This window comes from Enterobacter cloacae complex sp. 677-3DZ2D5B (assembly GCF_004136695.1).
GTDB classification, from domain to species: Bacteria; Pseudomonadota; Gammaproteobacteria; order Enterobacterales; family Enterobacteriaceae; genus Enterobacter; species Enterobacter hormaechei_C.
Window position 1 is genome coordinate 113,717 of record NZ_QFLS01000008.1, and the last position, 54,080, is coordinate 167,796.

Annotated in this window: 52 protein-coding genes, 4 tRNA genes and 1 rRNA gene (1 of these 57 cut by a window edge); 24 read left to right on the forward strand and 33 right to left on the reverse strand. The window is 55.7% G+C overall.

Annotated elements, in window-relative coordinates; genetic code table 11:
- Window positions 1-748, reverse strand: partial view of an isovaleryl-CoA dehydrogenase gene (locus DD597_RS13120; protein ID WP_023324044.1) — the 5' portion only. Its footprint begins 875 nt before the window's first position; the window shows 748 of its 1,623 coding nt (coding positions 1-748); it begins with the start codon at window positions 746-748; the stop codon falls past the left edge of the window.
- A 195-nt stretch (window positions 749-943) separates the two neighbouring features.
- Here DD597_RS13120 and DD597_RS13125 point away from each other — a divergent pair, with 195 nt between their 5' ends.
- Window positions 944-2,218 (forward strand): MFS transporter, encoded by a 1,275-nt coding sequence (locus DD597_RS13125; RefSeq protein ID WP_023315262.1) that lies wholly within the window; start codon window positions 944-946, stop codon window positions 2,216-2,218.
- A gap of 91 nt (window positions 2,219-2,309) precedes the next feature.
- On the opposite strand, the gene rlmB is transcribed toward DD597_RS13125, so the two are convergent.
- The 14 genes from rlmB to nnr all read right to left on the reverse strand — a co-directional run bounded on the left by rlmB (window position 2,310) and on the right by nnr (window position 18,084).
- Window positions 2,310-3,041 carry a 23S rRNA (guanosine(2251)-2'-O)-methyltransferase RlmB gene (gene rlmB, locus DD597_RS13130; protein ID WP_003856001.1) on the reverse strand — a complete coding sequence of 244 codons (732 nt, stop codon included), beginning with the start codon at window positions 3,039-3,041 and terminating at the stop codon, window positions 2,310-2,312.
- Window positions 3,042-3,104: 63 nt separating this feature from the next.
- Window positions 3,105-5,546, reverse strand: a complete 2,442-nt coding sequence (rnr, locus tag DD597_RS13135; protein ID WP_023315260.1) for a ribonuclease R — start codon at window positions 5,544-5,546, stop codon at window positions 3,105-3,107.
- Window positions 5,547-5,584: 38 nt separating this feature from the next.
- A complete protein-coding gene (gene nsrR / locus DD597_RS13140; protein WP_003855998.1) occupies window positions 5,585-6,010 on the reverse strand; it encodes a nitric oxide-sensing transcriptional repressor NsrR in 426 nt (141 codons plus the stop codon).
- A gap of 192 nt (window positions 6,011-6,202) precedes the next feature.
- Window positions 6,203-7,501 (reverse strand): adenylosuccinate synthase, encoded by a 1,299-nt coding sequence (locus DD597_RS13145; RefSeq protein ID WP_032628076.1) that lies wholly within the window; start codon window positions 7,499-7,501, stop codon window positions 6,203-6,205.
- A gap of 104 nt (window positions 7,502-7,605) precedes the next feature.
- Entirely contained in the window at window positions 7,606-7,803 is a 198-nt protein-coding gene (locus DD597_RS13150) for a DUF2065 domain-containing protein (RefSeq protein ID WP_045408129.1), read from the reverse strand.
- Window positions 7,804-7,874: 71 nt separating this feature from the next.
- Entirely contained in the window at window positions 7,875-8,879 is a 1,005-nt protein-coding gene (hflC, locus tag DD597_RS13155; protein ID WP_003855994.1) for a protease modulator HflC, read from the reverse strand.
- Between the two features lie 2 nt (window positions 8,880-8,881).
- Window positions 8,882-10,141 (reverse strand): FtsH protease activity modulator HflK, encoded by a 1,260-nt coding sequence (gene hflK, locus DD597_RS13160; protein WP_003855992.1) that lies wholly within the window; start codon window positions 10,139-10,141, stop codon window positions 8,882-8,884.
- A 56-nt stretch (window positions 10,142-10,197) separates the two neighbouring features.
- Window positions 10,198-11,478 (reverse strand): ribosome rescue GTPase HflX, encoded by a 1,281-nt coding sequence (gene hflX, locus DD597_RS13165; protein ID WP_003855991.1) that lies wholly within the window; start codon window positions 11,476-11,478, stop codon window positions 10,198-10,200.
- Between the two features lie 74 nt (window positions 11,479-11,552).
- Window positions 11,553-11,864, reverse strand: coding sequence for an RNA chaperone Hfq (gene hfq, locus DD597_RS13170; RefSeq protein ID WP_003855990.1), 312 nt, complete (start codon window positions 11,862-11,864; stop codon window positions 11,553-11,555).
- A gap of 85 nt (window positions 11,865-11,949) precedes the next feature.
- Window positions 11,950-12,900 (reverse strand): tRNA (adenosine(37)-N6)-dimethylallyltransferase MiaA, encoded by a 951-nt coding sequence (gene miaA, locus DD597_RS13175; RefSeq protein ID WP_003855989.1) that lies wholly within the window; start codon window positions 12,898-12,900, stop codon window positions 11,950-11,952.
- Window positions 12,893-14,737, reverse strand: a complete 1,845-nt coding sequence (mutL, locus tag DD597_RS13180; RefSeq protein ID WP_048209722.1) for a DNA mismatch repair endonuclease MutL — start codon at window positions 14,735-14,737, stop codon at window positions 12,893-12,895. Before mutL ends, miaA begins: the two co-directional genes overlap by 8 nt.
- 9 nt (window positions 14,738-14,746) lie before the next feature.
- Entirely contained in the window at window positions 14,747-16,090 is a 1,344-nt protein-coding gene (amiB, locus tag DD597_RS13185) for an N-acetylmuramoyl-L-alanine amidase AmiB (protein WP_023315257.1), read from the reverse strand.
- A gap of 16 nt (window positions 16,091-16,106) precedes the next feature.
- The gene (gene tsaE / locus DD597_RS13190) at window positions 16,107-16,568 is read right to left on the reverse strand and encodes a tRNA (adenosine(37)-N6)-threonylcarbamoyltransferase complex ATPase subunit type 1 TsaE (RefSeq protein WP_129256273.1); all 462 of its coding nucleotides are present in this window, start codon (window positions 16,566-16,568) and stop codon (window positions 16,107-16,109) included.
- Entirely contained in the window at window positions 16,561-18,084 is a 1,524-nt protein-coding gene (nnr, locus tag DD597_RS13195) for a bifunctional ADP-dependent NAD(P)H-hydrate dehydratase/NAD(P)H-hydrate epimerase (RefSeq protein WP_032634386.1), read from the reverse strand. Before nnr ends, tsaE begins: the two co-directional genes overlap by 8 nt.
- Between nnr and queG the strand changes: the two genes are divergently transcribed.
- Window positions 18,083-19,222, forward strand: a complete 1,140-nt coding sequence (gene queG, locus DD597_RS13200) for a tRNA epoxyqueuosine(34) reductase QueG (protein ID WP_003855966.1) — start codon at window positions 18,083-18,085, stop codon at window positions 19,220-19,222. The two genes, nnr and queG, sit on opposite strands and share 2 nt — an antisense overlap.
- 270 nt (window positions 19,223-19,492) lie before the next feature.
- On the opposite strand, the gene DD597_RS13205 is transcribed toward queG, so the two are convergent.
- The 4 genes from DD597_RS13205 to orn form a co-directional block, all read right to left on the reverse strand.
- Window positions 19,493-19,568 (reverse strand) — tRNA-Gly (locus DD597_RS13205).
- Window positions 19,569-19,613: 45 nt separating this feature from the next.
- A tRNA-Gly gene (locus DD597_RS13210) sits at window positions 19,614-19,689 on the reverse strand.
- A 45-nt stretch (window positions 19,690-19,734) separates the two neighbouring features.
- Window positions 19,735-19,810, reverse strand: a tRNA-Gly gene (locus tag DD597_RS13215).
- Window positions 19,811-20,006: 196 nt separating this feature from the next.
- The gene (orn, locus tag DD597_RS13220) at window positions 20,007-20,552 is read right to left on the reverse strand and encodes an oligoribonuclease (protein ID WP_129256274.1); all 546 of its coding nucleotides are present in this window, start codon (window positions 20,550-20,552) and stop codon (window positions 20,007-20,009) included.
- A 107-nt stretch (window positions 20,553-20,659) separates the two neighbouring features.
- Here orn and rsgA point away from each other — a divergent pair, with 107 nt between their 5' ends.
- The 3 genes from rsgA (at window position 20,660) to mscM (ending at window position 26,122) form a co-directional block, all read left to right on the forward strand.
- Complete coding sequence (rsgA, locus tag DD597_RS13225) at window positions 20,660-21,712, forward strand: small ribosomal subunit biogenesis GTPase RsgA (protein ID WP_063855851.1); 1,053 nt, start codon at window positions 20,660-20,662, stop codon at window positions 21,710-21,712.
- 98 nt (window positions 21,713-21,810) lie between these two features.
- Window positions 21,811-22,779, forward strand: coding sequence for an archaetidylserine decarboxylase (gene asd, locus DD597_RS13230; RefSeq protein WP_003855963.1), 969 nt, complete (start codon window positions 21,811-21,813; stop codon window positions 22,777-22,779).
- Window positions 22,780-22,798: 19 nt separating this feature from the next.
- Window positions 22,799-26,122, forward strand: a complete 3,324-nt coding sequence (gene mscM, locus DD597_RS13235) for a miniconductance mechanosensitive channel MscM (protein ID WP_003855962.1) — start codon at window positions 22,799-22,801, stop codon at window positions 26,120-26,122.
- Between the two features lie 36 nt (window positions 26,123-26,158).
- On the opposite strand, the gene yjeM is transcribed toward mscM, so the two are convergent.
- Both yjeM and epmA read right to left on the reverse strand, forming a co-directional pair.
- Entirely contained in the window at window positions 26,159-27,658 is a 1,500-nt protein-coding gene (yjeM, locus tag DD597_RS13240; protein ID WP_059294609.1) for a glutamate/gamma-aminobutyrate family transporter YjeM, read from the reverse strand.
- Window positions 27,659-27,836: 178 nt separating this feature from the next.
- A complete protein-coding gene (epmA, locus tag DD597_RS13245; protein ID WP_003855960.1) occupies window positions 27,837-28,814 on the reverse strand; it encodes an elongation factor P--(R)-beta-lysine ligase in 978 nt (325 codons plus the stop codon).
- A 310-nt stretch (window positions 28,815-29,124) separates the two neighbouring features.
- Here epmA and frdA point away from each other — a divergent pair, with 310 nt between their 5' ends.
- Genes frdA through frdD form a run of 4 tightly spaced genes read left to right on the forward strand, consistent with a single transcriptional unit; the run spans window position 29,125 to window position 32,418 of the window.
- Window positions 29,125-30,915, forward strand: coding sequence for a fumarate reductase (quinol) flavoprotein subunit (gene frdA / locus DD597_RS13250; RefSeq protein ID WP_023324036.1), 1,791 nt, complete (start codon window positions 29,125-29,127; stop codon window positions 30,913-30,915).
- Complete coding sequence (locus tag DD597_RS13255; RefSeq protein ID WP_003855955.1) at window positions 30,908-31,642, forward strand: succinate dehydrogenase/fumarate reductase iron-sulfur subunit; 735 nt, start codon at window positions 30,908-30,910, stop codon at window positions 31,640-31,642. The genes frdA and DD597_RS13255 overlap by 8 nt, the downstream gene beginning before the upstream one ends.
- Window positions 31,643-31,652: 10 nt before the next feature.
- Window positions 31,653-32,048: a fumarate reductase subunit FrdC gene (frdC, locus tag DD597_RS13260; protein ID WP_023324035.1), complete on the forward strand. Its 396-nt coding sequence runs from the start codon at window positions 31,653-31,655 to the stop codon at window positions 32,046-32,048.
- A 10-nt stretch (window positions 32,049-32,058) separates the two neighbouring features.
- Entirely contained in the window at window positions 32,059-32,418 is a 360-nt protein-coding gene (frdD, locus tag DD597_RS13265; RefSeq protein ID WP_000609653.1) for a fumarate reductase subunit FrdD, read from the forward strand.
- Between the two features lie 29 nt (window positions 32,419-32,447).
- On the opposite strand, the gene ampR is transcribed toward frdD, so the two are convergent.
- Window positions 32,448-33,323 (reverse strand): LysR family transcriptional regulator AmpR, encoded by an 876-nt coding sequence (gene ampR / locus DD597_RS13270; protein ID WP_045618004.1) that lies wholly within the window; start codon window positions 33,321-33,323, stop codon window positions 32,448-32,450.
- Between the two features lie 132 nt (window positions 33,324-33,455).
- Here ampR and DD597_RS13275 point away from each other — a divergent pair, with 132 nt between their 5' ends.
- Window positions 33,456-34,601 carry a cephalosporin-hydrolyzing class C beta-lactamase ACT-106 gene (locus DD597_RS13275; RefSeq protein WP_129256276.1) on the forward strand — a complete coding sequence of 382 codons (1,146 nt, stop codon included), beginning with the start codon at window positions 33,456-33,458 and terminating at the stop codon, window positions 34,599-34,601.
- Window positions 34,602-34,708: 107 nt separating this feature from the next.
- Window positions 34,709-35,239 (forward strand): lipocalin family protein, encoded by a 531-nt coding sequence (locus DD597_RS13280; RefSeq protein WP_129256277.1) that lies wholly within the window; start codon window positions 34,709-34,711, stop codon window positions 35,237-35,239.
- On the opposite strand, the gene sugE is transcribed toward DD597_RS13280, so the two are convergent.
- Window positions 35,236-35,553, reverse strand: a complete 318-nt coding sequence (sugE, locus tag DD597_RS13285; RefSeq protein ID WP_015572453.1) for a quaternary ammonium compound efflux SMR transporter SugE — start codon at window positions 35,551-35,553, stop codon at window positions 35,236-35,238. The two genes, DD597_RS13280 and sugE, sit on opposite strands and share 4 nt — an antisense overlap.
- A gap of 262 nt (window positions 35,554-35,815) precedes the next feature.
- On the opposite strand from sugE, the gene DD597_RS13290 reads away from it, so the two are divergent.
- The gene (locus DD597_RS13290) at window positions 35,816-36,415 is read left to right on the forward strand and encodes a LuxR C-terminal-related transcriptional regulator (protein ID WP_022650247.1); all 600 of its coding nucleotides are present in this window, start codon (window positions 35,816-35,818) and stop codon (window positions 36,413-36,415) included.
- Window positions 36,416-36,452: 37 nt separating this feature from the next.
- Here DD597_RS13290 and ecnB read toward each other — a convergent pair whose 3' ends face one another.
- The 3 genes from ecnB to efp all read right to left on the reverse strand — a co-directional run bounded on the left by ecnB (window position 36,453) and on the right by efp (window position 37,463).
- Window positions 36,453-36,599, reverse strand: coding sequence for a lipoprotein toxin entericidin B (gene ecnB, locus DD597_RS13295; RefSeq protein ID WP_003855942.1), 147 nt, complete (start codon window positions 36,597-36,599; stop codon window positions 36,453-36,455).
- Window positions 36,600-36,707: 108 nt separating this feature from the next.
- Window positions 36,708-36,839, reverse strand: a complete 132-nt coding sequence (locus tag DD597_RS13300; protein ID WP_003855941.1) for an entericidin A/B family lipoprotein — start codon at window positions 36,837-36,839, stop codon at window positions 36,708-36,710.
- A gap of 57 nt (window positions 36,840-36,896) precedes the next feature.
- Window positions 36,897-37,463 (reverse strand): elongation factor P, encoded by a 567-nt coding sequence (gene efp, locus DD597_RS13305; RefSeq protein WP_003855940.1) that lies wholly within the window; start codon window positions 37,461-37,463, stop codon window positions 36,897-36,899.
- Window positions 37,464-37,503: 40 nt separating this feature from the next.
- Here efp and epmB point away from each other — a divergent pair, with 40 nt between their 5' ends.
- Window positions 37,504-38,532, forward strand: a complete 1,029-nt coding sequence (epmB, locus tag DD597_RS13310) for an EF-P beta-lysylation protein EpmB (protein ID WP_003855939.1) — start codon at window positions 37,504-37,506, stop codon at window positions 38,530-38,532.
- A gap of 65 nt (window positions 38,533-38,597) precedes the next feature.
- Here epmB and DD597_RS13315 read toward each other — a convergent pair whose 3' ends face one another.
- Window positions 38,598-38,951 carry a DUF4156 domain-containing protein gene (locus tag DD597_RS13315; protein ID WP_003855938.1) on the reverse strand — a complete coding sequence of 118 codons (354 nt, stop codon included), beginning with the start codon at window positions 38,949-38,951 and terminating at the stop codon, window positions 38,598-38,600.
- Window positions 38,952-39,184: 233 nt separating this feature from the next.
- Here DD597_RS13315 and DD597_RS13320 point away from each other — a divergent pair, with 233 nt between their 5' ends.
- The 3 genes from DD597_RS13320 to iadA are packed head-to-tail and all read left to right on the forward strand — an operon-like array spanning window position 39,185 to window position 41,464.
- Complete coding sequence (locus tag DD597_RS13320) at window positions 39,185-39,832, forward strand: nucleoside recognition domain-containing protein (protein WP_129256278.1); 648 nt, start codon at window positions 39,185-39,187, stop codon at window positions 39,830-39,832.
- Window positions 39,829-40,290: a YjiG family protein gene (locus tag DD597_RS13325; RefSeq protein WP_003855935.1), complete on the forward strand. Its 462-nt coding sequence runs from the start codon at window positions 39,829-39,831 to the stop codon at window positions 40,288-40,290. The genes DD597_RS13320 and DD597_RS13325 overlap by 4 nt, the downstream gene beginning before the upstream one ends.
- A 10-nt stretch (window positions 40,291-40,300) precedes the next feature.
- Window positions 40,301-41,464 (forward strand): beta-aspartyl-peptidase, encoded by a 1,164-nt coding sequence (gene iadA, locus DD597_RS13330; RefSeq protein ID WP_045331816.1) that lies wholly within the window; start codon window positions 40,301-40,303, stop codon window positions 41,462-41,464.
- Window positions 41,465-41,529: 65 nt separating this feature from the next.
- Here iadA and groL read toward each other — a convergent pair whose 3' ends face one another.
- Window positions 41,530-43,176 carry a chaperonin GroEL gene (gene groL, locus DD597_RS13335; protein WP_003855930.1) on the reverse strand — a complete coding sequence of 549 codons (1,647 nt, stop codon included), beginning with the start codon at window positions 43,174-43,176 and terminating at the stop codon, window positions 41,530-41,532.
- Between the two features lie 40 nt (window positions 43,177-43,216).
- Window positions 43,217-43,510, reverse strand: coding sequence for a co-chaperone GroES (locus DD597_RS13340; protein ID WP_003855929.1), 294 nt, complete (start codon window positions 43,508-43,510; stop codon window positions 43,217-43,219).
- A gap of 178 nt (window positions 43,511-43,688) precedes the next feature.
- Here DD597_RS13340 and yjeH point away from each other — a divergent pair, with 178 nt between their 5' ends.
- A complete protein-coding gene (yjeH, locus tag DD597_RS13345) occupies window positions 43,689-44,936 on the forward strand; it encodes an L-methionine/branched-chain amino acid transporter (protein WP_023315246.1) in 1,248 nt (415 codons plus the stop codon).
- A 23-nt stretch (window positions 44,937-44,959) separates the two neighbouring features.
- On the opposite strand, the gene DD597_RS13350 is transcribed toward yjeH, so the two are convergent.
- Window positions 44,960-45,424 (reverse strand): FxsA family protein, encoded by a 465-nt coding sequence (locus tag DD597_RS13350; protein WP_003855925.1) that lies wholly within the window; start codon window positions 45,422-45,424, stop codon window positions 44,960-44,962.
- Between the two features lie 334 nt (window positions 45,425-45,758).
- Between DD597_RS13350 and aspA the strand changes: the two genes are divergently transcribed.
- The 5 genes from aspA (at window position 45,759) to DD597_RS13375 (ending at window position 51,360) form a co-directional block, all read left to right on the forward strand.
- Window positions 45,759-47,195, forward strand: a complete 1,437-nt coding sequence (gene aspA, locus DD597_RS13355; protein ID WP_003855923.1) for an aspartate ammonia-lyase — start codon at window positions 45,759-45,761, stop codon at window positions 47,193-47,195.
- Between the two features lie 116 nt (window positions 47,196-47,311).
- Window positions 47,312-48,613, forward strand: coding sequence for an anaerobic C4-dicarboxylate transporter (locus tag DD597_RS13360; RefSeq protein ID WP_003855921.1), 1,302 nt, complete (start codon window positions 47,312-47,314; stop codon window positions 48,611-48,613).
- A 113-nt stretch (window positions 48,614-48,726) separates the two neighbouring features.
- The gene (gene cutA / locus DD597_RS13365) at window positions 48,727-49,050 is read left to right on the forward strand and encodes a divalent cation tolerance protein CutA (protein ID WP_003855908.1); all 324 of its coding nucleotides are present in this window, start codon (window positions 48,727-48,729) and stop codon (window positions 49,048-49,050) included.
- Entirely contained in the window at window positions 49,026-50,735 is a 1,710-nt protein-coding gene (locus DD597_RS13370; protein ID WP_129256279.1) for a protein-disulfide reductase DsbD, read from the forward strand. Before cutA ends, DD597_RS13370 begins: the two co-directional genes overlap by 25 nt.
- Window positions 50,736-50,784: 49 nt before the next feature.
- Window positions 50,785-51,360, forward strand: coding sequence for a transcriptional regulator (locus DD597_RS13375; protein ID WP_017383972.1), 576 nt, complete (start codon window positions 50,785-50,787; stop codon window positions 51,358-51,360).
- On the opposite strand, the gene DD597_RS13380 is transcribed toward DD597_RS13375, so the two are convergent.
- Window positions 51,357-51,947, reverse strand: a complete 591-nt coding sequence (locus DD597_RS13380; protein WP_003855903.1) for a LysE family translocator — start codon at window positions 51,945-51,947, stop codon at window positions 51,357-51,359. The two genes, DD597_RS13375 and DD597_RS13380, sit on opposite strands and share 4 nt — an antisense overlap.
- A 37-nt stretch (window positions 51,948-51,984) precedes the next feature.
- A complete protein-coding gene (locus DD597_RS13385) occupies window positions 51,985-52,830 on the reverse strand; it encodes an AraC family transcriptional regulator (protein WP_129256280.1) in 846 nt (281 codons plus the stop codon).
- 169 nt (window positions 52,831-52,999) lie between these two features.
- Here DD597_RS13385 and DD597_RS13390 point away from each other — a divergent pair.
- Window positions 53,000-53,075 (forward strand) — tRNA-Phe (locus DD597_RS13390).
- A gap of 113 nt (window positions 53,076-53,188) precedes the next feature.
- Entirely contained in the window at window positions 53,189-53,809 is a 621-nt protein-coding gene (locus tag DD597_RS13395; protein ID WP_032608268.1) for a DUF2238 domain-containing protein, read from the forward strand.
- 95 nt (window positions 53,810-53,904) lie between these two features.
- On the opposite strand, the gene rrf is transcribed toward DD597_RS13395, so the two are convergent.
- Window positions 53,905-54,020: ribosomal RNA gene (gene rrf, locus DD597_RS13400) — 5S ribosomal RNA — on the reverse strand.
- Window positions 54,021-54,080: the final 60 nt, after the last annotated feature.

The window sequence follows — 54,080 nt, forward strand, 5'->3', positions numbered from 1 at the left end:
TGCGTTGCCCGTCGGGTAAGAAACGCGGGACAAAAAAGCAGGACAACCCGCCCTTCGCCTGCGCGAGCACCAGATGCGCATCGCTCTGCGGCACGGAGAAAAACCATTTGTGCCCCACCAGCCGGTAACTGCCATCACTGCATTTCTCTGCTTTGGTGGTATTACTGAGTACGTCCGAACCGCCCTGCTTTTCCGTCATCCCCATGCCGATCAGCAGGCCGCGCTTTTGCGCCCCCGGTGCGAGATGGGGATCGTAGCGATCGCTCATCAGCGGCGTTAACCAGTCGTGAAACGGTTTGGGCAGCGACTGTAGCAACAGCGGCGTGGCCGCAAAGGTCATGGTCACCGGGCATAGCGTTCCCGCCTCCACCTGAGCATGCAGCACAAAACGCGCGGCCCGGGCGACGAACGATCCTTTCCGCGCCTCCTCCTCCCACGCCAGGTTGTGCACCCGGTTGGCGCAAAGCCCCTGCATCAGAAGATGCCATGCTGGATGAAAGCGGACGTCGTCCAGCCGCTCTCCCGTGGCGTCATAACGCAGCAGCTCCGGCGGATTAACGTTCGCCAGCCTGCCCAGCTCCAGCGACTCCGCCGTACCCAACTGCTGTCCGATGCTGGCAAGAAGATCCACATCCCACTCAGCCCCTTCGCGCGCTACCGCATCGCGCAGGGCGCAATCAGAGAGAAAAAGGTTGCTGTTCGATAGCGGTGCAGGTTGATTAAAAACGGTATGTGTCTGCCAGTGCATGCTGTCTCCCTCCTTTCATTGGCAATAAAGGTAAGTATGGACAGAGGGCATGCACGCTGCATGGGAGGGGGGTCACACGATGACGATCGTGTTGATATCATTCGTGAAATAGCTCACAGAACATAAGAATAAACTATTTCATTACTTCACTAATGCTGAATAATTTATTCTTACCCCGTTTTTGTGAGGATCGTTATGCAACAGGATGCGCACAAGCGTGCATTAATTGCAGGCTCCATCGGTAATTTCATCGAGTGGTATGAATTTGCGGTCTACGGTTTTCTGGCAACGGTGATTGCCAGAAACTTCTTCCAGCTTGAGGGGGAAGCGGAGCTCACCAGCCTGATCCTTACCTGGGCCTCGTTCGCCATCGCTTTCTTCTTCCGTCCGCTGGGTGCGGTGGTCTTTGGCCGCATTGGCGACAGGATTGGCCGCAAACCGACGCTGATTATCGTGCTGGTATTGATGACGCTCGCCACCGCTGCCATCGGTATTGTGCCGGTCTACGCCAGTATCGGGATTGCCGCGCCGCTGATCGTTACACTCCTGCGTATTCTGCAAGGACTGTTCGCGGGCGGTGAGTATGGCGGTGCGGTCTCATTGATGACGGAGTTCGCCCCGCGCGGCAAGCGCGGTCTTTACGGGGCATGGCAGTCCTTCACCGTGGCGCTCGGGCTGTTAGCGGGCGCAGGCATTGTCGCGTTGCTCTCTGCCCTGCTCTCCCCTGAAGCCTTGCACGACTGGGGCTGGCGCATTCCGTTCTTCCTGGCGTTGCCGATGGGTGCGGTCGCGCTATGGCTGCGGGTGAGCATGGAAGAGACGCCGAGCTTTGTGCAGCAACGGGAAAAACCGGTTGTTACTCAGGCCACCACCGCCGCCACGTTCAAAACCATCCTGATGGGCATTGGCCGCGTGATGGTCTGGTCTGCGGCGGGATATACCTATCTGGTGATTATGCCGACCTATCTGCAATCTGCGCTGCACACCGGTTTTAACCAGGCGCTGCTGATTGCGGTGATTTCTAACATTGGGTTTGCGCTCACGATCATTCCGTCGGGCATGCTGAGCGACAGAATCGGGCGGCGGACGGTGATGATTATCTCCACCGTGCTCCTGCTGATCCTCGCCCTGCCGCTGCTGAAAATTTTGCAGGCGGAAACCAGTACGCTGGCGGTCAAAGCGATTGTGGTGCTGATTGCGGGAGGTCTGGTTGGGATGCTGGCAGGGCCGGGGCCGGCAATGCTGTCTGAGATGTTCCCGACGCGCGTGCGTTATACCGGGCTGGGGCTGGCCTATTCTCTGTCGAATGCGATCTTCTCGGGCTGCGCGGGGCTGATCATTACCGGGCTGATTAAAGAGACGGGCAATCTGGATATTCCGGCGTACTACGTGATGGCAACGGCGGTGGTGAGTATTTTCGCGCTGATGACGCTGAGGAAGGATGACCATTTACGGTCGTTAGAGGAGTAAGATTGTTGCCCGGTGGCGCTGCGCTTAGCGGGCCTACGTTACCATGCTTTTGTAGGCCGGGTGAGGCGAAGCCGCCACCCGGCACAACAGGCTACCCGCGCTGACGCACCGCTTCGAACAGGCAGATACCCGTCGCAACAGAAACGTTCAGGGACGACACGCTGCCTGCCATCGGGATGCTGATCAGCTCGTCGCAGTGCTCGCGCGTCAGACGACGCATGCCTTCACCTTCTGCCCCCATCACCAGCGCCATGCGGCCGGTCATTTTGCTCTGATACAGGGTGTGATCCGCTTCACCGGCTGTGCCGACGATCCAGATATTCTCTTCCTGCAACAGACGCATGGTGCGCGCCAGGTTAGTCACGCGGATCAGCGGAACGTTTTCCGCCGCGCCGCAGGCAACTTTTTTAGCGGTAGCGTTAAGCTGCGCGGAACGATCTCTTGGCACAATCACCGCATGCACGCCTGCTGCATCGGCGCTACGCAGGCACGCGCCCAGGTTATGCGGGTCGGTTACGCCATCAAGGATCAGGAAGAACGGGTTATCCAGCTCAGCGATCAGATCCGGCAGATCGTTCTCCTGATACTGACGGCCTGGCTTCACGCGCGCGATAATGCCCTGGTGTACAGCTCCTTCGCTTTTCTCATCCAGATACTGGCGGTTCGCCAGTTGGATCACTACGCCCTGCGCTTCCAGCGCGTGGATCAGCGGCATCAGACGTTTATCTTCTCGCCCTTTCAGAATAAAAACTTCCTGAAAACGCTCCGGCGCGCGCTCCAGCAGGGCCTGCACCGCGTGGATGCCGTAAATCATTTCACTCATTGATGGTTCTCGTAATAAATATTTTCCCTCTCCCGTTGGGGAGAGGGTCAGGGTGAGGGGAAATTACTCCGCCTGCTGTTTCTTCGCCGCGCGCTTCGCTTTGGTCGCGGCCGCTATTTTTTGGGTCTTGGTCGACGGTTTTTTCGCTTTACGAGCGTCTTTTTTTGCCGCCTTGGGCTTCTGTTTCTTCTCGCCACGGAAAGCGCTGTCTGGCTCAAAGTTTACTCTTTTACCTGCCTGACGTCGCTTGCCGCCCGCTTTACCGTTGCCACCTTTTTTCGCTTTCTCACGCTCGGTTTTCCCGACGTTACGCGGAGCACGCTCGCTGGAGATGAGGCTGAAGTCGATTTTACGGTCGTCCATATTCACGGCTTCAACCTTCACTTCCACCCGATCTCCCAGACGGTAGGTCTGGCCGCCGGATTCGCCGATCAGACGTTGTCCGACCTGGTCGAAGCGGTAGTAATCGTTATCGAGGCTGGAAACGTGCACCAGACCGTCGATAAACAGCTCATCCAGACGCACGAAGAAGCCAAAGCCGGTGACGCTGGCAATCACGCCTTTAAAGATATTACCCACCTGATCCAGCATAAAGTCACACTTCAGCCAGTCCGCCACGTCGCGCGTTGCTTCATCCGCACGACGCTCGGTCATGGAACAGTGCTGGCCCAGTTGCAGCATCTCTTCCATGGAGTAGTGATACCCTCCGGTTTCGGTCGTATTGCCTTTATGACCCTGCTCGTGCGCCAGCAGATACTTGATCGCACGGTGCAGGGACAGATCCGGATAACGGCGGATCGGCGAGGTAAAGTGCGCGTACGACTGTAAGGCCAGACCAAAGTGGCCCCGGTTTTCCGGATCGTAAATCGCCTGCTTCATGGAGCGCAGCAGCATGGTTTGCAGCATTTCCGCGTCAGGACGATCGCTGATGGATTCCAGCAGCTCGGCGTAATCGCGTGGCTCAGGCTTATTACCGCCAGGCAGCTCCAGGCCGAGTTCAGCCAGCACGGAGCGGAACGAGGTTACGGCTTCCGTGGTTGGCTTGTCATGAATACGGAACAGCGCAGGCTCTTTGGCTTTCTCAACGAAACGTGCCGCCGAGATGTTTGCCAGGATCATACACTCTTCAATCAGCTTGTGCGCATCGTTACGCTGGGTCTGTTCGATACGCTCAATGCGGCGCTCGGCGTTGAAGATAAACTTCGCTTCTTCGCTCTCAAAGGAGATCCCGCCGCGCTCTTCGCGCGCCTGATCCAGCGTTTTGTAGAGGTTGTGCAGCTCTTCGATGTGTTTGACCAGCGGCGCGTACTGTTCGCGCAGATCCTGATCGCCCTGCAACATATGCCAGACCTTGGTATAGGTCAGGCGCGCATGGGAACTCATCACTGCTTCGTAGAACTTATAGCCCGTCAGACGTCCCTTGCTGGAGATGGTCATTTCGCAGACCATACACAGGCGGTCCACCTGCGGGTTGAGGGAACACAGACCGTTGGAGAGCACTTCTGGCAGCATCGGTACAACCTGAGACGGGAAGTAGACCGACGTACCGCGGCTGCGCGCTTCGTTATCCAGCGGCGTGTGTGGACGCACGTAGTAGCTCACATCCGCGATAGCCACCCACAGACGCCAGCCGCCACCACGTTTTTTCTCACAATATACGGCATCATCGAAGTCACGGGCGTCTTCACCATCAATGGTGACCAGCGGCAGATCGCGCAGATCCACGCGGCCTGCTTTGGACTCTTCCGGCACTTCTTCACGCAGATTTTCGATCTGGTCTTCAACCGCTTTCGGCCAGACGTACGGAATTTCATGGGTGCGCAGCGCCATATCGACGGCCATGCCGGTGCCCATGTTATCGCCCAGCACTTCAACGATTTTACCCACCGCTTTGGTACGGCGGGTCGGGCGCTGGGTGAGTTCAACCACCACCACAAAGCCCATGCGTGCGCCCATCACCTCTTCAGGCGGGATGAGAATGTCGAAGCTCAGACGGCTGTCGTCCGGCACCACAAAACCTACGCCCGCATCGGTAAAGTAACGGCCAACGATCTGGCTGGTTTTCGGCACCAGCACGCGGACCACGCGCGCTTCGCGGCGGCCTTTACGGTCTGCACCCAGCGGCTGCGCCAGGATCTGGTCGCCGTGAATACACATCTTCATCTGTTCGGATGAGAGGTACAGATCGTCTTTACGGCCTTCCACGCGCAGGAAGCCGAAGCCATCGCGGTGACCAATAACGGTGCCTTTCAGCAGGTCGAGGCGTTCTGGCAGCGCGTAGCACTGGCGACGAGTAAAGACCAGCTGCCCGTCACGCTCCATGGCGCGCAGGCGGCGGCGAAGGGCTTCAATTTGCTCTTCACCTTCAATGTTTAATTCAACGGCAAGTTCTTCACGATTGGCGGGTTTTTCGCGTTTTGTTAAGTGTTCAATGATGAACTCGCGGCTGGGGATAGGATTCGCGTATTTTTCGGCTTCGCGTTCCTGGAAAGGATCTTGTGACATGTCGGTTCCTCCGTTGTCAGCTCCGGTGGAAATTTTCTTCATTCCACCAGCAATAATTTATAAAGCGGTTGATTCTCTTCAACCAAATCGGCCAGCGTGTAGTTATCCAGTTCCTTGAGAAAACTTTGCACGGCCTTTGAAAGCGCCTGTTTCAGGCGGCAAGCGGGCGTAATGTGGCAGAACGCGCTGCTACAGTTCACCAGAGAGAGCGGCTCCAGTTCACGTACCACATCGCCAATACGGATACTCTGTGCCGGTTTACCGAGACGGATCCCTCCATTCTTCCCGCGGACGGCAGCAACGTATCCGGCACGACTAAGTTGATTGATTATTTTGACCATATGATTACGGGACACACCGTACACCTCTGTGACTTCAGAGATGCTGGTCATCTTCCCATCGGGTAACGACGCCATGTAAATCAGCGCGCGTAAGCCGTAATCGGTGAAACTTGTTAACTGCACATCAACCTCAGGAAAAAGGGAAAACGCGGTTAAACCGCAGAGATATTCATTAATGATGATAAACCAGCCAGATAGTTAGCGGCTAATTTATTTGACAGACGGGGCGAAAAAGCGGAGATCCAGGAGCGGTCGCCGGATGGCGCTGCGCTTATCCGGCCTACGGGTTTCCCCGCAGGCCAGCAGTCACGAAGATTATGCGTCGAACGGGTCGCGCAGGATCATCGTTTCAGTACGATCCGGGCCGGTAGAAATAATATCGATCGGCACTTCGGTCAGTTCTTCAATGCGCTTGATGTAGTCCAGCGCGGCTTTTGGCAGGCCACTACGCTCTTTCACACCGAAGGTGGTCTCAGACCAGCCCGGCATGGTTTCGTAGATTGGCTCAATGCCTTCCCAGTCGTCAGCAGCCAGCGGAGTGGTGGTCACTTCGCGGCCATCTGGCATGCGGTAGCCAACGCAGATTTTCACTTCTTTCAGGCCGTCCAGTACGTCCAGCTTGGTCAGGCAGAAGCCAGACAGGGAGTTGATCTGCACTGCGCGACGTACGGCAACGGCGTCCAGCCAGCCGGTACGACGACGACGACCGGTGGTCGCGCCAAACTCGTTACCCTGCTTGCAGAGGAACTCGCCGGTTTCATCAAACAGTTCGGTCGGGAATGGACCCGCACCCACGCGTGTGGAGTACGCTTTGATGATGCCCAGAACGTAATCCACATAACGTGGACCCAGACCAGAGCCGGTCGCCACGCCACCCGCGGTGGTGTTAGAGGACGTAACGTACGGATAGGTACCGTGGTCGATGTCCAGCAGGGTACCCTGCGCACCTTCGAACATGACGAAATCGCCACGCTTGCGCGCCTGGTCCAGCAGATCGGACACATCAACAACCATACCGGTCAGAATGTCTGCAATCGCCATGACGTCATCCAGCACTTTCTGGTAGTCAACAGCGTCAGCTTTGTAGAAGTTCACCAGCTGGAAGTTGTGATATTCCATCACTTCTTTCAGTTTTTCAGCGAAGGTCGCTTTGTCGAAGAGGTCACCGACGCGCAGACCGCGACGAGCCACTTTATCTTCGTATGCCGGGCCGATGCCACGACCGGTAGTGCCGATCGCTTTCGCGCCACGCGCTTTTTCACGCGCCACGTCCAGCGCCACGTGATAGTCCAGGATCAGTGGGCAGGCTTCGGAGAGCAGCAGACGCTCACGAACAGGGATACCACGGTCTTCCAGACCTTTCATCTCTTTCATCAGCGCAGCAGGAGACAGCACAACGCCGTTACCGATGATGCTGGTGACGTTTTCGCGAAGAATGCCTGATGGAATAAGATGGAGGACGGTTTTTTCACCGTTGATTACGAGAGTATGGCCTGCGTTGTGACCGCCCTGGTAGCGTACAACATATTTAGCCCGTTCAGTCAGAAGATCAACAATCTTCCCTTTACCTTCGTCACCCCATTGGGTGCCCAGTACGACGACGTTGTTACCCATTTTTTTCAAAATCACCGTTTGCTTAAAAATGGATTCTACCATCGCTTTTTCAGATATACAGCACTTTTTGACCCTAAAATATGCCAATTGCGGTTAGTTTTTGATCAGCCAATCGTTTTCCTCAACATGTAGTAGATAACGATACCAGCAACCACAAGACCACCGCCAAAACGACGCAAAATATTATCCGGCAGTTGGCTCATGGTGACGATCATCCGGCGCCATGCGCGCGGATAAAGCATCGGGCCGAGGCCTTCCAGCACCAAAACCAGGGCCAGCGCGAGCCAGATCGTTGAATTCATTTTTGTTCCTTATAAAAGAAAACCACCGCTCCGTGAAGAGCGGTGGTTTGAATACTCAAACGAGCCTGAGTTTATCGCGTTGCGTTGGTCGGCGTCTTCATATAACGGAAGAAATCGCTGTCCGGGCTGAGCACCATCACATCCTGGTTGCTCTTGAAGCTATTCTCGTAAGCGCGCAGGCTACGAATGAAGGCATAGAAGTCCGGATCCTGGCTGAATGCATCAGCAAACAGTTTCGCGGCTTCGGCATCACCTTCACCGCGCAGGATACGACCCTGGCGCTCAGATTCCGCCAGCGTCTTGGTGACTTCATAGTCCGCTGCCGCGCGCAGTTTTTCCGCTTCTTCCTGACCCTGTGAACGGTGACGACGGGCTACCGCTTCACGCTCGGCGCGCATACGGTTGTAGATCGCCTCGGACACTTCCGCTGGCAGGTTGATCTGCTTGATGCGCACATCAACCACTTCGATGCCCAGCGCCGCCATACTGTTCGGGTTGATCACCGGCACTTTACCGTTGGTTTCAGCCTGAACACGTTCAGCCGCTTTGGCAATCGCATCGTCTGCCGCCGGGGTTTCAACTTCATCCTCGGTGCCCGCAGAGCCGGAGTTCAGCGCATCACGCACTTCCAGCGTCAGACGACCACGGGAGTCGGTCACAATGTCTTTCACATCCAGACGACCAATTTCAGAACGCAGACGGTCAGAGAACTTACGTTTCAGCAGCACTTCTGCCTGAGAAACGTCGCCACCCCCGGTTGCCAGGAAGTAGCGGCTGAAATCGCTGATGCGCCATTTGATATAGGAATCAACGATCAGGTCTTTCTTCTCTTTGGTCACGAAACGATCGGCCTGGTTATCCATGGTCTGGATACGCGCATCGAGCGTTTTCACTGACTGAATGAACGGGATCTTAAAGTGCAGACCCGGCTCATAAATCACCGGACGCTTGTCGCCGTCACGCACGACGCTGCTGAACTGGAACTTGATCCCACGCTCGCCCTCTTTCACCACAAAGATGGAGGTGTAGAGCACGACCAGTACAATGATGATGATCGCAATAACTGACTTACGCATCCTTATTCCCCCTGACGCTGGTAGTCGTTACGCTGCGCGTTGGCACGGCGTTGGTCCATAATGTCACCATCGTTCGAAGAAGGCGTTGTGTTCGCACTGGCGCTGCCAGACGAGGCCGGTGGCAGACGCAGCAGGTTGTTCGCACCGCTGTTGTCTTTTGCTGCCGGTGCAGAACCGCCTTTCAGCATCTGATCCAGCGGCAGGACCATCAGGTTTCCGCCTTTGTTGTCGTTAACCAGCACTTTACGCGTATGGCTCAGCACTTTTTCCATGGTCTCGATATAGAGACGCTCACGGGTAATTTCCGGCGCGGCTTTATATTCCGGCAGGATCTTCGCGAAGCGAGCCACTTCACCCTGTGCTTCCAGGATGGTCTGGGTCTTATACGCACGCGCTTCTTCCAGAATACGCTGTGCCTGACCGTTTGCACGCGGCTGAACTTCGTTGGTGTACGCTTCCGCTTCACGGATGTACTGCTGTTCGTTTTCACGCGCGGCAATCGCATCGTCAAAGGCGGCTTTCACCTCTTCCGGCGGACGTGCAGCCTGGAAGTTGACGTCCAGCAGGGTGATACCCATGTTGTACGGACGGATGGTCTCTTCCAGCTCACGCTGGGTATCGCTACGAATAACGGTACGACCTTCGGTCAGGATACGGTCCATGGTGTATTTACCGATCACGCCACGCAGGGCGCTGTCGGTCGCCTGACGCAGGCTGTCATCGGCGCTGGTCACGCTAAACAGATAACGTTCCGGATCGGTCACGCGGTACTGTACGTTCATCTCAACGCGCACCACGTTCTCGTCAGAGGTCAACATCACGCCAGAGGCGGCCAGTTCACGGACGGACTCCACGTTAACCGCGGTCACGTCATCAATGAAGGTCGGCTTCCAGTTCAGGCCCGGTTCAACCAGATGGCTGAACTTACCGAAACGGGTGACCACGCCGCGTTCTGCTTCTTTAATGGTGTAGAACCCGCTGGCTGCCCAGATGATTACTACCGCAGCGGCGACAATGCCCACCACGCGGCCACCCATTGGCGGGCGCGGACTCTGAGTGGAATTGCCACCCGAGCCAGAACCTTTTCCTCCGCCAAGGCCACCAAGCTTTTTGCTCAGTTTGCGGAAGATATCATCCAGATCCGGCGGCCCCTGCTCGCGACCACCTTTGTTGCCATTTCCCCCAGAGTTGCCGCCTTGATTATTGCTGCTTCCCCACGGGTCGCGGTCTTGTCCGTTATTACCGGGCTGATTCCACGCCATGTATATGCTCCATATTTGTTATGCAAGGGCGAATTTTTCAGGCTTCCCCTTTCTGATCAGACGATATAGTCCGCCAGCGCAGGTTCTTGTTTACAGAGGCGACGCCAGTCAACGATCGGCATACGCACCTGCATCCCCACGCTGCCGTCATCCTCCATCCACTCTTTTTCTATCGCCTGAAGCTGATAAAACCGGCTGCGCAGCCTGCCTTCCTGTGGCGGCAGTCGCAGCGTGTGCTGAGCTACCTCACCGGAAAGACGTTCTGTCAAAGCCTGGAAAAGCAGTGGCACACCAATCCCGGCCTGAGCAGACAGCCAGACCCGAATCGGTTTGTTCTCTTCGTCTCGGTCAATACGCGGTTCAAAATCGTCCAGCATATCGATCTTGTTCATCACCAACAGGGTGGGAATTTCGTGGGCGTCGATCTCTTCGAGCACCACGTTCACCGCGTCGATGTTCTCCTGCACGCGTACGTCAGCCGCATCAATCACATGCAGTAGCAGGGTCGCCTGACGCGTCTCCTGCAAGGTCGCTTTAAACGCCGCGACCAGATCGTGCGGCAGATGGCGAATAAACCCTACGGTATCCGCCAGCACAGTTTCACCCACGTCTGCGACGTCAATACGGCGCAGGGTTGGGTCCAGGGTCGCAAATAGCTGGTCTGCGGCATATACCTGGGCCTCGGTTATCTGGTTAAACAGGGTGGATTTACCGGCGTTGGTATAGCCCACCAGCGACACCGTTGGGATGTCAGCTTTCGTTCGCGCCCGACGCCCCTGTTCGCGCTGTTTCTCTACACGTTCCAGACGTGAAAGGATCTGGGTTATACGCCCACGCAGCAAACGGCGGTCGGTTTCGAGCTGGGTTTCACCCGGGCCGCGCAAACCAATCCCGCCTTTTTGTCTTTCAAGGTGTGTCCAGCCACGCACCAGACGCGTCGCCAGATGGCGCAACTGCGCCAGCTCAACCTGCAACTTACCCTCGTGGGTACGCGCACGCTGAGCAAAAATATCTAAGATCAACCCCGTGCGATCGATAACACGGCATTCGCAGAGAGCTTCCAGGTTACGTTCCTGAGCCGGAGACAGCGCATGATCAAACAGCACAACAGATGCGCCGGTTGCTTTTACGGCATCCGCAATTTCTACTGCTTTACCTTCACCTACAAAATACTTCGGGTGCGGCGCTTTACGGCTACCGGTAATCACCTGCATTGCTTCGACACCGGCGGAAGAGACCAGAGATTCAAACTCCTGGAGGTCTTCCATATCTTTGTCTTGCGAAAAATAGATGTGTACCAGCACCGCCTGCTCACCGGCGTCATAACGGTCAAACAAGCGTAAACCTCTCTAAAAAGATCAGCGGGGAACGCAGGATCCCTGGCTCCCCGTGTGGATAACAGCCCAAAACCTTATTCGGTTTCTTCGCTGTCCTGCGCTGGTGTTGAAGAACCCTGCGCGTTGCTGCCGTGATGGTAGTTACTGCCAGTGCCGCCGCCAGCGTTATTGCTGTGATGAGATACCGGACGGGACGGAACAACAGTAGAAATCGCGTGCTTATAGACCATCTGGCTGACCGTGTTTTTCAACAGGATCACGAACTGATCGAAAGACTCAATCTGACCTTGCAGCTTAATACCATTCACCAAATAAATAGAAACTGGAACACGCTCCCGACGCAATGCGTTCAGGAACGGATCTTGTAAAGATTGCCCCTTAGCCATTCTATCTTTTCCTTATATGCTTGTTTTGTACTTAGAACCTTGCGATTCTGAAAAATTGCGCACGATACGGCTTAATTGTACACATTCAGTCAGCGATATCACCAATAACCTCAATCACTTCGTTTAACGCCTGTTGTGGTTTTTCACTGTCTAACCAGTGAACCCCCTTCCAACCGCGTAACCAGGTGATCTGGCGCTTCGCTAACTGTCTCGTGGCGCAAACACCTCGATAAACCATTTCATCGTATGAAATCTCGCCTTCAAGATACGACCACATCTGGCGGTACCCCACACAACGAATGGAAGGCATGTCCGTATGCAAATCTCCACGGGCAAAAAGCGCCCGCACTTCTGCTTCAAAATCTGAAGCCAACATCTGATGAAAACGCTGCTCAATTCGTTGATGGAGCAGTTCACGGCTCGCCGGGGCGATGGCGAACTGATGCACCTGATACGGCAGAGCGTCTCCTGACGTTTGCGTCAGTTCCGTTAAAGTTTTACCCGAAATGAAAAAAACTTCCAGTGCCCGGGAAAGCCTTTGCGGATCGTTTGGGTGGATCCGCGCTGCGGCAACCGGGTCAATCTCTTCCAGTTGCCTGTGCAAAACGTCCCACCCCTGCTCTGCCGCCTGCCGCTCAATCTTCGCTCTCACTTCCGGATCGGCCGATGGCAGAGGCGATAACCCCTCCAGCAGCGCCTTAAAGTAGAGCATCGTGCCGCCAACTAACAGCGGTATGCGTCCCGCGGCGGTAATCTCGGCCATCTCGGCTAAGGCGTCGCGGCGAAAATCTGCCGCGGAGTAAGCCTGTGCCGGGTCGAGAATATCCAGTAAACGGTGCGGTGCCGCACGCAGTTCGTCTGCGTTGGGCTTCGCCGTGCCGATGTCCATCCCTCGGTAGATGAGGGCTGAATCAACGCTAATCAACTCTACTGGCAAAACTTTACGTAACTCAATGGCTAACGCCGTTTTGCCGGAGGCCGTTGGCCCCATTAGAAAAATCGCCTTTGGCAGGCTCGCCTTACTTACATCAGTCATGTTTCAGGGCGGTCATCGCCGTTTGTAAATCAACAGGTTGTAACAAACCACCTGGAGGCGCTTTCACCAGCTGTGGACAGAGGCGCTCCACCTCCGCCAGAACGGTAATCGCCTGCGCCATACTCCACGGTGCATGCTCGCTGGCCAGATGGCGGGCGATCCACTGCGCGGTATCGGCGGCATCAAACGTCGTTTGCTGCGCCAGGTAGCCTATCAGTTCAGGAATCAAGTTTTGTAAATTTTGTTGGCGTAAGGGTAAAGGCACTGCGCGAATTGTCACATGCTGCGCGTCCAGTACGATTTCAATCCCCATTTCGGCCAGTTGCGTCTGCACGCGCCGCAAAACCCCTGTTTCTTCAGGGGATATTTTCAGGCGAACGGGGATCAACAGCGGCTGCGCGCAGGCGGCATTCACCCCCGGGGTTAACTGCGCCTGTTTGAGCCAGCGCTCCGCCACGGAAAGCGCCAGCAGCAGCAGTTTACCTTCGCGTTCAAGCAACGCCATGTCGGGAGCAATAATGGTCAATACCCGACCAAAACTCTGGCTATGCCCATCCAGAGAGGGGGTTGAAACCGTGATGTGCTCTTTATGCTCTACCGCCGGCGTATCCAGCAGTTTGCGGTACAGCGCCCCCTGCTGTTTGTGGTAGCCCGGCTGAGCGTTGGGATAGTTGGCACCGGTTGGTCGCGGCGCGTTGCCCGCCGGGGATAAACGTGGAGCAGCCGGCTCGCGCGCGACCGCCGGTTCGGCAAAATGGTTACGCCCGGCCGCCACGCGGTTTTCCGGCAGTGGGCGCGGCGCGGGCGCTTCTTTTGCCAGCGGCAACTCTGGCTCTGCCTGCTGCTGCAATACAGCGGCAACGCCCTGGTAGATGAAATCATGCACCAGGCGCGACTGGTGGAAACGCACCTCGTGCTTGGCGGGGTGCACGTTAACGTCAACCTGGTGCGGGTCGATCTCCAGATAAAGCACAAAGGCGGGCTGTTGATCGGCGCCGAGCTTATCTTCGCAGGCCTGTCGAATAGCGTGGTTAATCAGGCGGTCGCGCATCATGCGGCCGTTGACGTAGCAATACTGAATTTCTGCGAACGCGGCGCTGCTGGCGTTCGGATCGGCAACCCAGCCACGCAGGGCCAGATCGCCATGCTGCCACTCAATGGCCAGCGCCTTTTCCAGAAACGGTGTGCCGCAGATGGCGCCCAACCGACGCTCCTTTTGTCCACCCTCCGCCACCGCGCGATACTGGCGCATCACCTTACCGTTATGGCTGAGGTTGAGGGTGACATCAAAGCGCGCCAGCGCGATGCGGCGGATGATCTCGTCGATATGTCCGAATTCGGTCTTCTCGGTTCGCATAAACTTGCGCCGGGCGGGCGTGTTATAGAAGAGATCCAGCACTTCAAGCGTGGTGCCTACCGGGTGCGCCGCAGGTTTAACCGTGACGTCCATATCGCGCCCTTCGGCGTAGGCCTGCCAGGCTTCCTGCTGGTCGGCCGTGCGGGAGGTCAACGTTAAGCGGGAAACGGAGCTGATACTGGCCAGCGCTTCGCCGCGAAAACCCAGGCTTATAATCGCTTCCAGATCGTCAAGTGAGGCAATTTTACTGGTGGCATGACGCGCCAGCGCCAGCGCCAGTTCGTCCTTTTTGATGCCACAGCCGTTATCACGAATGCGAATAAGCTTTGCGCCCCCGCGTTCGATATCGATATCAATGCGGGTCGCCCCTGCATCGAGGCTGTTTTCCACCAGTTCCTTCACCACCGACGCAGGGCGTTCCACCACCTCACCGGCGGCGATTTGGTTCGCGAGCTGCGGCGGTAGAACCTGAATCGGCATGAACTCTCCTTAATTAGTCGCGGTCATTTCACCCGGCAGCGCGGCGCTTGCCGTCTGGGCTGCCCCGCCCTGCGGCGCAGACTGAAGCGGATGCGCGTCAAAGTATTTACGCAGACCGTTATAAATCGCTTCGGCAATTTGCTGCTGATAGCTGTCGCTTCCCAGTAAACGCTCTTCACCATGGTTACTGATAAAGCCCGTCTCTACCAGAATCGACGGGATATCCGGCGAACGCAGGACACCAAGGCTTGCATGCTCCGGGCGACGCTTATGCAGCGATCCAATGCTTTGCAGCTGGCTCAGTACGTTAGTGGCGACATCATACCCGACGCGCTGAGAATGACCGAACTGTAAATCCAGTACCGCCTGGCTGAGATACGGATCGGCCTGGCTGTTTGCCAGCACATCGCCTGCCCCACCTAACAGTTCAGATTGCTTCTCGTGCTCTTCAAGCCAGTTCGCCATTTCACTGTTGGCTCGACGGTTCGACAGCACCCATACCGACGCGCCGGTGGCGTTACGGTTCGGCGCAGCATCCGCGTGAATCGACACCAGGAAGTTGGCGTTTTGCTTACGCGCCACATCCGAGCGTCCCATCACTGAAATAAAGTAATCTCCGTCGCGGGTCATGACCCCTTTAAACATCGGATCGTCATTCAGAAGCGCACGCAGCTTACGGGCAATGGCGATAGTGACGTTTTTCTCCCGCGTGCCGCCCGGGCCAATCGCGCCAGGATCTTGCCCGCCGTGTCCGGCGTCGATGGCGATAATCACTTTGTCGCCACTGACCGGTGTTCGCCGCGCGCTGACCGCCGGACGCGTCACCGTGTTGCTGCTGGTCACGGCGGTAAGTCGGTCATTTTGTGATTTAAACGGATTACGGGCTGGCTCAGACGGCCTTGGGGTATAAACCGGCGCTTCCACGCGTTTTGCTACAACAGGTGCAGGCGGTGGCGGCGGCGGCGGAACATCAGCATTAATGGTAAAGACCACCGTATAATTGGCGCCGTTTTGCTGCTTAACCGCCTTCGTTTTGCCCTTTTCGGTGAGATCGACCACCAGACGCAGAGACTGCGTATCCTTCGGCGTTCCCGAACGGATGCTTTTCACCAGATTGTTGCCGCTGAACTGGAGCGGCAGCCCCTGGATCACCCCGGTCTGTTTAATATCGAGCGCCACGCTGCGGCTGTCGATTTGTGAGAAAGCATATTCAGGATCGCCCATAAAGCTGAACGTAATGCGGGCCTGGCTATCGCCATTCGACACCTGAATATCCGAGAGGCTGGCCGCCCCGACCTGCGCGCACAGCAGGACCGTGGCAGCCAGCACCCAACCTTTAACGCGATTAATCATCCCGTTATCCCTACGCTCAACCGGCTAAACGCGCCAGTAAGGAACAGCCTGATGAGGAAACCGCACTGATGCGTGCCTCACGCCCTTGTGCCTGGTAATCTAAGTGAATTTCGACATCCGGGTCAGGCAGCACACCCGTACCTTGTTGCGGCCACTCCACCAGGCAGATGGCGTCGTTGGCAAAGTAATCGCGGATCCCCATAAATTCCAGCTCCTCCGGGTCCGCAAGACGATATAAATCAAAGTGGTACACCATGATATTTTCAAGCGTGTACGGTTCCACCAGCGTGTAGGTCGGGCTTTTTACGTTCCCGTTATGGCCTAACGCCTGCAAAAAGCCACGGCTGAAGGTTGTTTTACCCGCGCCTAAATCACCATACAGATAAATGACGGTCGCCCCCTGACAGGCCTGCGCCACGCGCTTGCCGAGATCTAAAGTGGCTTGTTCATCAGGTAAAGGAATCGCTCGATTAGTCATTTTCTACGTCAATCACATCCGGGTTAACAACACGCCGCAGCGTGCAAAAAAGATCGGTGGCCAGCATACCGCGCGTTCCGTAACGAGCAGCCAGCCTGTCAGCCGCCGTACCGTGGGCCACGCAGCCCGCACAGGCTGCATCATAAAGGGGAAGTTTCTGTCCGAGCAATGCGCCAATGATGCCAGAGAGTACATCGCCCATGCCGCCGCTCGCCATGCCTGCATTACCGGCATCAACGATGCCCATCGCATCATCGCTGGCGATAACGGTTCCCGCCCCTTTCAAAACGGCAACACCTCCGTAACGTTTTACCAGACGTTGGGCTGAAAGTAAGCGATCGCTTTCAATTTCTGCCACGCTACAGTTAAGCAGCCGTGCGGCTTCGCCGGGGTGCGGCGTCAGAATGCGATTGTGACGCTTATCCGGGTTTATTGCCAGAAGGTTAAGCGCGTCGGCATCCCAGAGCATCGGTTTACGAAAATTCTCGGCCTTTTGCAGGGCCTGTTTACCCCACTCCTGCTGACCCAGGCCCGGACCAATGACCACCACGTCCGCCCACTCAAGACCCTTTTCAATCGCCTGCGGGGTAAGCTCGTGGACCATCAGCTCCGGCCGCGCGGTAATAATGGGCGGAATGTTTTCGCTGCGGGTCAGCACGCGTATTAATCCGCCGCCGCTGCGCAACGCGGCCTCTCCGGTCATTCGAATCGCACCTGCCGTGCCATGATCGCCACCAATAATCAGCAGTCGGCCATGGTCACCCTTATGGGAGGTGGGACGACGCGGCGGTAGCCACTGTGCAAGCTGGGAGGCATCAAAGCGGGTGATGTGGGTATCCTGTCCGATCAGCCAGTTTTCCAGCCCCAGGGCGTTGTGGTGTAACGTGCCCACGACATCCCGCGCTTTCCCGGTAAGCAGCCCCGGCTTCAGGGCGATAAAGGTCACGGTGTGCGCCGCCTCAATCGACACGCCCGGCGTCGCGCCGGTTTGCGCCATCAGGCCGGAGGGAATATCCAGCGCTACCACCGGGGCGGGGTGCGCATTAGCGCGCGTAATCAGCGCGGCGACGTCATCGCGAGGCGCGCGCATCAGTCCCGTCCCCAGCAGACCATCAACAATCACGTCGACATCCTCGGGCCAGATAATATCAGGCGCATGAATAATGCCCCCCGCATTCAGCCAGGCCTCTCTCGCCATGCCAGCCTCTTCCGGTAGCGGCTTGTCGCTCTCCAGCGCCATCAGGGTGACGCGCAGCCCCGCCGCCACCGCAAGACGAGCCACCACATAGCCATCGCCACCGTTATTGCCGTGCCCGCACAGGATCAGATAGTGCGAGGCATCCGGATAAGCCGTGCGCGCCACGTTAAACGCCGCCTCGCCCGCGCGCTGCATCAGTTCGTAAAGGGTAATGCCGAGGCTATCTGCGGCCTCTTTCTCGGCCCGACGGAGGTCATCCGCATGCCAGATGGAATGTGGTATACTTGCGAGGTTTTTCTTCACAGTATGGTCCGTCATGTCACAGCCCCTCGATCTCAATGAATTAGCGCAAAAAATAAAACAGTGGGGTGCTGAACTGGGCTTCCAGAAGGTCGGTATTACTGACACCGACCTCTCTGCCAGTGAGCCTAAGCTCCAGGCATGGCTGGATAAACAATACCACGGCGAGATGGAGTGGATGGCGCGTCACGGTATGATGCGTGCCCGCCCCCACGAGCTGTTGCCGGGTACGCTGCGCGTTATTAGCGTACGCATGAACTATCTGCCTGCTAACGCGGCCTTTGCGCGCACGCTAAAAAATCCTTCGCTGGGTTACGTCAGCCGATACGCGCTGGGGCGTGATTACCATAAACTTCTACGCAACCGTCTAAAAAAGCTCGGGGAAACCATTCAGCAGCACTGTGTTTCGCTGAATTTTAGACCCTTTGTCGATTCTGCGCCTATTCTTGAGCGCCCGATCGCCGAAAAAGCCGGGCTCGGCTGGACAGGTAAGCACTCACTTATCTTAAGCCGCGACGCGGGCTCATTCTTTTTCCTGGGTGAACTACTGATTGATTTACCTCTGCCGGTAGACAGTCCGGTGGAAGAAGGTTGTGGTCGCTGTGTGGCCTGTATGACCATCTGCCCGACGGGCGCGATTGTCGAACCGTATACCGTTGATGCGCGCCGCTGTATCTCTTATCTCACTATCGAGCTGGAAGGCGCTATTCCAGAGGAGTTTCGTCCGCTTATTGGCAACCGCATCTACGGCTGTGATGACTGTCAGCTGATTTGTCCGTGGAACCGTTATTCACAGTTGACGGACGAAGAAGACTTCAGTCCGCGCAAGGCGTTACATGCCCCGCAGTTGATCGAACTGTTCGCCTGGAGCGAAGCCTGGTTCCTGAAGGTGACGGAGGGTTCCGCCATACGTCGTATCGGCCACCTGCGCTGGCTGCGTAATGTGGCCGTTGCGCTGGGGAATGCCCCGTGGGATGAGGCAAATCTTCAGGCGCTCGAAAGCCGTAGAGGTGAGCACCCACTTCTTGATGAGCACATAGAATGGGCGATTGCGCAGCAAATTGAGAAGCGAAATGCCGGCGTGGTTGAAGTGCAGTTACCGAAGAAACAGCGCCTGGTCAGGGTGATTGAAAAAGGGCTGCCGCGGGATGTGTGATATATTCACAGGCTGTGAATAAAAATAAGAATTCAGGCGCCATCAGCTCTGGCAAACAGGTCAAGTGATCTCAATAACATTTTGAAATCAAATTTTCTTCATAAATTACAGGGAATTACGAAGATATTATTCACCCTGCTAACATTTCGTAGAGACTGGTTTTATCACGATTTCTGTGGATAACTCTGTTCACAAGAGTATTTCAGATATAATAGAAAACGTCCCCAACGAAGCATTTCGCTGTGGATAATCTGGAGATGAAGAAGAATTTGGAGCGGGAAACGAGACTCGAACTCGCGACCCCGACCTTGGCAAGGTCGTGCTCTACCAACTGAGCTATTCCCGCTTGGGTGTTCTGGTGCTATGCGTATCTTGCGATACTTTCAAATTTTGGAGCGGGAAACGAGACTCGAACTCGCGACCCCGACCTTGGCAAGGTCGTGCTCTACCAACTGAGCTATTCCCGCTTGGGTGTTCTGGTGCTGGCGTATCTTGCGATACTTTTCAAATTTTGGAGCGGGAAACGAGACTCGAACTCGCGACCCCGACCTTGGCAAGGTCGTGCTCTACCAACTGAGCTATTCCCGCAAATCTGTACTGCTTTTGTTGCTGTCGTAACGTGTAATTCTCTGTCGTTACGGGAGGCGCATTATACGAGAAATCCGTTTAGCTGCAACCCCCCTCAAAGCGATTTTTTTGAAATTCAGTTCAAGTGCTTATTTAATCGGCAAGCTGAACAATTTAGCGACAAAAACCCGGCCACGCAAGGCGCCGGATCGCAAAATCAGAGCTTAATAAAGTTTTCGCGATAGTACGCCAGCTCCGCAACAGACTCACGGATGTCATCCATCGCCTGGTGCGTCCCCTGCTTTGTGAAGCCGTCGAGAATTTCCGGTTTCCAGCGGCGGGCCAGCTCTTTCAGGGTGCTCACATCCAGATAGCGGTAGTGGAAGTAGGACTCCAGCTCCGGCATGTACTTAAACAGGAAACGACGATCCTGACCAATGCTGTTGCCACAGATAGGCGATTTTCCTGCCGGCACCCACTGCTTCAGAAATTCAAGCGTCACCAGCTCCGCTTCGCGGTCGCCCAGGGTGCTGGCCTTCACGCGTTCCACCAGCCCGCTGCCGGTATGGGTACGCACGTTCCACTCATCCATCAGCGCAAGCTGGTCATCGGACTGGTGCACGGCAATCGTTGGGCCTTCCGCCAGAATATTGAGGTTGGCATCGGTGACCAGTGTGGCGATCTCAATAATGCGATCGCGCTCGGGATCAAGGCCGGTCATCTCCAGATCGATCCAAATCAGGTTGTTTTCGTCCGCGATCATGTTATTTTCCACCCTTCTCGCATAACCGGCAGTAGCAGGTTAACTAGTATTAATTAGAGTGTATCATAGAGGTTTTGCCCGCTACGGGCGACCAGGAGCCAGCGCGATTGAGTAAAAATAAACTCTCCAAAGGGCAGCAGCGCCGCGTGAATGCAAATCACCAGCGCCGTCTTAAAACCACTACGGAGAAGCCCGATTACGACGACAACCTGTTTGGCGAAGCGACAGAAGGCGTTGTGATTAGCCGCTTCGGCATGCACGCCGATGTCGAATCTGCCGACGGGGATATCCACCGTTGCAATATCCGTCGCACCATCCGTTCCCTGGTGACCGGTGACTGCGTGGTCTGGCGTCCAGGCAAAGAGGCGGCAGAAGGGGTAACGGTTAAAGGTATCGTTGAAGCCGTGCATGAACGCACGTCGGTTCTGACCCGTCCGGATTTCTACGACGGCGTGAAGCCCATTGCCGCCAACATTAACCAGATCGTGATCGTTTCGGCGATTTTGCCTGAGCTTTCACTCAACATTATTGACCGTTATCTGGTGGCCTGCGAAACGCTACAGGTTGAACCGCTTATTGTGCTGAATAAAATCGATCTGCTGGATGACGAGGCCATGGCCTTTGTCAATGAGCAGATGGATATTTACCGCAACATTGGCTATCGCGTGTTGATGGTTTCCAGCCGCACCAAAGACGGCCTGAAGCCGCTGGAAGATGCGCTAACCGACCGCATCAGCATCTTTGCAGGGCAGTCCGGCGTGGGTAAATCCAGCCTGCTTAACAATTTGCTCGGCCTTCAGCAGGAGATCCTGACCAACGATGTGTCGGACGTCTCCGGGCTGGGCCAGCACACCACCACCGCCTCACGTCTCTATCACTTCCCGCACGGCGGCGATGTGATTGACTCCCCGGGCGTGCGTGAATTTGGTCTCTGGCACCTCGAGCCGGAACAAATCTTTAACGGATTTGTCGAATTCCATGACTATTTAGGCGCTTGCAAATACCGCGACTGTAAACATGACAACGATCCGGGCTGCGCCATCCGCGAAGCGGTGGAGAACGGTGAAATTGCGGAAACCCGTTTCGAAAATTACCACCGTATTCTCGAAAGCATGGACCAGGTAAAAACGCGTAAAAACTTTTCTGATTCTGATAACTGACAACTAAGCTAAGCGTCGCTAAAATCGTCCCCTTTTTTTCAGGTTCCGGCAGCGTAATGCCGGATCAGGAACGACAAAACAATGGCCTGGAGGCTACCTTGTTAAACTCATTTAAACTTTCGCTTCAATACATTCTGCCGAAACTGTGGCTCACTCGCCTGGCGGGCTGGGGCGCGAGCAAACGAGCGGGCTGGCTGACCAAACTGGTCATCGACCTGTTCGTGAAATACTACAAGGTCGACATGAAAGAAGCGCAGAAGCCGGATACGGCAAGCTATCGTACCTTCAACGAATTTTTTGTGCGTCCGCTGCGCGACGAAGTGCGTCCGCTGAATACCGACCCGAACGTGCTGGTGATGCCAGCGGACGGCGTGATCAGCCAGCTGGGTAAAATTGAAAACGACAAAATTTTGCAGGCGAAAGGCCATAACTACAGCCTGGAAGCGCTGCTGGCCGGTAACTACATAATGGCCGATCTGTTCCGTAACGGGACTTTCGCGACCACCTATCTCTCCCCGCGCGATTACCACCGCGTGCATATGCCGTGTAACGGTATTCTGCGCGAGATGATTTACGTGCCGGGGGATCTGTTCTCCGTCAATCACCTGACGGCGCAAAACGTTCCTAACCTGTTTGCCCGTAACGAGCGCGTCATCTGCCTGTTTGATACTGAATTTGGCCCAATGGCGCAGATTCTGGTGGGTGCTACCATTGTAGGCAGCATCGAAACCGTCTGGGCGGGCACCATTACTCCGCCACGCGAAGGCGTGATCAAGCGCTGGACCTGGCCTGCCGGCGAAGAAGAAGGTTCTGTGGCCCTGCTGAAAGGTCAGGAAATGGGCCGCTTCAAGCTGGGCTCAACGGTCATCAACCTGTTCGCTCCGGGCAAAGTTAACCTGGTCGACGAGCTGGAAAGCCTGTCCGTGACCAAACTCGGCCAGCCTCTGGCAGTATCGACGGAGGTCTTTGCAACACCAGACGTTGCGCCAGCCCCGTTGCCGGAAGATGAGATCAAAGCCGAGCACGACGCCAGCCCGCTGGTTGACGACAAAAAAGACGAAGGCTAACAACAGAAGGATCGCTGACGTGCGCCCGATTATCGTATTACTGATGGCCTGGTGCCTCAGCATGGGGGCGTACGCAGCGACGGCCCCCGACGCCAAACAGATAACCCAGGAGCTGGAGCAGGCAAAAGCGGCAAAACCCGCTCAGCCGGAGACCGTTGAGTCACTCCAGTCTGCACTGAACGCGCTTGAGGAACGAAAGGGTTCCCTTGAGCGCGCGCAGCAGTATCAACAGGTTATCGACAATTTCCCCAAACTCTCTCAGACCCTGCGCTCGCAGCTAAACAACCTGCGCGATGAACCACGCCAGGTCCCCGCGGGGATGACGTCCGAGGCGCTGAATCAGGAGATCCTGCAAGTCAGCAGCCAGCTGCTGGAAAAAAGCCGTCTGGCGCAGCAGGAGCAGGAACGGGCGCGTGAAATTGCCGATTCCCTCAGTCAGCTTCCACAGCAGCAAACCGATGCCCGCCGTCAGTTAAATGAGGTGGAACGCCGCATCGGGACGCAGACAGGCAGCACACCGCAGAATCAGGCGCAAAATCTTGGGTTGCAGGCGGAATCCGCCAGACTAAAAGCCCTGGTTGATGAACTGGAGCTGGCGCAGCTTTCCGCTAACAACCGCCAGGAGCTGTCGCGGATGCGTTCCGAGCTGGCGCAGAAGCAGAGCCAGCAGCTGGATGCGTATCTCCAGGCGCTGAGAAATCAACTCAACAGCCAGCGTCAGCGTGAAGCTGAACGTGCTCTGGAAAGCACAGAATTACTGGCCGAAAACAGCGCTAACCTGCCCGACAGCATCGTCGCCCAGTTTAAGGTTAACCGCGAGCTTTCTGCTGCGCTGAATCAGCAGGCGCAGCGCATGGATTTGGTGGCCTCGCAGCAGCGTCAGGCTACCAATCAAACCCTTCAGGTTCGTCAGGCACTCAACACGCTGCGTGAACAGTCCCAGTGGCTTGGCTCGTCTAACCTGTTGGGCGAAGCGTTACGCGCGCAGGTGGCCCGTCTGCCAGAGATGCCAAAACCACAGCAGCTTGATACGGAGATGGCGCAGCTGCGTGTTCAGCGTCTTCATTATGAAGATCTCCTCAACAAGCAGCCGCAAATCCGCCAGATCCGTCAGGCTGACGGACAGCCGCTCACCGGCGAGCAAAGTCGTATTCTGGAAGCGCAGCTGCGCACCCAACGCGAACTGCTCAATTCCCTGTTGCAGGGGGGCGATACGCTGATCCTTGAGCTGACCAAGCTGAAAGTCTCGAATAGCCAGCTGGAGGATGCGCTGAAAGAGGTCAACGAAGCCACGCACCGTTACCTTTTCTGGACGTCCGACGTGCGGCCGATGACCTTCGCCTGGCCGATTGAGATCGTGCAGGATCTGCGCCGCCTCATTTCGCTGGACACCTTTAGCCAGCTGGGCCTCGCCAGCGTAATGATGATAACCAGTAAGGAGACTATCTTCCCGTTGCTGGGGGCGCTGATTCTGGTGGGCTTCAGTATTTATTCCCGTCGTCACTTTACCCGTTTCCTTGAGCGCTCCAGCGCCCGAGTGGGAAAAGTAACCCAGGATCACTTCTGGCTGACGTTGCGTACGGTGTTCTGGTCAATTCTGGTCGCGTCTCCGCTGCCGGTGCTGTGGATGACGCTCGGATACGGACTGCGTGAAGCCTGGCCCTACCCGCTTGCCGTCGCGATTGGCGATGGCGTGACCGCCACCGTTCCGCTGCTGTGGGTGGTGATGATTTGCGCCACGTTTGCGCGGCCAAATGGTCTGTTCATCGCTCACTTTGGCTGGCCGCGTAATCGCGTTGCGCGGGCGATGCGTTACTACCTGATGAGTATCGGGCTGATTGTGCCGCTGATTATGGCGTTGATCATGTTCGATAATCTCAATGACCGGGAGTTCTCCGGCTCGTTGGGACGGCTGTGCTTTATGCTGATCTGCGGGGCGTTAGCGGTAGTGACGCTCAGCCTGAAACGCGCCGGGATCCCGCTCTATCTCGACAAGACCGGCAGCGGCGATAACATGTTAAACCGTCTGCTGTGGAACCTGCTGCTCAGCGCGCCGCTGGCGGCGATGCTGGCGGCAGCGGTCGGTTATCTCGCCACGTCGCAGGCGCTGCTCGCCCGACTGGAAACGTCGGTGGCCATCTGGTTCCTGCTGCTGGTGGTCTACCATGTTATCCGCCGCGGCATGCTGATCCAGCGTCGTCGTCTGGCGTTTGACCGTGCTAAACATCGTCGCGCAGAAATTCTGGCCCAGCGCGCGCGGGGTGAGGAAGAGCCAAACCACGTCAACAGCACCGAAGGGACTACAGACGCTGATGACGTCGAACTGGATCTGGATGCGATAAGTACTCAGTCCCTGCGGCTGGTACGCTCAATTCTGATGCTGGTTGCCCTGCTGTCGGTGATCTACCTGTGGTCAGAAATCCACTCCGCGTTTGGCTTCCTGGAGAACATCTCTTTATGGGATGTGACATCCACGGTGCAGGGAGTCGAAAGCCTGGAGCCCATCACCTTAGGGGCCGTGCTGATTGCGATTCTGGTGCTGATCATCACCACCCAGCTGATACGTAACTTCCCTGCCTTGCTGGAGCTGGCGCTGTTGCAGCATCTGGATTTAACCCCAGGCACAGGCTATGCCATCACCACCATCACCAAGTATTTAATCATGCTGTTTGGTGGGCTGGTCGGCTTCTCGATGATTGGTATCGAATGGTCAAAACTGCAATGGCTGGTTGCCGCCCTGACCGTAGGCCTGGGCTTTGGTTTACAGGAGATTTTTGCCAACTTCGTTTCTGGTCTGATCATTCTGTTTGAAAAGCCGATTCGAATTGGTGATACGGTGACCATCCGCGATCTCACCGGCAGCGTCACCAGGATCAACACCCGTGCCACCACCATCAGCGACTGGGACCGTAAAGAGATCATCGTCCCGAACAAGGCATTTATCACCGAGCAGTTTATCAACTGGTCGCTGTCCGACTCCGTCACGCGTGTGGTGCTGACCGTACCCGCTCCGTCGGATGCCAACAGCGAAGAGGTGACGCAGATCCTGTATACGGCTGCTGAACGCTGTTCGCTGGTAATCGACAACCCACCGCCGGAAGTCTTCCTGGTTGATTTGCAGCAGGGGATCCAGATTTTCGAGCTGCGTATCTACGCCGCCGAGATGGGACACCGTATGCCGCTGCGCCATGAGATCCACCAGCTGATTCTGGCTGGCTTCCGCGAGCACGGAATTGATATGCCGTTCCCACCGTTCCAGATGCGTCTGGAAACGCTGGACGGACGTAAGACGGGAAGAACGTTGACGTCAGCGGCGCGTACGCGCCCGGCGGGAAGTTTGTAATCCTTTCCCCCTCCCCATCGGGAGGGGGTCAATCCTTTATGCCACTTCTGCTACACAGGCCGTCGAGCGACGACGGTAATGCTCATAAATCCCCATTGCCAGCAGCGAGAAGAAGATCGGTCCGCCAACCATCCACAGCGTGCTGTTCCAGTCATTTGCCTCAACAACGGGCTGAATGACGGTAAAAATGTTAGCGAACGCGACGACCAGCACCACAACAGTGGTCGCCAGCAGCGTCGCCGCACGGGTTTTGAAGATCACAAACGGTCGTTCCAGATCCTGCTTCGCCTTAAAGAACGGGAACGCCAGGCTCAGGAACAGATACGGAAGCGTCATCGATACGTTTGCCATCAGGGTCAGCTTGTTATAGAACGCCGACGCGGTATCACCGCCGAAGGACACCAGCAGAATGAACACGCACACCAGCATGCACTGCATCCACATCGCGTTGGCAGGCATACCGGCAGCGTTCAGCTGAGTCATACGTGCAGGCCACAGCGCCTTTGGCGTCCCCTGAATAATCGCTTTCAGCGGCGAGTAGATCAACGTGAAGAACGCGCCAGTATAGGCGAGGAACATCGACAAACCGGTAATCCGCGCAAACCAGATCCCCAGGGTGGCCGACGTTTCCGGCGCGAGATCCATGGCGTTGCCCAGCGTCACCCCCAGGCTTTTCATCAACACGTAGGTAATGTTGCCGAGGTTGGTGGTGTTATTGCTCAGTACCTGCTGCCAGTTGGTGCTGACGCCCCAGAGGAAAATCGCCAGTGAGTAGCCAATGGATATGACGATGGCGGCAAAGATAATGCCTTTGGCGAAGTTCTTTTCCGGATTTTCGGTTTTGTCGACCAGGCCGCCCACGGCTTCAATTCCACCGTAAGCAAAGATGGCAAACACCACGAAGGAGAGCATGGCCAGTCCGGACTGGTAACCCGGATTAGGCGATGAAACGAAGTTGACTTCATGTGCGAAATGCCCGCCGTTCAGGCACAGAATGGCGATGCTGACCAGCAGCAGCACCAGGTTCAGGCACATCACGGAAATACCGCCAACGGCAGTGATACGGGCAATTTTGTTGATGCCTTTCGAGGCCACCAGCGTGACCACCACCATCCAGCACACCGCCAGAATACCGACCACCTGCGTGGAGCTCAGCCCCGCCAGAGACCAGACCTGCGTTTTATCCGCACCGAAGAGAAACGTTGAGAACGGCACCCAGACCTTGGCCGCCGTGCTGACCATCCAGACGACGTAGGATGAAAACCACATGAACGTACCGATAAACGCGTAACGGGGGCCGACGCTGTTGTTCATCCACGAATAGATGCCACCCTCTTCTTTCCGGTACGCCGAGCCCATCTCCGCCATCATCAGCGCAAACGGGATAAAGAAGAACAGAGCGGAAACGATATAAAACGGCGTCGCGCTGTAGCCCATCAGATAAAACGCGGACGGGCTATTGGCAAAGCCAAAGACTGACGTAAAAATCATCAGAATGAGCCCGGTAAGGGTCATTTTTTTGAGTGAGTGAGACATATAACCATCCGAAACGGAATTAAACTGCGCGGATGGTAGCAGATGACCAGACAAATATTGTGGCTATCCGAGTCAATTTAAGAAAAAGACCCGTGCATAGCGAAAAGAGCAGTTTTTAATGTGGCAGAGTTAAATGACCGAGTAGGCCGGGTAAGCGACAGCGCCACCCGGCATTTTTTCAGGCGCGATCGACCGTAAAGGCAATCACATCGCCCAGTTGCTCGGCACCCAGCGCCAGCATGACCAGACGATCCACACCCAGCGCCACGCCGGAGCAGTCCGGCAAACCGGCCTTAAGCGCTTCCAGCAGGTTGGTGTCAATCGGCTGCTGCGGCAGACCGCGCGCGTTGCGCTTGCGGTTATCCTGCTCGAAACGCTGCTGCTGTTCGCGCGCGTCGGTCAGCTCGTGGAAACCGTTCGCCAGCTCAATGCCTTTGAAGTACACCTCAAACCGTTCCGCCACGCGGTGATCTTCGGTGCTGATCTGCGCCAGCGAGGCCTGGCTGGCCGGGAAGTGATAGACAAACGTCGGGCGATCTTTACCAATTTGCGGTTCAACGCCAAAGGTGAACAGCAGTTGCAACAGCGTGTCGCGGTCCTCTTCGTTATCCGCCACGTTGCTCAGATCCAGTTTTGCCGCCACTTCACGCAGCTGTGTTTTATCAGCCGACAGCGGATCGATTTCCAGATGGCGCTGGAAGGCCTGCTGATAGGAGAGCGTTTCAGCTTCCGCGCAATCCAGCACCTGTTGCAGCAGATCGTCGACTTCGTTCATCAGACGATACATGTCGTAGTGCGGGCGGTACCACTCCAGCATGGTGAATTCCGGATTATGGTGTCGGCCCATCTCTTCATTACGGAAGCTACGGCACAGCTGATAGACCGGACCACACCCGGCCGCCAGCAGACGCTTCATATGGTATTCCGGGCTGGTCATCAGATACAGATTCATGCCCTGAGAGTGGCCTGGGCCAACAAAACGGGTTTCAAACGGGACCAGATGAATATCCGTGACCGTCGCCTGACTCATGCACGGCGTTTCCACCTCCAGGACGCCGCGGTCGGCAAAGAAACGGCGGATCTCCGCCATAATTGCTGCGCGCTTTAGCAGGTTTGGAATGGATGCGCTCGGCTGCCAGGTGGCCGTTTCGCTCATGAGTTATTTCTCCATTTTCAGACAAGGGCACGAAGTCTACTCGTAAGCCGGGGCAGAGACAAATTTTGCACAGTAAAAGTCCCTTTTCATTGCACAGAGAAATACTGTGACGCCATTCATTAATCACAATGATAAATCACCGCACAGAACAGCAAAAAAATCGAACACGTCAAATTTCCCTCCCTTCTACGCGGTTATACTGTTTTACCCATAAAGGAGCAGTGGAATCGCTTCCGCAATCGCCCGTTCGGGCAGGTGAACGTCCTTTAGCTCATCGCGTTGCGGGAAAACAAAAATCTGGAGGAATGTCGTGCAAACTTTTCAAGCCGATCTTGCCGTAATAGGCGCTGGCGGGGCTGGATTACGCGCTGCAATTGCTGCGGCACAAGCCAATCCGAACGCTAAAATCGCATTGATTTCAAAAGTCTATCCGATGCGCAGCCACACGGTAGCCGCAGAAGGAGGATCCGCTGCCGTCGCGCAGGATCATGACAGCTTCGAATACCATTTCCACGACACGGTTGCAGGGGGCGACTGGCTTTGCGAACAGGATGTCGTTGATTACTTCGTGCACCATTGCCCAACGGAGATGACCCAGCTGGAACAGTGGGGATGCCCGTGGAGCCGCCGTCCGGACGGGAGCGTCAACGTCCGCCGCTTCGGTGGCATGAAGATCGAACGCACCTGGTTTGCCGCCGATAAGACCGGCTTCCACATGCTGCACACCCTGTTCCAGACCTCCCTCCAGTTCCCACAAATCCAGCGCTTTGACGAACATTTCGTTCTCGACATTCTGGTCGACGACGGTCATGCGCGCGGACTGGTGGCGATGAACATGATGGAAGGCACGCTTGTCCAGATCCGCGCTAATGCGGTGGTGATGGCAACGGGCGGCGCGGGCCGCGTATACCGCTACAACACCAACGGCGGCATCGTCACCGGTGACGGTATGGGCATGGCGCTCAGCCACGGCGTCCCGCTGCGTGATATGGAGTTCGTCCAGTATCACCCAACCGGCCTACCGGGCTCCGGCATACTGATGACGGAAGGCTGCCGCGGTGAAGGCGGAATTCTGGTCAACAAAAACGGCTATCGCTATTTGCAGGATTACGGCATGGGTCCGGAAACCCCACTTGGCGAGCCGAAAAACAAATACATGGAACTCGGCCCTCGCGACAAAGTCTCTCAGGCTTTCTGGCACGAGTGGCGCAAAGGCAACACCATCTCAACGCCGCGCGGCGACGTGGTGCATCTCGACCTGCGTCATCTCGGCGAGAAGAAACTGCTGGAGCGTCTGCCGTTTATCTGCGAGCTGGCGAAAGCGTATGTGGGCGTCGATCCGGTGAAAGAACCGATCCCGGTGCGTCCAACCGCGCACTACACCATGGGCGGCATCGAAACCGATCAGCAGTGCGAAACCCGCATCAAAGGGCTGTTTGCGGTGGGCGAGTGTTCCTCCGTCGGTCTGCACGGCGCAAACCGTCTGGGCTCGAACTCGCTGGCTGAGCTGGTGGTCTTTGGTCGCATGGCGGGCGAACGTGCGGTGGAGCGTGCCGCAACGGCAGGTGAAGCTAACAGCGCGGCGCTGGATGCGCAGGTTGTAGACGTCGAAAAACGCCTGAAAGACCTGGTGAACCAGGAAGGTAACGAAAACTGGTCGAAGATCCGCGACGAAATGGGGCTGTCGATGGAAGAAGGCTGCGGGATCTACCGTACGCCAGAGCTGATGCAGAAAACCGTCGATAAGCTGGCGGAGTTGCAGGAGCGCTTCAAGCGCGTGCGTATCACCGACACTTCCAGCGTATTCAATACCGAACTGCTTTATACCATTGAACTGGGCCACGGCCTGAACGTCGCAGAATGTATGGCCCATTCCGCCCTGGCGCGTAAAGAGTCCCGCGGCGCGCACCAGCGTCTGGATGAGGGCTGCACTGAACGTGACGACGTCAATTTCCTTAAACACACTCTCGCCTGGCGCGATGCGGATGGCACCACCCGTCTGGACTACAGCGACGTGAAAATCACCACGCTGCCACCGGCGAAACGCGTGTACGGTGCAGAAGCAGAAGCCGCCGATAAGAAGGAGAAGGCGAATGGCTGAGATGCAAAAACTGAAAGTTGAAGTGGTGCGCTACAATCCGGAAGTGGACGCCGCGCCGCATAGCGCTTTCTATGAAGTCCCTTACGACGAGCAAACCTCCCTGCTGGATGCGCTCGGCTATATCAAAGATAACCTGGCCCCAGACCTGAGCTACCGCTGGTCCTGCCGCATGGCAATTTGCGGCTCCTGCGGCATGATGGTCAACAAGGTGCCAAAGCTGGCGTGTAAAACCTTCCTGCGTGATTACACCAAAGGCATCAAGGTTGAAGCGCTGGGCAATTTCCCGATTGAGCGCGATCTGGTGGTCGACATGACCCACTTTATCGAAAGCCTCGAAGCGATTAAGCCGTACATCATCGGCAACCCGCGCACACCGGATCAGGGGCCAAACACTCAGACGCCCGCGCAGATGGCGAAATACCATCAGTTCTCCGGATGCATCAACTGCGGCCTGTGCTACGCCGCCTGTCCACAGTTTGGCCTGAACCCTGAGTTTATCGGCCCGGCCGCCATTACCCTGGCGCACCGCTATAACGAAGACAGCCGCGACCACGGCAAAAAAGAACGTATGGCCCAGTTGAACAGCCAGAACGGGGTCTGGACCTGCACGTTTGTCGGTTACTGCTCCGAAGTCTGTCCGAAGCATGTCGACCCGGCCGCCGCCATTCAGCAGGGTAAGGTGGAAAGCTCGAAAGACTTTCTTATCGCTACCCTGAAACCACGCTAAGGAGTGCATGATGACGACTAAACGCAAAGCCTACGTGCGACCAATGCCGTCCACCTGGTGGAAAAAACTGCCGTTTTATCGCTTCTATATGCTGCGTGAAGGCACGGCAATTCCCGCGGTCTGGTTCAGCCTCGAACTGATGTACGGGGTGTATGCCCTCAAGCACGGCCCGGAAGCCTGGGCCAGTTTTGTGGGCTTCCTGCAAAACCCAATCATCGTAGTACTGAACCTGATTGTGCTCGCCGCCGCGCTGCTTCATACCAAAACCTGGTTTGAACTGGCGCCAAAAGCAGCGAACATCATTGTAAAAGGCGAAAAAATGGGGCCAGAGCCGGTCATTAAAGGGCTCTGGGCAGTGACAGCAGTTGTCTCTGTGGTCATTCTGTTTGTCGCACTGTTCTGGTAAGGAGACTACTGTGATCAATCCAAATCCAAAACGTTCAGACGAGCCGGTTTTCTGGGGGCTGTTTGGCGCAGGCGGCATGTGGAGCGCCATTATTGCCCCGGTCATTATCCTGCTGGTCGGGATCATGCTGCCGCTGGGGTTGTTCCCGGGCGATGCGCTGAGCTATGAGCGCGTACTGGCCTTTGCGAGCAGCTTTATTGGCCGCGTGTTCATCTTCCTGATGATCGTCCTGCCGCTGTGGTGTGGTCTGCACCGTATCCACCATGCGATGCACGATCTGAAAATCCATGTGCCAAGCGGTAAATGGGTCTTCTACGGTCTGGCGACCATTCTGACGGTCGTCACGTTGATTGCCGTGGTCACCATCTGACTGAACAGGCCCGCCATCCGGCGGGCTTTTTACTTTTTCATCTTCTCCACCAGCCACCGGGAAAATTCGCACATGGCTGGCGTTTCTGCCCGGGACTGCAATCGGGTCAGCCAGTAGCTACCGAGCTCAATCTGCGTCGCAAAGGGCTGCACAATGCGCTCGCTGGCTAACAGATGGGTAAACATATCGACAGGCGCAATGGCAATGCCCACCCCTGCCTGAGCGGCCTCCAGCATGGTCACGGACGAATCAAATACCATCACGCGGTGCGTTGGCGAAGGGGGATGCTCGCCGGCCGCCTGCATCCACGCGGTCCATTCATCGCGTCGGTAAGAGCGCAGCAGCGTAAACCTGAGGATGTCGGCCGGACTGTGCAGACTGGCGGCGATATCGGGCGTACACAGCGGCGCGAGCGGCGCATGACAAAGGAATTCAGCCTCGGTGCCGTGCCACGCCCCGCCACCGTAGCGGATCGTATAGTCAAGCCCTTCGGCAGCCGGATCAACGCGGTTGTTATGGGTGGAAAGCTGAAGATCGATGTGCGGATAGCCACGGCGAAAATCCTCCAGCTGCGAGAATAAAACCCCGGTGGCAAATGTACCCACCACGCCGATTTTCAGCTTCTCCTGCGCACGATGGTTAGCGAAGCGATCCAGCATTCCGGCTATACGATCGAAAGAATCATTCAACACCGGCAGTAAATTTTCACCCTCGGTAGTCAACATCAGCCCGCGCGACACGCGAACGAACAGCTGACAGTTCAGGTGCTGCTCCAGCGTTTTCACATGCTGGCTAATGGCTGAATGGGTCACGTTCAGCTCAATGGCCGCATGCGTAAAGCTGAGATGTCTCGCGGCGGCTTCAAAAGCCCGAAGCGAATTGAGGGGGAGATAGCTTCGCGTCATGGTCTCTTCCGTTAGAAAAATTAACAGCTAATGCTAAATTTAACCGTTTGTCAGGCACAGTCAAATCCAACAGACTACGCCTGTCTGATGGGCCCGGACATCCCCTTGACTCGCTATTACGGAAGATTACTGATGATGAAAAAATCCCTTTGCTGCGCCCTGCTGCTGGGCCTCTCTTGCTCTGCTCTCGCCGCGCCAGTGTCAGAAAAACAGCTGGCGGAGGTGGTCGCGAATACGGTTACCCCGCTGATGAAAGCCCAGTCTGTTCCAGGCATGGCGGTGGCCGTTATTTATCAGGGAAAACCGCACTATTACACGTTTGGCAAGGCCGATATCGCGGCGAATAAACCCGTTACGCCTCAGACCCTGTTCGAGCTGGGTTCTATAAGTAAAACCTTCACCGGCGTTTTAGGTGGGGATGCCATTGCTCGCGGTGAAATTTCGCTGGACGATCCGGTGACCAGATACTGGCCTGAGCTGACGGGCAAGCAGTGGCAAGGGATTCGAATGCTGGATCTCGCCACCTACACCGCAGGCGGTCTGCCGCTACAGGTGCCCGATGAGGTGACGGATGACGCCTCCCTGCTGCGCTTCTATCAACACTGGCAGCCACAGTGGAAGCCAGGCACAACGCGCCTTTATGCCAACGCCAGCATCGGCCTGTTTGGTGCGCTGGCGGTTAAGCCTTCCGGCATGCGCTACGAGCAGGCGATGACCGAGCGAGTATTCAAACCGCTGGCGCTGCATCACACCTGGATTAACGTGCCGAAAGCGGAAGAGGCGCATTACGCCTGGGGCTATCGTGACGGTAAAGCGGTGCGCGTTTCGCCGGGAATGCTGGATGCACAAGCCTATGGCGTGAAAACCAACGTGCAGGATATGGCGAACTGGGTCATGGCAAACATGGCGCCGGAGAAGGTTGCCGATGCCCCACTTAAGCAGGGCATCGCGCTGGCGCAGTCGCGCTACTGGCGTATCGGGTCAATGTATCAGGGTCTGGGCTGGGAGATGCTCAACTGGCCCGTGGAGGCCAACACGGTGGTCGAAGGCAGCGACAGTAAGGTAGCGCTGGCGCCGTTGCCCGTGGCAGAAGTGAATCCACCGGCTCCCCCGGTCAAAGCGTCCTGGGTCCATAAAACGGGCTCTACTGGCGGGTTTGGCAGCTACGTGGCCTTTATTCCTGAAAAGCGGATCGGTATTGTGATGCTCGCGAATACAAGCTATCCGAACCCGGCACGCGTTGAGGCGGCATACCATATCCTCGAGGCGTTACAGTAAAACATTGCCGGGTGGCGCTGCGCTTACCCGGCAAAACCCCCTTGCACAATCTCCCGCATTTTCCCTGCTGTCATCTACACTTAACAAAAAACAGTAAGGAAACTCCTATGCGCATTCTGCCTGTTATTGCCGCAGTAACAGCCGCGTTTTTAGTGGTTGCTTGCAGTTCCCCTACTCCTCCGCCTGGCGTCACGGTAGTCAGTAATTTCGACGCACAGCGCTTCCTCGGCACCTGGTATGAAATCGCCCGAATGGATCATCAGTTCGAACGGGGCTTAGAGAAAGTCACGGTCAGCTACAGCGCGATGGATGACGGCGGGATCCGGGTCATTAACCGCGGCTATAACCCGGATCGCCAGATGTGGCAGCAGTCAGTTGGTCAGGCCTATTTCACCGGCGCGTCTAACCGCGCGGCCATGAAAATCTCTTTCATCGGCCCATTCTACGGCGGGTATAACGTCATTGCGCTGGACAGAGAGTACCGCCACGCGCTGGTCTGTGGGCCGGATCGCAACTATCTGTGGATCCTCTCCCGCACGCCAACGATCCCGGCGGAAATGAAACAGCAGATGCTGGACATAGCGACCCGGCAAGGGTTTGACGTGACGAAATTACTCTGGGTAAAACAGCCGCATTAGTGGGTACTGAGTTTTAACCCGATGATACCCGCGACGATTAACGCGAGGCTGGCGATACGCGCCAGACTCGCAGACTCCCCCAGCAGCAGAATGCCGGTAATGGCAGCCCCTACCGCGCCAATTCCCGTCCAGACAGCGTAAGCCGTTCCGACTGGCAAGGTTCGCATCGCCCATGACAGCATGACGATACTGACAATCATTGCGGCGATAGTGATGACGCTGGGCGTCAGGCGGGTAAAACCGTGGGTATATTTCAGGCCAATTGCCCATACCACTTCGAGCAAACCGGCAATAACAAGAACGATCCAGGACATATCAGGCTCCTTAACTTAACGACAAGTTGGGGCCGTCCCCGATGAGTGAAGCGCTTACGGGTCGTCCCGCAAGGCTGAGGTTGCGCCTTATATTTTGGTTAGCGTGGAATTTTTTTTCAAACTTTTTCTGATGAACACGTTAAGGCAAGAAATAGCCTCAGTAAGGCACGGAGTTCAGGCATTTATGACTCATCCGACTTCTCTATGATGATAGGCTTTCTGATGGCAGGAAGCCAAACCACTAGCCGACTGCGAAAATTTTATGTTCAAAATTCTTTTGATTGACCGTTGTCACTTCACCCGCACGGGATTTGAAGCCTGGGTCAATCATTCAGACCTGTTTTCGGGTCATTTCGTCGTAACCGGGGTGAATAATCTTTTCCTCGCCAGAGAGCATATCCTGCAATGGAAACCTGCGCTGGTCATCGCTGATTTATCTGGCTTCCGGCAGGATTTACACCATTTTCAGCAGCTATCCTCCCTGCTGATTGCCAGCGAAACATTGCCTTTTATTATGCTGCAATCAGGCCAGGAGCAAGAGATGACAGATTATCTGGCGCAGTTTCCGATATGGTCTTCTCTTTCCAAAAATACCGATCTGGAAAAACTAGCGGCGGTGATAAATGACGCGCTAACGTCATGCGCAAGCGCGGAGCTTCCGGAGATGGCAGCACCGTTACTGACGCGTCAGGAAGAGAGAGTTCTTAGCCTGTGGATGGATGGCGCGAGCAACCAGAAAATTGCCAGCAATCTGCGCATTAACGGAAAAACGGTGTACACGTACAAACGCAATATCCGCATGAAGCTACATATGGATACGCGCTACTCCCCGTTTTTATCGCTACAGGAAGTGGAGAATTGACGGTACGGTGAAATGACCTGCCGTACCGTCGCTTTCATTAGTTCTGAGCTTTGGTTGCTGCGCCAGAAATCGCGTTACCACCGTCGGAGATATCTTCCCCTACGCCACGGGTGGTGTTACATGCAGTCAGTACCGAAGAAAGCACCAGAACAGAAAAGATCGCTGCAATTGTTTTCTTAACCATAATATCTTCCTTTTATAGCCAAAGTTATTTTGTGTATAGCAACTTAAGAATAGACAAGATCTTGTCGTTTGACGGAAAAGGAAGAATTTTTAGGAAAATTAGACGGAATTAGCTGGCCGCATGGGAAATGATATGGCCGAGATCCTGGATATCTTCACCCATGCCACGCGCGGTGTTGCAACCGGAGAGAATTGCGCTGGAGAGCGCTAACAGAAGCAGAATTTTAACGGTACGTTTCATCTTCCCTGCCTGCAAAATCAGGCGCAGCGGGCGCTGCGCCTTACATCATGACGTAAATTACTTCACGCGGGATACGTATTCGCCGGAGCGGGTATCCACTTTGATCACTTCACCGATCTGTACGAACAGTGGCACTTTCACCACAGCGCCGGTAGACAGAGTGGCAGGCTTGCCGCCAGTACCTGCGGTATCACCTTTCAGACCTGGATCGGTTTCAACGATTTCCAGCTCAACGAAGTTCGGAGGCGTAACCGCGATAGGCTGACCGTTCCACAGGGTCACGATGCACTCAGCCTGATCCAGCAGCCACTTGGCGTTGTCACCAATCGCTTTTGCGTCCGCAGACAGCTGCTCGAAGGTTTCGTTGTTCATGAAGTGCCAGAACTCACCGTCGTTGTACAGGTAAGTCAGGTTCATATCGACAACATCAGCGCCTTCAGCGGAGTCAGTAGATTTGAAGGTTTTCTCAACACGGGTACCGGTCAGCAGGCGACGCAGCTTTACGCGTGCGAATGCCTGGCCTTTACCTGGTTTAACGAATTCGCTGGCTTCAACCGCGTACGGTTCGCCGTCCATCATGATTTTAAGACCAGCACGAAAATCGTTGCTATAGTACGTTGCCATAAGGCCCTCTAAATTTGTTAACTGGTAGCTAAGCCACAAAATGGCGCATATTGTAACCCTAAACACCCCGTCCAGAGAAGATTGGTTATCGCAACTTGCCGATGTAATCACCAGTCCTGATGAATTGCTGCGTCTTTTAGACCTCGAACAGCACGAAGCGTTGCGTGCAGGTCGTGAGGCGAAACGCCTTTTCGCCCTGCGCGTTCCCCGCGCGTTTGTTGCCCGAATGGAAAAGGGCAATCCTGATGATCCGTTATTAAAACAAACGCTTACCTCTCAGGATGAGTTTATTACCGCCCCCGGCTACAGCACCGATCCGCTGCAAGAGCAGAACAGTGTCGTACCGGGTTTGCTGCATAAATACCGCAATCGTGCCCTGCTGCTGGTTAAGGGTGGTTGCGCGGTAAATTGCCGCTATTGCTTCCGTCGCCACTTCCCGTACGCCGAAAACCAGGGCAATAAGCGCAACTGGCAGGTGGCGCTGGACTACATCACGGCGCACCCGGAACTGGATGAAATCATTTTTTCCGGCGGCGACCCGCTGATGGCAAAAGATCATGAGCTGGACTGGCTGCTGACTCAGCTTGAGACCATCCCGCACATTAAGCGTCTGCGCATTCACAGCCGTTTACCGATCGTCATCCCGGCGCGTATCACCGACGCCCTGGTCACGCGCCTGGAGCAGTCCCGTTTGCAGGTGCTGCTGGTAAACCATATCAACCACGCGAATGAAATTGACGCGGACTTTCGTGCGGCAATGGCGCGTATGCGAAAGGCAGGCGTGACGCTGCTCAACCAGAGCGTATTACTGCGCGGCGTGAACGACAGCGCCCGCGTGCTGGCCGATCTCAGCAATGCCTTATTTGATGCGGGCGTTATGCCCTATTACCTGCATGTTCTGGATCGCGTCCAGGGCGCGGCGCACTTCATGGTGACAGATGAAGAGGCCCGGAAGATTATGCGCGAGCTGTTAACGCTGGTTTCAGGTTATATGGTGCCGAAGCTGGCACGTGAGATTGGCGGAGAGCCGAGTAAGACGCCGCTGGATTTGCAGCTGCGTCAGCAGTAAAAAGGCAGGTGGCGCTACGCTTACCTGCCCTGGAGATAAAGCGGCAGCGCCATCAAACGGTTATATCAGTTCGGGCACTTATAGACCTGGCCGTTCATCTGGCTGGCGGTTGGCACAAAGCTGGACAGCATCCCCTGCGTCGGGCTGCTTACCCCGTAAATCACGTTGCCGCCCATTGCCGCAGCCTGATTACGCAGGGCATTGGCCGCACCGCGCATAGAGCCGCCCTCTTCGCCGTGCTGCCCCGACATCCAGTTGCTTTGCTCGCCAGTGGCGGTGCCTAACAGCTGGCATTCGCTGCCCGGCTTATCTTCCACAAAGCGAACGCTCTGGCCCGCTGCCGTCAGCTCATTGCTGGTGCTACAACCCGCCAGCAGCAATGCTGCACCTACAATCCCTGCACAGACTTTTATGCGCATGTTATTCCTCGTTTTCAATAAGCTGGACAGTAGTTGTCCGCGTGTAAACCTTATACTAAAAAGATGACCAAAAGAAAAATGCTGAGCATTTCTGCGAGCCAGATTCCGCTGGCACTCCTCCGACATCTTAAATGAATTCTGATAATAACCTTTGGGATATCGTGTTTTAGCCCCCGATCGTTTTTAGTGATGCGACGTACAACTTTTGTACGCGACTCAAAAAAGGGGGTTTCATGAGTGCATCATCCTCAGGAGAGGAAAAAGTAACCTGGGTGGGCTATCTGGCGTTCGTGCTCACCATCGTATTTTTCTCAGGTTTTTTCGCCAAAAGTACCGAATGGTGGCGCGTGCTGGATTTTACCGTCCTGAACGGCAGCTTTGGATCGGTGAACGGTGCGCTGACGTTTCGCGGCGAGGGCGGCACGGGAGCGAAAGATGGGTTTTTGTTTGCCCTTGAACTGGCGCCCTCGGTCATTTTATCGCTCGGGATCATTGCCGTTACCGAGGGGCTGGGCGGGCTGCGCGCCGCACAACAGCTTATGACGCCCATTCTGCGCCCGCTGCTCGGCGTGCCGGGCATTTGCTCTCTGGCGCTTATCGCCAACCTGCAAAATACTGATGCTGCCGCAGGGATGACCAAAGAGTTGACCAACGAAGGGGCAATTACTGACCATGAGCGCGCCATTTTCGCCACCTTCCAGACCAGCGGTAGCGCCATTATTACCAACTATTTTTCTTCCGGCGCCGCACTCTTTACCTTTATTACCGTCCCCGTAATCACGCCGCTTGCCGTCATTCTGGTGTTCAAATTTGTTGGCGCGAACTTTCTGCGACTGTGGATCGCCCACATGGAAGTTCGCTGCGCTCAGGAGGAAAAATGATCGCCCGGTCGCGTAAAAATATCATGGACTTGTTTATCGATGGCGCCCGCCGCGGCTTTACCATCGCCACCACCAGCCTGCTGCCGAACGTGGTCATGGCGTTTGTTATCATTCAGGCGCTCAAGGTAACCGGCCTGCTGGATATTGTCGGCAAGGTATGCGAGCCCATCATGGCTCTGTGGGGACTTCCGGGTGCGGCGGCAACGGTTCTTCTGGCCTCGGTGATGAGCATGGGGGGCGGTGTGGGGGTCTGCGCCAGTCTGGTCGCTGCCGGCACGCTCAACGGTCACGATGCCACCATCCTGCTGCCCGCCATCTATCTGATGGGTAATCCGGTGCAAAACACGGGCCGTTGCCTTGGCACCGCAGGCGTCAACCCGAAGTATTATCCGCACATCATCGCTGTCTGCGTCATTAACGCCCTGCTCTCAATGTGGGTGATGCAACTACTCTTCTGAGGAGATAAAAATGGATTTTTCAGTGCTGGAACCGCACCTTTTCCGCAATGCGCAGCTTTACGCTCCCGAGGATCTTGGGCATTGCGATCTGCTGATTGCCGGAGGAAAAATCGTCGCAGTCGAAAAAGCTGGCCACGCCACAATGAGGCCAGACTGCCCTGAAAGCGATCTCGCCGGAGCGGTGGTTTGCCCGGGGTTTATCGATCAGCATGTACACCTGATTGGCGGCGGCGGTGAAGCCGGTCCCCACACCCGGACGCCAGAGGTACGATTGTCTGCGCTGGTGGCGGCTGGCATCACCTCCGTTGTAGGCCTGCTGGGCACCGACGGCGTGACCCGCCATCCCGAGTCGCTGCTGGCGAAAACGCGGGCACTTGAGCATGAAGGGATCAGCGCATGGATGCTGACAGGCGCGTATGGCCTGCCTTCTCCGACGATCACTGGCAGTATCGAAAAGGATGTGGCGCTAATTGATAAAATCATTGGCGTGAAATGCGCGATTTCTGACCATCGCTCTTCCGCACCGGCAGATGACCAGCTCGCGAATATGGCCGCCCAGTCACGCGTCGGCGGGCTGCTGGGCGCCAAAGCGGGGATATCCGTATTTCACCTCGGCAACAGCCCTAAACTGCTGGAGCCACTGCTTAACATCCTGAATAACGCCGACGTGCCTCGCACGAAGCTGCTGCCAACCCACGTCAACCGCGCCCAGGCACTGTTCCACGCCGCACTGGACTATGCCCGCGAAGGGGGGTACATCGACATCACCACCAGCATCAGTGAGCCCATTGATGCCGCTACCGCCATCGCGACGGCCCGTGACGCGCAGGTGCCGTTTAACCGGCTCACGCTCAGCTCGGATGGCAACGGCAGCCAGCCGAATTTTGACGCAAACGGTAATCTTGTTGGCATTGGCGTGGCGGGTTTTGAGTCCCTGCTTGATACGCTACAGCAGCTGGTCGGCCGGTATCACCTGCCTCTGGAGGAGGCACTTCTGCCATTTACGCGTAACGTGGCGGAGTTTCTCGGTCTGGAGCATAAAGGGCGGATCGCGCCCGGATGCGATGCCGATTTCCTGGTGCTGACGGATGACCTGAAGCTCCGTGAGGTCTGGGCGAAAGGCCGCCAGATGGTGCGTGAAGGCGTGGTGTGCGTGAAAGGCACGTTTGAGTAGAAGATAATAAAAAACCCCGGGCATTGCTGCCCGGGGCTCGTTCTGAGAGGTTCAGAACAGCATGATTACATCATGCCGCCCATGCCACCCATGCCGCCCATACCACCAGCAGCACCTAAGTCAGGCGCGTCGCCTTTAGGCAGGTCGGTCACCATGCACTCGGTCGTGATCATCAGGCCAGCTACAGATGCCGCGTATTGCAGAGCAGAACGGGTCACTTTAGTTGGATCCAGGATACCGAAGTCGATCATGTTGCCGTATTCTTCAGTTGCCGCGTTGTAACCGTAGTTACCTTCACCCGCTTTCACCTTGTTCGCAACCACAGACGGCTCTTCACCGGCGTTGGACACGATCTGACGCAGCGGAGCTTCCATTGCGCGCAGCGCAACTTTGATACCCACGTTCTGGTCTTCGTTCTGAGCAGTCAGGCCAGCCAGTTTAGCGGCTACACGCACCAGCGCGACACCACCACCAGCAACCACGCCTTCTTCTACCGCAGCACGGGTCGCGTGCAGGGCGTCGTCAACGCGTGCTTTCTTCTCTTTCATTTCAACTTCGGTAGCCGCACCGACTTTGATTACCGCTACGCCACCTGCCAGTTTCGCTACGCGCTCCTGGAGTTTTTCACGGTCGTAATCGGAAGTTGCTTCTTCGATCTGCTTACGGATCTGACCAACACGGCCCTGAATAGCGGCTTCTTCACCCACACCGTCGATGATGGTGGTGGTGTCTTTGTTGATCACAACGCGTTTCGCCTGGCCCAGGTCTTCCAGAGTCGCTTTTTCCAGCTCCATACCGATCTCTTCGGAGATCACGGTACCGCCGGTCAGGGTAGCGATATCCTGGAGCATCGCCTTACGACGATCGCCGAAGCCAGGTGCTTTAACCGCTGCCACTTTCACGATGCCACGCATGGTGTTAACCACCAGGGTCGCCAGCGCTTCGCCTTCAACGTCTTCAGCAATGATTACCAGCGGCTTGCCTGCTTTCGCAACGGCTTCCAGCACTGGCAGCATTTCGCGGATGTTGGAGATTTTCTTGTCAGCCAGCAGGATGAACGGGCTTTCCAGCTCAACAGCGCCAGTTTCTGGCTTGTTGATGAAGTATGGGGACAGGTAACCGCGGTCGAACTGCATACCTTCAACCACGTCCAGTTCGTCTTCCAGACCAGTACCGTCTTCAACGGTGATCACGCCTTCTTTACCGACTTTATCCATCGCTTCAGCGATCAGTTTACCTACGGTTTCGTCGGAGTTAGCGGAGATAGTACCAACCTGAGCAATGGCTTTAGAGTCAGAGCACGGTACGGACAGCGCTTTCAGTTCTTCAACAGCGGAAGCGACGGCTTTGTCGATACCACGTTTCAGATCCATTGGGTTCATGCCCGCAGCAACGGCTTTCAGGCCTTCGGTGATGATCGCCTGCGCCAGTACGGTCGCGGTGGTGGTACCGTCACCGGCAGCGTCGTTCGCTTTAGAGGCAACTTCTTTCACCATCTGTGCGCCCATGTTTTCGAACTTGTCTTCCAGCTCGATTTCACGTGCAACAGAAACACCATCTTTGGTGATGGTTGGCGCGCCGAAGGATTTGTCCAGCACTACGTTACGGCCTTTCGGGCCCAGAGTGACTTTCACTGCGTCTGCCAGTACGTTTACGCCGCGGAGCATTTTTACACGAGCGTCGTTACCGAATTTTACGTCTTTAGCTGCCATGTTCTTATTTCCTCAAATTCGTACAGTTTTCGTGCGTTAATTACGCTTCAACAATTGCCAGAATGTCGCTCTCGGACATGATCAACACTTCTTCATTGTCGATCTTCTCGGATTTTACGCCGTAGCCATCGTTGAAAATGACGATGTCACCAACTTTAACGTCCAGTGGCTGCACAGTTCCGTTTTCCAGGATGCGGCCCTTACCGACAGCGATGATTTCGCCACGCGTTGATTTTGCTGCTGCTGAACCGGTCAGAACGATGCCGCCAGCAGACTTGGTTTCAACTTCTTTACGTTTGACGATCACACGATCATGTAACGGACGAATACTCATTGATAGCTCTCCTTTGAGAAAGTCATTATCAGTTATGGATGACGCCGGTCCGCATGCGGTTTTCCGGCTAGTGCCCTGAGAGATGGGGATAGCTTTTTACCCCTTCAAGGGGTAATCGAAAAAAAATTTGCGAAAGTGTTACCATCCACTCTCTTTTGATGGTGGCGGGACGAGGTAAATGAGTGGACTCAGGCAGGAGTTGGGGCTGGCGCAGGGCATTGGCTTACTCTCAACGTCTTTATTAGGCACGGGGGTATTTGCGGTTCCCGCGCTGGCGGCGTTGGTTGCCGGCAATAACAGTCTTTGGGCATGGCCGGTGCTGATCGTGCTGGTGTTTCCGGTGGCGATTGTCTTTGCCATACTCGGGCGGCACTTCCCGAGCGCAGGCGGCGTAGCGCATTTTGTCGGCATGGCGTTTGGGCCGCGGATGAAGCGTGTCACCGGCTGGCTATTTTTGTCGGTGATACCCGTTGGCCTTCCGGCAGCCCTGCATATCGCAACCGGCTTCGGACAGGCGCTGTTTGGCTGGCACGATGAACAACTGCTGCTGGCTGAAATCGGTACGCTGGCGATTGTCTGGTGGGTTGGCTCGCGAGGGGCCAGTTCCAGCGCCAATCTGCAAACGCTGGTCGCCGTGTTAATTGTCGCGCTGATCGTCGCCATCTGGTTTGCGGGTGACATTACGGTGGCGGATATCCCTTTCCCCGCGATTAACGACATCGACCACGCACAGCTTTTCGCTGCACTATCCGTCATGTTCTGGTGTTTCGTCGGTCTGGAGGCGTTCGCTCATCTGGCATCCGAGTTTAAACAGCCCGAGCGTGACTTTCCCCGCGCTCTGATGATTGGCCTGCTGCTGGCGGGCACCGTGTACTGGGCCTGTACCGTACTGGTGCTGCACTTCAACGCGTTCAGTGAAGAGAAAGCCGCCGCCGCGTCGCTGCCGGGCATCGTGGTGCAGCTGTTTGGTGTTAAAGCCCTGTGGGTAGCCTGCGTGATTGGCTATCTCGCCTGCTTTGCCAGCCTCAACATTTATATTCAGAGCTTCGCCCGGCTGGTGTGGTCTCAGGCACTTTATAAACCGGATAGCCCCCTCTCACGCCTGTCAAAGCGTCAGCTTCCGGTGAATGCGCTGAATACCGTACTGGGCTGCTGCGTGGTGAGTTCCCTGGCCATTTATCTCCTCGACATCAACCTTGACGCGCTGATTGTCTACGCCAACGGTATTTTCATCATGATCTACCTGCTGTGCATGCTGGCGGGCTGTCGGCTACTGAAAGGACGCTTTAAGGCGCTGGCGGCTGTCGGGTGTGTCCTGTGCCTGATGCTGCTGGCGATGGTGGGATGGAAGAGTGTGTACGCCATCGTCATGCTGGCGGGGCTGTGGGTGTTTTTACCGAAGCGACAAGCTCCGCAGGCCCGGTGAGCGAGCGCCACCGGGCCAGAAACTCACCGATCGTCTTTATGATCTAACCGGTCGCGCTGCTCATCCTTACGCTGGTATTCCCCTTCAAAGGTATCCCCCGGGCCGGTGCTGAAACCACCGCCTGGCATACGGCTGAAACGCAGATGCGGCAGCAGCTTCATGGTCAGGTGCTTCTGCACCGGCGGCAACAGCAACAGCAGGCCGAGGAAGTCTGTAAAGAAGCCCGGCAGGATCAGCAGCAAACCAGCAATAATCAGCGACACGCTTTTGATCATCTCGGCGGCCGGGCTTTCGCCTGCGGCCATCTTCTGCTGCATTAACAGGAAATTTTTGAAACCCTGATTGCGCACCAGCGACATGCCGATGACGGAGGTGAAGATCACCAGAATCAGCGTCAGCAGGACGCCCAGCACATGGGCAACCTGGATGAAAATCGAAATTTCAATGTAAACATAAAGAAAGAAAGCAATAAATGGTATCCAGCGCACTGGCATCTCCTGTATGGCAGGTGCCTTCTGGCCCTGACTGAATGTGTTCGCGAAGCGCGTAGATAAGAGATGGCGACGGTTAGCCAAATTTCAATCGGTTTGCACGGATATTTTTTCTGGAAATATTAAAGCGGTGACATATTTCACAGATTAATAATTATCATGAAATCGGGTCGATAATAAGTGATCCAGCTTACGGCAATTCGCTATCATCAGCATATGATCTCGAACATCTGGCCGATTGAGGGAATAATCGTCGGTCATAAAATATTCAAAACCACATATATACTGTGTGTTTAGTACAATCCATCGGCAGCTTGAAAAGAAGGTTCACATGTTAAACAACATTCGTATCGAAGAAGATTTGTTGGGTACCAGGGAAGTTCCAGCGGATGCCTACTATGGTGTTCACACTCTGAGAGCGATTGAAAACTTCTACATCAGCAACAGCAAAATCAGCGACATCCCTGAATTTGTGCGTGGCATGGTGATGGTAAAAAAAGCCGCGGCTCTGGCAAACAAAGAGTTGCAAACCATTCCTAAAAGCGCTGCAAATGCGATTATCGCCGCGTGCGATGAGGTGCTGAACAACGGCAAATGCATGGATCAGTTCCCGGTCGACGTCTATCAGGGCGGCGCGGGCACCTCTGTCAACATGAACACCAACGAAGTGCTGGCAAACATCGGCCTGGAGCTGATGGGTCATCAGAAAGGTGAATACCAGTACCTGAACCCGAACGACCACGTTAACAAATGTCAATCCACCAACGACGCCTACCCAACCGGCTTTCGCATCGCGGTGTATGCCTCTGTCGTCAAACTGGTCGACGCGATTAATCAGCTGGGCGATGGCTTCCAGCGTAAAGCCGTTGAGTTCCAGGACATCCTGAAAATGGGCCGTACCCAGTTGCAGGACGCGGTGCCAATGACCCTCGGACAGGAATTCCACGCGTTTAACGTGCTGCTGAACGAAGAGACGAAAAACCTGCTGCGTACGTCCGAACTGCTGCTGGAAGTGAACCTGGGCGCAACCGCCATCGGTACACGCCTGAACACGCCAGATGGCTATCAGCAACTGGCGGTACAGAAGCTGGCTGAAGTGTCCAACCTGCCGGTTGTGCCTGCGGAAGACCTGATTGAAGCTACCTCAGACTGCGGCGCCTACGTGATGGTGCACAGCGCCCTGAAACGTCTGGCGGTGAAACTGTCCAAAATCTGTAACGACCTGCGCCTGCTCTCCTCCGGTCCGCGCGCTGGCCTGAATGAAATCAACCTGCCAGAGTTGCAGGCGGGTTCATCCATCATGCCAGCTAAAGTGAACCCGGTGGTGCCAGAAGTGGTGAACCAGGTTTGCTTCAAGGTTATTGGTAACGATACGACCGTCACCATGGCCTCCGAAGCCGGTCAGCTCCAGCTGAACGTGATGGAGCCGGTGATTGGCCAGGCGATGTTTGAATCTATCCATATTCTGACCAACGCCTGCTACAACCTGCTGGAAAAATGCATTAACGGCATCACCGCGAATAAAGAAGTGTGTGAAGGCTACGTCTATAACTCCATCGGCATCGTCACCTACCTCAACCCCTTCATCGGCCACCACAACGGCGATATCGTCGGGAAGATTTGTGCCGAAACCGGTAAGAGCGTACGTGAGGTGGTTCTCGAGCGAGGATTGTTGACCGAAGCCGAACTGGACGATATCTTCTCCGCCCAGAACCTGATGCACCCGGCATATAAAGCGAAACGATATACCGATGAAAGCGAACAGTAACCGTTCAGGCTAAGCTTCCGAAAGGCACGTCACTTGTGACGTGCCTTTTTTCTTTATGGGCGTTACCAAAACACAACAATTCAATATCAACTTGTTAATGAGCAAGGCAGGTCTTTATGTTTGGAGCAGAACTCGTCATCGTCCTGTTGGCGATTTATTTGGGCGCACGACTCGGGGGAATCGGCATCGGTTTTGCTGGCGGTCTCGGAGTGCTTGTACTTACCCTGATCTTTCAGATTAAACCCGGCGCAATCCCTTTTGACGTTATCGAAATCATCATGGCGGTTATTGCTGCTATCGCGGCCATGCAGGTCGCTGGCGGTATGGACTACCTGGTGAGCCTGGCGGAGCGTATGCTGCGTCGCCATCCGAAATACATCACCTTCCTTGCCCCGCTGGTGACCTGGTTTATGACCATTCTCGCCGGTACTGGCCATACTGCCTTCTCCACGCTGCCGGTCATCACCGAAGTGGCGAAAGAGCAGGGTATTCGCCCGTCTCGCCCTCTTTCTATTGCCGTGGTCGCCTCCCAGATTGCGATTACCGCCTCGCCTATTTCCGCAGCGGTGGTCTTCTTCGCGGGCATCCTTGAGCCAATGGGCGTAAGTTACCTGACGCTGCTGGCAATCTGTATTCCGGTCACGCTGATTGCGGTAATGATCACTGCCGTGCTGTGTAACTTCCTCGGTGCCGAGCTGAAAGACGATCCGGTTTACCAGGAGCGTCTGGCAAAAGGTGAAGTGAGCCTGCGCGGTAGCCAGGTCTTCGAGCTGAAGCCGCATGCAAAACGCTCCGTGCTGCTGTTTCTGATTGGTATCGTCGCCGTGATGTTCTACGCGACCGCCATCAGCGACACGGTAGGTCTGATCCAGAACCCGGTTCTGCCGCGTAACGAAGCCATTGTGGTGTTTATGCTGACCATCGCGACGCTGATCAGCATCACCTGTAAAATCGACACCAGTGAAGTGCTGAACGCCAGCACCTTCAAATCCGGTATGAGCGCCTGCGTGTGCGTGCTGGGCGTGGCGTGGCTCGGTGATACCTTTGTGAAAGCGCACATCAGCGATATCCAGACCGTTGCAGGCGACCTGCTGCACAACTATCCGTGGCTGCTGGCAGTAGTGCTGTTCTTTGCCGCGACGCTGCTGTACTCCCAGGCTGCGACCACCAAAGCGCTGATGCCTGCGGCACTGATGCTGGGCGTGACGCCGCTGACGGCGATTGCCTCTTTTGCAGCGGTTTCCGCCCTGTTCGTGCTGCCAACCTACCCAACCCTGCTGGCCGCAGTTGAGATGGATGACACCGGCTCAACCCGTATTGGTAAGTACGTGTTTAACCACGCGTTCCTCATCCCGGGCGTGGTGGCGATTACGCTCTGCGTGATCCTCGGCTTTATCATCGGCGGCATTGTGCTGTAAACGATTAGCCGTTGTAAAAATAGTTAAAAACGGGCCGCTCTGCGGCCCGTTTCATTAATGACCAACCGCCTTGCGTGATATAGTGAAGACTTTCGTGATGAGGAGGTCGACTTGTGAACACGCCTGATGCTGTTGTTGTACTGTGCACCGCCCCTGATGAAGCTTCTGCCCAGGATCTGGCCGCCAAAGTGCTGGCCGAAAAACTGGCTGCCTGTGTCACGCTTCTTCCCGGCGCCACCTCCCTTTATTACTGGGAAGGCAAGCTGGAGCAAGAGTACGAAGTCCAGATGTTGCTCAAAACCAACCTGACAAACCAGCAGGCGCTCCTCGACTGCCTCAAGTCTCATCATCCATACCAAACCCCGGAGCTGCTGGTGCTGCCAGTGGTCCACGGCGATAACGATTATCTCTCATGGCTCAACGCTTCATTACGCTGATCCTGCTGCTGTGCAGCACGTCAGTTTTTGCCGGGTTGTTTGACGCACCCGGCCGTTCGAACTTTATTCCTGCCGACCAGGCATTCGTTTTCGACTTTCAGCAAAACCAGCACGATCTCAGTCTCACCTGGCAGGTGAAAGAGGGTTACTACCTCTATCGCAAGCAGGTCAGCATCACGCCGACAAAGGCGAACGTCGGCGCATTGCAGATGCCCGCTGGCGTGTGGCACGAGGACGAGTTCTACGGTAAGAGTGAAATTTATCGCCAGCGCTTAAGCGTGCCCGTCACGGTGAACCATGCCGATAAAGGTGCCACATTAACGGTCACCTATCAGGGCTGCGCAGACGCCGGATTCTGTTACCCACCTGAAACAAAGGTCGTTCCGCTTAGCGAAGTGAAAGGCGCTGCCTCCCCTCTCCCATCAGGGGAGAGGGCCAGGATGAAGGGTGAAGGCGCAGGCGAAGCCACTTCAGACCTTCCGTTCTCAGCACTTTGGGCGTTATTGATTGGTATCGGCATCGCCTTTACGCCCTGCGTACTGCCTATGTACCCGCTTATCTCTGGCATCGTGCTGGGCGGTAAACAACGCCTTTCCACCGCCCGCGCGCTGTTGCTGGCCTTTATCTATGTGCAGGGCATGGCGTTAACCTATACGGCGCTCGGCCTCGTGGTCGCCGCTGCCGGGTTGCAGTTCCAGGCCGCCCTTCAGCACCCTTATGTGCTTATCGGACTGTCAGCAGTGTTTATTCTGCTGGCGCTGTCGATGTTTGGCCTGTTCACCCTGCAACTGCCCTCTTCCCTGCAAACCCGTCTGACGCTGATGAGCAACCGTCAGCAGGGTGGCTCTGCGGGCGGCGTGTTCGCCATGGGTGCCATCGCCGGGCTGATTTGCTCCCCCTGCACCACTGCGCCGTTGAGCGCCATCCTGTTATACATTGCTCAGAGCGGCAACCTGTGGCTCGGCGGCGGCACGCTGTACCTCTACGCGCTCGGCATGGGCCTGCCGCTGATCCTGGTGACGGTGTTTGGCAATCGTCTGCTGCCGAAAAGCGGCCCGTGGATGGAGACGGTGAAAACCGCGTTTGGTTTTGTCATTCTGGCGCTGCCGGTATTTCTGCTGGAGCGCATCATCGGTGATGTATGGGGTACACGTCTTTGGGCGATGCTCGGCGTGGCCTTCTTCAGCTGGGCGTTTATCGTGAGTCTGGGGGCGAAGAAACCGTGGATGCGCCTGCTACAGATCCTTCTGCTGGCGGCCGCGCTGGTGAGCGTCCGTCCGCTACAGGACTGGGCGTTTGGCACCCCGGCAGGTCAAACACAGGCTCATCTGAATTTTATACAGATTAAAAACGTGGATGACCTTAACCACGCCCTGGCGCAGGCGAAAGGCAAACCGGTCATGCTCGATCTCTATGCCGACTGGTGCGTGGCCTGCAAAGAGTTTGAAAAATACATCTTCAGCGATCCGCAGGTACAACATGCGCTGAGCGATACCGTTCTGCTCCAGGCGAACGTTACCGCCAACAGCACGCAGGATAAGGCTCTGCTGAAGCAACTTAACGTGCTCGGGTTGCCTACCATCCTGTTCTTCAATGAACAGGGGGAAGAACAGCCGACGCAGCGTGTAACCGGATTTATGGACGCGACGGCATTCAACGCGCATTTGCGCAATCGCCAACCGTAAACAACACTTTAGACGGGACAAACCGTTGGGAATAGCGGAGGAGATAACCGTGCAACGCGAAGACGTACTGGGACAAGCCCTGCAATTGCTTGAGATTCAAGGGATCGCCAGCACCACGCTTGAGATGGTCGCCGACCGTATCGATTACCCTCTGGATGAACTTAAGCGCTTCTGGCCGGATAAAGAGGCGCTGCTGTACGATGCCCTGCGCTATCTCAGCCAGCAGGTGGATATCTGGCGCAGGCAGCTGATGCTGAATGAAGAACTGACCACCGAGCAAAAGCTGCTGGCGCGCTATACCGCACTGACGGAGTGTGTTACCAACAACCGTTACCCAGGTTGTCTGTTTATCGCCGCCTGCACCTACTATCCGGATCCTGGGCACCCCATCCATCAACTGGCAGATCAGCAAAAACGAGCCGCGCACGAGTTCACACATGAGCTGCTGACCACACTTGAAGTGGATGATCCGGCAATGGTCGCGAAGCAGATGGAGCTGGTGCTGGAAGGTTGCCTGAGCCGCATGCTGGTGAACCGTAGCCAGGCGGATGTGGATACGGCGCACCGTCTGGCGGAAGATATTTTGCGGTTCGCGCAGTGTCGTATGGGTGGTGCACTGACCTAAGCCAGCATTCCCATCCAGGCGGAAATAAACAAACACAGCGCCATCGCGCGTTGAAATCGCACCATCGCCACGGTGGTGCGGAAAATCCGGTTCACCGCCTTCCCCAGCCACGCCCAGCACAACAAACAGACCACGGAGATCGCCAGAAACCATAGCGCCATCAGCGTAATATCCCGTAATGCATGGTCGCTTGCCGGAGCAAACAGGCTGACAACTGCCAGCGCCATCATCCATGTTTTTGGGTTTACAACCTGTAGTAACGCCGCCGCCCGCGCGGTAAATCGGACGTGACTTCTGGAGGAGAGATTCGCGGCCGGGGCGCTAAACAGCTGCCAGCTCATCCAGGAAAGCCACAGCACACCCGCCCAGCTCATTACCTGACGTATCAGTGGATACTGGCGTAACACTTCTCCTGCCCCAGCGCCTGAAACCAGAACAATAGCGCTGGCGGCAATACACCCGCCCAGGATCGCAGGAACCGTATTTTTTACGCCAAAGTGCTGACTGTTAGCCAGTACCAGAATGTTGGTTGGCCCCGGTGTAATCGAGGCGACAAATGCAAACAGCAGGAAGGGTAATAAATTCACAGGTGACTCCTTTTTTATTAGAGCCACGAATGTGCCGTTATTTTCTGGAAACGTCTGGAAGGTTTGTGCACAACCGGCGGTAGTGTGCCGGAGAAATACGGTATGCACGCTGGAACCAGCGACCAAGATGGCTTTGATCGGCAAAACCCACTGCCGTCGCAACATCAACAGGCAGTTCCCCACACGCCAGCATCTGTCGGGCCTTTGCCAGTCGCAGCTGGATAAGCCAGGCGTGCGGTGCCAGGTGAAATTCGCGTTTAAAACAGCGGGTGAGGGTAAAGCGATCCGTACCCGTCTCGCGGGCAAGGTCTGATAGCCCCACGTTCTCGCCGATATGCGCATAGAGATAGTCGCGGGCACGATGCGCTACAGCGGAGCTTTGTAATTGCGACGGGAGTTTCTTACGCCAGTGGCAGTGGGTAGTTATCTGAGAGAGCAGGTTATCCATTGTGCTCTGTTGGACGATCTTCATCTCATCGTTATGCAACGAGGTAAATGTATCACCGATAGCGCGCACCAACTGAGGCTCTCGCGTCAGCGTTTGGGCAAAGTGGAGAGTGTAACTCCCGGGAGTAGAGTCATACAGCCCTTGAAGCGTACGGGTGAGCCAGTGTTCATCCATATAAAAGGTCAGATAAGTAAAGCCGCCCTCTACCGGTGCATCACCGTCATGGATCTCCCCGGGCTCAAGTAAAAAAGCATCGCCCGGCTGGCTACGGTGGCGTTCACGGCGACAGTGGAACTGCTGCGTACCGGAAAGGGTTATTCCGACCAGATAGCTATCATGCCAGTGGGGATCAAAGGCATGTCCTTCGAAATGCGCCTTAATTGTCTCAATACCTGTTTCTGCATGCTGACGCAGCTCAAGCCAGTCGTTTGCCATACTGCCCTCCTCTTACCATCAGCATTGTCACATCTTGCCTGAACTGTCTGGAAGATTTGTGCAATTCCAGGGCACAAACGGACAGATTGCCGCAAACTTAAGCAGTTGAACAGCTTTTCCCGAAATAATGTTGACGATCGCGCGCGATTGCGGTTTAATGCGCTCCGTTGCCCGGATAGCTCAGTCGGTAGAGCAGGGGATTGAAAATCCCCGTGTCCTTGGTTCGATTCCGAGTCCGGGCACCACTATTTAAAGAACCCAGCCTATGGCTGGGTTTTTGCTTTTCTGTCCCCGCTACGCATTGAATTTTCCCTTCTGTCAGGTAATAGTGATTTTTTTTCCTGACAATGAAAATGATATGACCTTATCTGCTTTAAAAGCCGGGTCACTGCTCCTGCTGATGATCCTGTTTTATACCGGCCTGTTCACGAGCGATCGCGTCACCTGGTTGATGGAGGTGACGCCCGTCATTATCATCATCCCACTTCTGCTTGCCACACACCGGCGATACCCTTTGACTCCCCTTCTCTATACTCTGGTTTTCTTCCACGCCATCATTCTGATGGTTGGTGGAATGTACACCTACGCAAAGGTTCCGGTTGGTTTTGAGGTTCAGGAGATGCTCGGGCTTAGCCGAAATCCGTATGACAAGCTCGGTCACTTCTTCCAGGGGCTGGTTCCCGCACTGGCAGCGCGAGAAATTCTGCTGCGCGGTGGGTATGTTCGTGGACATAAGATGACGGGGTTTCTGGTGTGCTGTGTTGCTCTGGCCATTAGCGCCACCTATGAACTCATTGAGTGGTGGGCTGCTTTGGCGATGGGACAGGGTGCGGATGATTTTCTGGGGACGCAGGGCGATCCATGGGATACCCAGTCTGATATGTTTTGCGCGCTGCTTGGTGCGTTAACGACGGTGCTGATCCTTGGGCGTTTCCATCAGCGGCAATTGCGTCGTTTGAATGTGGATAGTGCGCTCTGAGTTGCCGGATGGCGGCTTCGCCTTACGGCCTGCCGTTTTTCAGCAAACAAACGCAAAAAGGCCATCCTTGCGGATGGCCTCTTCACTTGTTTGATGCCTGGCAGTTCCCTACTCTCACATGGGGAGACCCCACACTACCATCGGCGCTACGGCGTTTCACTTCTGAGTTCGGCATGGGGTCAGGTGGGACCACCGCGCTAAAGCCGCCAGGCAAATTCTGTTAATCTGTATCAGGCTGAAAATCGTGTCTGTCTCTTCGCCAAAACACCTT

What these genes read in the sequence shown, in the direction of transcription:
- DD597_RS13125 (WP_023315262.1), top strand. Translation starts at nt 944, where the DNA reads ATGCAACAGGATGCGCACAAGCGTGCATTAATTGCAGGCTCCATCGGT.
- rlmB (WP_003856001.1), bottom strand. Translation starts at nt 3,041, where the DNA reads ATGAGTGAAATGATTTACGGCATCCACGCGGTGCAGGCCCTGCTGGAG.
- rnr (WP_023315260.1), bottom strand. Translation starts at nt 5,546, where the DNA reads ATGTCACAAGATCCTTTCCAGGAACGCGAAGCCGAAAAATACGCGAAT.
- DD597_RS13145 (WP_032628076.1), bottom strand. Translation starts at nt 7,501, where the DNA reads ATGGGTAACAACGTCGTCGTACTGGGCACCCAATGGGGTGACGAAGGT.
- DD597_RS13150 (WP_045408129.1), bottom strand. Translation starts at nt 7,803, where the DNA reads ATGAATTCAACGATCTGGCTCGCGCTGGCCCTGGTTTTGGTGCTGGAA.
- hflC (WP_003855994.1), bottom strand. Translation starts at nt 8,879, where the DNA reads ATGCGTAAGTCAGTTATTGCGATCATCATCATTGTACTGGTCGTGCTC.
- hflK (WP_003855992.1), bottom strand. Translation starts at nt 10,141, where the DNA reads ATGGCGTGGAATCAGCCCGGTAATAACGGACAAGACCGCGACCCGTGG.
- hfq (WP_003855990.1), bottom strand. Translation starts at nt 11,864, where the DNA reads ATGGCTAAGGGGCAATCTTTACAAGATCCGTTCCTGAACGCATTGCGT.
- miaA (WP_003855989.1), bottom strand. Translation starts at nt 12,900, where the DNA reads ATGACTGATGTAAGTAAGGCGAGCCTGCCAAAGGCGATTTTTCTAATG.
- mutL (WP_048209722.1), bottom strand. Translation starts at nt 14,737, where the DNA reads ATGCCGATTCAGGTTCTACCGCCGCAGCTCGCGAACCAAATCGCCGCC.
- amiB (WP_023315257.1), bottom strand. Translation starts at nt 16,090, where the DNA reads ATGATTAATCGCGTTAAAGGTTGGGTGCTGGCTGCCACGGTCCTGCTG.
- tsaE (WP_129256273.1), bottom strand. Translation starts at nt 16,568, where the DNA reads ATGACTAATCGAGCGATTCCTTTACCTGATGAACAAGCCACTTTAGAT.
- queG (WP_003855966.1), top strand. Translation starts at nt 18,083, where the DNA reads ATGTCACAGCCCCTCGATCTCAATGAATTAGCGCAAAAAATAAAACAG.
- nnr (WP_032634386.1), bottom strand. Translation starts at nt 18,084, where the DNA reads ATGACGGACCATACTGTGAAGAAAAACCTCGCAAGTATACCACATTCC.
- orn (WP_129256274.1), bottom strand. Translation starts at nt 20,552, where the DNA reads ATGATCGCGGACGAAAACAACCTGATTTGGATCGATCTGGAGATGACC.
- yjeM (WP_059294609.1), bottom strand. Translation starts at nt 27,658, where the DNA reads ATGTCTCACTCACTCAAAAAAATGACCCTTACCGGGCTCATTCTGATG.
- epmA (WP_003855960.1), bottom strand. Translation starts at nt 28,814, where the DNA reads ATGAGCGAAACGGCCACCTGGCAGCCGAGCGCATCCATTCCAAACCTG.
- DD597_RS13255 (WP_003855955.1), top strand. Translation starts at nt 30,908, where the DNA reads ATGGCTGAGATGCAAAAACTGAAAGTTGAAGTGGTGCGCTACAATCCG.
- frdC (WP_023324035.1), top strand. Translation starts at nt 31,653, where the DNA reads ATGACGACTAAACGCAAAGCCTACGTGCGACCAATGCCGTCCACCTGG.
- ampR (WP_045618004.1), bottom strand. Translation starts at nt 33,323, where the DNA reads ATGACGCGAAGCTATCTCCCCCTCAATTCGCTTCGGGCTTTTGAAGCC.
- DD597_RS13275 (WP_129256276.1), top strand. Translation starts at nt 33,456, where the DNA reads ATGATGAAAAAATCCCTTTGCTGCGCCCTGCTGCTGGGCCTCTCTTGC.
- DD597_RS13280 (WP_129256277.1), top strand. Translation starts at nt 34,709, where the DNA reads ATGCGCATTCTGCCTGTTATTGCCGCAGTAACAGCCGCGTTTTTAGTG.
- sugE (WP_015572453.1), bottom strand. Translation starts at nt 35,553, where the DNA reads ATGTCCTGGATCGTTCTTGTTATTGCCGGTTTGCTCGAAGTGGTATGG.
- DD597_RS13290 (WP_022650247.1), top strand. Translation starts at nt 35,816, where the DNA reads ATGTTCAAAATTCTTTTGATTGACCGTTGTCACTTCACCCGCACGGGA.
- ecnB (WP_003855942.1), bottom strand. Translation starts at nt 36,599, where the DNA reads ATGGTTAAGAAAACAATTGCAGCGATCTTTTCTGTTCTGGTGCTTTCT.
- DD597_RS13300 (WP_003855941.1), bottom strand. Translation starts at nt 36,839, where the DNA reads ATGAAACGTACCGTTAAAATTCTGCTTCTGTTAGCGCTCTCCAGCGCA.
- efp (WP_003855940.1), bottom strand. Translation starts at nt 37,463, where the DNA reads ATGGCAACGTACTATAGCAACGATTTTCGTGCTGGTCTTAAAATCATG.
- epmB (WP_003855939.1), top strand. Translation starts at nt 37,504, where the DNA reads ATGGCGCATATTGTAACCCTAAACACCCCGTCCAGAGAAGATTGGTTA.
- DD597_RS13315 (WP_003855938.1), bottom strand. Translation starts at nt 38,951, where the DNA reads ATGCGCATAAAAGTCTGTGCAGGGATTGTAGGTGCAGCATTGCTGCTG.
- DD597_RS13320 (WP_129256278.1), top strand. Translation starts at nt 39,185, where the DNA reads ATGAGTGCATCATCCTCAGGAGAGGAAAAAGTAACCTGGGTGGGCTAT.
- DD597_RS13325 (WP_003855935.1), top strand. Translation starts at nt 39,829, where the DNA reads ATGATCGCCCGGTCGCGTAAAAATATCATGGACTTGTTTATCGATGGC.
- iadA (WP_045331816.1), top strand. Translation starts at nt 40,301, where the DNA reads ATGGATTTTTCAGTGCTGGAACCGCACCTTTTCCGCAATGCGCAGCTT.
- groL (WP_003855930.1), bottom strand. Translation starts at nt 43,176, where the DNA reads ATGGCAGCTAAAGACGTAAAATTCGGTAACGACGCTCGTGTAAAAATG.
- DD597_RS13340 (WP_003855929.1), bottom strand. Translation starts at nt 43,510, where the DNA reads ATGAGTATTCGTCCGTTACATGATCGTGTGATCGTCAAACGTAAAGAA.
- yjeH (WP_023315246.1), top strand. Translation starts at nt 43,689, where the DNA reads ATGAGTGGACTCAGGCAGGAGTTGGGGCTGGCGCAGGGCATTGGCTTA.
- aspA (WP_003855923.1), top strand. Translation starts at nt 45,759, where the DNA reads ATGTTAAACAACATTCGTATCGAAGAAGATTTGTTGGGTACCAGGGAA.
- DD597_RS13360 (WP_003855921.1), top strand. Translation starts at nt 47,312, where the DNA reads ATGTTTGGAGCAGAACTCGTCATCGTCCTGTTGGCGATTTATTTGGGC.
- DD597_RS13370 (WP_129256279.1), top strand. Translation starts at nt 49,026, where the DNA reads ATGGCTCAACGCTTCATTACGCTGATCCTGCTGCTGTGCAGCACGTCA.
- DD597_RS13385 (WP_129256280.1), bottom strand. Translation starts at nt 52,830, where the DNA reads ATGGCAAACGACTGGCTTGAGCTGCGTCAGCATGCAGAAACAGGTATT.
- DD597_RS13395 (WP_032608268.1), top strand. Translation starts at nt 53,189, where the DNA reads ATGACCTTATCTGCTTTAAAAGCCGGGTCACTGCTCCTGCTGATGATC.